The sequence below is a fragment of the Sanguibacter sp. Z41_6 genome (genome assembly GCF_059621145.1).
In genome coordinates, this window is the sequence record NZ_JCAQIF010000004.1 from 110979 (window position 1) to 167224 (window position 56246).

Annotated in this window: 55 protein-coding genes and 1 pseudogene (2 of these 56 cut by a window edge); 11 read left to right on the forward strand and 45 right to left on the reverse strand. The window is 71.8% G+C overall.

What is annotated here, in order from left to right:
* The 23 genes from htpX to AC54T1_RS10815 all read right to left on the reverse strand — a co-directional run.
* A protein-coding gene (gene htpX, locus AC54T1_RS10705) for a zinc metalloprotease HtpX (protein WP_496911919.1) crosses the window boundary here: on the reverse strand, window positions 1-386 show its 5' portion. Its footprint begins 493 nt before the window's first position; 386 of the gene's 879 nt are visible here — the first part of the coding sequence; it begins with the start codon at window positions 384-386; the stop codon falls past the left edge of the window.
* Between the two features lie 132 nt (window positions 387-518).
* Window positions 519-1910 carry an FAD-dependent oxidoreductase gene (locus tag AC54T1_RS10710; protein ID WP_484345626.1) on the reverse strand — a complete coding sequence of 464 codons (1392 nt, stop codon included), beginning with the start codon at window positions 1908-1910 and terminating at the stop codon, window positions 519-521.
* A 162-nt stretch (window positions 1911-2072) separates the two neighbouring features.
* Window positions 2073-2552, reverse strand: coding sequence for an LpqN/LpqT family lipoprotein (locus AC54T1_RS10715; protein WP_484345625.1), 480 nt, complete (start codon window positions 2550-2552; stop codon window positions 2073-2075).
* Window positions 2545-3246 (reverse strand): hypothetical protein, encoded by a 702-nt coding sequence (locus tag AC54T1_RS10720; protein WP_484345624.1) that lies wholly within the window; start codon window positions 3244-3246, stop codon window positions 2545-2547. Before AC54T1_RS10720 ends, AC54T1_RS10715 begins: the two co-directional genes overlap by 8 nt.
* A 145-nt stretch (window positions 3247-3391) precedes the next feature.
* Entirely contained in the window at window positions 3392-5092 is a 1701-nt protein-coding gene (locus AC54T1_RS10725) for a serine/threonine-protein kinase (RefSeq protein WP_496911920.1), read from the reverse strand.
* Window positions 5089-7374, reverse strand: coding sequence for an FHA domain-containing protein (locus AC54T1_RS10730; RefSeq protein ID WP_496911921.1), 2286 nt, complete (start codon window positions 7372-7374; stop codon window positions 5089-5091). Before AC54T1_RS10730 ends, AC54T1_RS10725 begins: the two co-directional genes overlap by 4 nt.
* An 88-nt stretch (window positions 7375-7462) precedes the next feature.
* Window positions 7463-8248, reverse strand: coding sequence for a PP2C family protein-serine/threonine phosphatase (locus AC54T1_RS10735; protein ID WP_484345621.1), 786 nt, complete (start codon window positions 8246-8248; stop codon window positions 7463-7465).
* A 201-nt stretch (window positions 8249-8449) separates the two neighbouring features.
* Window positions 8450-9466, reverse strand: coding sequence for a polyprenyl synthetase family protein (locus AC54T1_RS10740; RefSeq protein ID WP_496911922.1), 1017 nt, complete (start codon window positions 9464-9466; stop codon window positions 8450-8452).
* 70 nt (window positions 9467-9536) lie between these two features.
* Window positions 9537-11309 (reverse strand): NADH-quinone oxidoreductase subunit NuoN, encoded by a 1773-nt coding sequence (gene nuoN, locus AC54T1_RS10745; protein ID WP_484345619.1) that lies wholly within the window; start codon window positions 11307-11309, stop codon window positions 9537-9539.
* Window positions 11306-12871 (reverse strand): NADH-quinone oxidoreductase subunit M, encoded by a 1566-nt coding sequence (locus AC54T1_RS10750; RefSeq protein WP_496911923.1) that lies wholly within the window; start codon window positions 12869-12871, stop codon window positions 11306-11308. The genes nuoN and AC54T1_RS10750 overlap by 4 nt, the downstream gene beginning before the upstream one ends.
* Window positions 12872-12884: 13 nt before the next feature.
* Complete coding sequence (gene nuoL / locus AC54T1_RS10755; protein ID WP_484345617.1) at window positions 12885-14804, reverse strand: NADH-quinone oxidoreductase subunit L; 1920 nt, start codon at window positions 14802-14804, stop codon at window positions 12885-12887.
* A gap of 10 nt (window positions 14805-14814) precedes the next feature.
* Window positions 14815-15114: an NADH-quinone oxidoreductase subunit NuoK gene (gene nuoK / locus AC54T1_RS10760; RefSeq protein WP_484345616.1), complete on the reverse strand. Its 300-nt coding sequence runs from the start codon at window positions 15112-15114 to the stop codon at window positions 14815-14817.
* 1 nt (window position 15115) lies between these two features.
* A complete protein-coding gene (locus AC54T1_RS10765; protein WP_496911924.1) occupies window positions 15116-15904 on the reverse strand; it encodes an NADH-quinone oxidoreductase subunit J in 789 nt (262 codons plus the stop codon).
* Window positions 15904-16572 carry an NADH-quinone oxidoreductase subunit NuoI gene (gene nuoI / locus AC54T1_RS10770; protein WP_484345614.1) on the reverse strand — a complete coding sequence of 223 codons (669 nt, stop codon included), beginning with the start codon at window positions 16570-16572 and terminating at the stop codon, window positions 15904-15906. The genes AC54T1_RS10765 and nuoI overlap by 1 nt, the downstream gene beginning before the upstream one ends.
* Window positions 16565-17872: an NADH-quinone oxidoreductase subunit NuoH gene (gene nuoH, locus AC54T1_RS10775; RefSeq protein WP_484345613.1), complete on the reverse strand. Its 1308-nt coding sequence runs from the start codon at window positions 17870-17872 to the stop codon at window positions 16565-16567. The genes nuoI and nuoH overlap by 8 nt, the downstream gene beginning before the upstream one ends.
* On the reverse strand, window positions 17872-20568 hold the full coding sequence (locus AC54T1_RS10780; protein WP_496911925.1) for an NADH-quinone oxidoreductase subunit G: 2697 nt from the start codon (window positions 20566-20568) through the stop codon (window positions 17872-17874). The genes nuoH and AC54T1_RS10780 overlap by 1 nt, the downstream gene beginning before the upstream one ends.
* Window positions 20568-21917 (reverse strand): NADH-quinone oxidoreductase subunit NuoF, encoded by a 1350-nt coding sequence (gene nuoF, locus AC54T1_RS10785; protein WP_484345611.1) that lies wholly within the window; start codon window positions 21915-21917, stop codon window positions 20568-20570. The genes AC54T1_RS10780 and nuoF overlap by 1 nt, the downstream gene beginning before the upstream one ends.
* The gene (gene nuoE, locus AC54T1_RS10790) at window positions 21914-22855 is read right to left on the reverse strand and encodes an NADH-quinone oxidoreductase subunit NuoE (protein ID WP_496911926.1); all 942 of its coding nucleotides are present in this window, start codon (window positions 22853-22855) and stop codon (window positions 21914-21916) included. The genes nuoF and nuoE overlap by 4 nt, the downstream gene beginning before the upstream one ends.
* Complete coding sequence (locus tag AC54T1_RS10795) at window positions 22852-24210, reverse strand: NADH-quinone oxidoreductase subunit D (RefSeq protein ID WP_484345609.1); 1359 nt, start codon at window positions 24208-24210, stop codon at window positions 22852-22854. The genes nuoE and AC54T1_RS10795 overlap by 4 nt, the downstream gene beginning before the upstream one ends.
* On the reverse strand, window positions 24207-24932 hold the full coding sequence (locus tag AC54T1_RS10800; protein ID WP_484345752.1) for an NADH-quinone oxidoreductase subunit C: 726 nt from the start codon (window positions 24930-24932) through the stop codon (window positions 24207-24209). Before AC54T1_RS10800 ends, AC54T1_RS10795 begins: the two co-directional genes overlap by 4 nt.
* A 113-nt stretch (window positions 24933-25045) precedes the next feature.
* A complete protein-coding gene (locus AC54T1_RS10805; protein ID WP_484345608.1) occupies window positions 25046-25597 on the reverse strand; it encodes a NuoB/complex I 20 kDa subunit family protein in 552 nt (183 codons plus the stop codon).
* A 65-nt stretch (window positions 25598-25662) separates the two neighbouring features.
* Complete coding sequence (locus tag AC54T1_RS10810) at window positions 25663-26025, reverse strand: NADH-quinone oxidoreductase subunit A (RefSeq protein ID WP_484345607.1); 363 nt, start codon at window positions 26023-26025, stop codon at window positions 25663-25665.
* A complete protein-coding gene (locus AC54T1_RS10815) occupies window positions 26022-27317 on the reverse strand; it encodes a geranylgeranyl reductase family protein (RefSeq protein ID WP_496911927.1) in 1296 nt (431 codons plus the stop codon). Before AC54T1_RS10815 ends, AC54T1_RS10810 begins: the two co-directional genes overlap by 4 nt.
* 314 nt (window positions 27318-27631) lie before the next feature.
* Between AC54T1_RS10815 and AC54T1_RS10820 the strand changes: the two genes are divergently transcribed.
* Window positions 27632-28960 carry a glycoside hydrolase family 6 protein gene (locus AC54T1_RS10820; protein WP_484345605.1) on the forward strand — a complete coding sequence of 443 codons (1329 nt, stop codon included), beginning with the start codon at window positions 27632-27634 and terminating at the stop codon, window positions 28958-28960.
* Window positions 28961-29050: 90 nt separating this feature from the next.
* Here AC54T1_RS10820 and AC54T1_RS10825 read toward each other — a convergent pair whose 3' ends face one another.
* Window positions 29051-29746 (reverse strand): demethylmenaquinone methyltransferase, encoded by a 696-nt coding sequence (locus AC54T1_RS10825; protein ID WP_484345604.1) that lies wholly within the window; start codon window positions 29744-29746, stop codon window positions 29051-29053.
* A 66-nt stretch (window positions 29747-29812) separates the two neighbouring features.
* Between AC54T1_RS10825 and AC54T1_RS10830 the strand changes: the two genes are divergently transcribed.
* Window positions 29813-31177 (forward strand): isochorismate synthase, encoded by a 1365-nt coding sequence (locus tag AC54T1_RS10830; RefSeq protein ID WP_496911928.1) that lies wholly within the window; start codon window positions 29813-29815, stop codon window positions 31175-31177.
* 133 nt (window positions 31178-31310) lie between these two features.
* Here the strand turns inward: AC54T1_RS10830 and AC54T1_RS10835 are convergent, their stop codons facing one another.
* The 4 genes from AC54T1_RS10835 to AC54T1_RS10850 form a co-directional block, all read right to left on the reverse strand.
* Entirely contained in the window at window positions 31311-32672 is a 1362-nt protein-coding gene (locus AC54T1_RS10835; protein ID WP_496911929.1) for a S1C family serine protease, read from the reverse strand.
* A gap of 88 nt (window positions 32673-32760) precedes the next feature.
* Window positions 32761-34578, reverse strand: a complete 1818-nt coding sequence (gene menD / locus AC54T1_RS10840) for a 2-succinyl-5-enolpyruvyl-6-hydroxy-3-cyclohexene-1-carboxylic-acid synthase (RefSeq protein ID WP_496911930.1) — start codon at window positions 34576-34578, stop codon at window positions 32761-32763.
* Window positions 34575-35576 carry an o-succinylbenzoate synthase gene (locus AC54T1_RS10845; RefSeq protein WP_496911931.1) on the reverse strand — a complete coding sequence of 334 codons (1002 nt, stop codon included), beginning with the start codon at window positions 35574-35576 and terminating at the stop codon, window positions 34575-34577. Before AC54T1_RS10845 ends, menD begins: the two co-directional genes overlap by 4 nt.
* Window positions 35577-35612: 36 nt before the next feature.
* Window positions 35613-36209, reverse strand: a complete 597-nt coding sequence (locus AC54T1_RS10850) for a TetR/AcrR family transcriptional regulator (RefSeq protein WP_484345599.1) — start codon at window positions 36207-36209, stop codon at window positions 35613-35615.
* Window positions 36210-36327: 118 nt separating this feature from the next.
* On the opposite strand from AC54T1_RS10850, the gene AC54T1_RS10855 reads away from it, so the two are divergent.
* Window positions 36328-37296, forward strand: a complete 969-nt coding sequence (locus AC54T1_RS10855) for a 1,4-dihydroxy-2-naphthoyl-CoA synthase (protein ID WP_496911932.1) — start codon at window positions 36328-36330, stop codon at window positions 37294-37296.
* 25 nt (window positions 37297-37321) lie between these two features.
* Here AC54T1_RS10855 and AC54T1_RS10860 read toward each other — a convergent pair whose 3' ends face one another.
* On the reverse strand, window positions 37322-37546 hold the full coding sequence (locus tag AC54T1_RS10860) for a hypothetical protein (protein ID WP_496911933.1): 225 nt from the start codon (window positions 37544-37546) through the stop codon (window positions 37322-37324).
* Window positions 37547-37670: 124 nt separating this feature from the next.
* The gene (locus AC54T1_RS10865; RefSeq protein ID WP_484345596.1) at window positions 37671-38768 is read right to left on the reverse strand and encodes a DUF3048 domain-containing protein; all 1098 of its coding nucleotides are present in this window, start codon (window positions 38766-38768) and stop codon (window positions 37671-37673) included.
* 104 nt (window positions 38769-38872) lie between these two features.
* Here AC54T1_RS10865 and AC54T1_RS10870 point away from each other — a divergent pair, with 104 nt between their 5' ends.
* Window positions 38873-40078, forward strand: coding sequence for an AMP-binding protein (locus AC54T1_RS10870; RefSeq protein WP_496911934.1), 1206 nt, complete (start codon window positions 38873-38875; stop codon window positions 40076-40078).
* A 32-nt stretch (window positions 40079-40110) separates the two neighbouring features.
* Window positions 40111-40980: a 1,4-dihydroxy-2-naphthoate polyprenyltransferase gene (locus tag AC54T1_RS10875; protein WP_484345594.1), complete on the forward strand. Its 870-nt coding sequence runs from the start codon at window positions 40111-40113 to the stop codon at window positions 40978-40980.
* Here AC54T1_RS10875 and AC54T1_RS10880 read toward each other — a convergent pair.
* Complete coding sequence (locus tag AC54T1_RS10880) at window positions 40954-41304, reverse strand: DUF4229 domain-containing protein (RefSeq protein WP_484345593.1); 351 nt, start codon at window positions 41302-41304, stop codon at window positions 40954-40956. The two genes, AC54T1_RS10875 and AC54T1_RS10880, sit on opposite strands and share 27 nt — an antisense overlap.
* Window positions 41305-41334: 30 nt before the next feature.
* Between AC54T1_RS10880 and AC54T1_RS10885 the strand changes: the two genes are divergently transcribed.
* Window positions 41335-41838, forward strand: a complete 504-nt coding sequence (locus AC54T1_RS10885; protein ID WP_496911935.1) for a PLD nuclease N-terminal domain-containing protein — start codon at window positions 41335-41337, stop codon at window positions 41836-41838.
* Window positions 41839-41930: 92 nt separating this feature from the next.
* Here the strand turns inward: AC54T1_RS10885 and AC54T1_RS10890 are convergent, their stop codons facing one another.
* The 7 genes from AC54T1_RS10890 to AC54T1_RS10920 form a co-directional block, all read right to left on the reverse strand.
* Window positions 41931-42602 (reverse strand): alpha/beta hydrolase, encoded by a 672-nt coding sequence (locus AC54T1_RS10890; RefSeq protein WP_496911936.1) that lies wholly within the window; start codon window positions 42600-42602, stop codon window positions 41931-41933.
* A gap of 114 nt (window positions 42603-42716) precedes the next feature.
* Window positions 42717-43763 carry a c-type cytochrome biogenesis protein CcsB gene (gene ccsB, locus AC54T1_RS10895; RefSeq protein WP_484345589.1) on the reverse strand — a complete coding sequence of 349 codons (1047 nt, stop codon included), beginning with the start codon at window positions 43761-43763 and terminating at the stop codon, window positions 42717-42719.
* Window positions 43760-45535 (reverse strand): cytochrome c biogenesis protein ResB, encoded by a 1776-nt coding sequence (gene resB / locus AC54T1_RS10900; RefSeq protein ID WP_496911937.1) that lies wholly within the window; start codon window positions 45533-45535, stop codon window positions 43760-43762. Before resB ends, ccsB begins: the two co-directional genes overlap by 4 nt.
* The gene (locus AC54T1_RS10905; protein WP_496912070.1) at window positions 45535-46293 is read right to left on the reverse strand and encodes a cytochrome c biogenesis CcdA family protein; all 759 of its coding nucleotides are present in this window, start codon (window positions 46291-46293) and stop codon (window positions 45535-45537) included. The genes resB and AC54T1_RS10905 overlap by 1 nt, the downstream gene beginning before the upstream one ends.
* A 115-nt stretch (window positions 46294-46408) precedes the next feature.
* Complete coding sequence (locus AC54T1_RS10910; RefSeq protein ID WP_484345587.1) at window positions 46409-47050, reverse strand: TlpA family protein disulfide reductase; 642 nt, start codon at window positions 47048-47050, stop codon at window positions 46409-46411.
* Window positions 47051-47129: 79 nt separating this feature from the next.
* Window positions 47130-47774, reverse strand: coding sequence for a histidine phosphatase family protein (locus tag AC54T1_RS10915; RefSeq protein ID WP_484345586.1), 645 nt, complete (start codon window positions 47772-47774; stop codon window positions 47130-47132).
* A gap of 40 nt (window positions 47775-47814) precedes the next feature.
* On the reverse strand, window positions 47815-48279 hold the full coding sequence (locus tag AC54T1_RS10920; protein ID WP_484345585.1) for a MarR family winged helix-turn-helix transcriptional regulator: 465 nt from the start codon (window positions 48277-48279) through the stop codon (window positions 47815-47817).
* 205 nt (window positions 48280-48484) lie between these two features.
* Here AC54T1_RS10920 and AC54T1_RS10925 point away from each other — a divergent pair, with 205 nt between their 5' ends.
* Window positions 48485-49030, forward strand: coding sequence for a YceI family protein (locus AC54T1_RS10925; RefSeq protein WP_496911938.1), 546 nt, complete (start codon window positions 48485-48487; stop codon window positions 49028-49030).
* 56 nt (window positions 49031-49086) lie between these two features.
* Here the strand turns inward: AC54T1_RS10925 and AC54T1_RS10930 are convergent, their stop codons facing one another.
* Together AC54T1_RS10930 and AC54T1_RS10935 are read right to left on the reverse strand one after the other, a co-directional pair.
* A complete protein-coding gene (locus AC54T1_RS10930) occupies window positions 49087-49749 on the reverse strand; it encodes a redox-sensing transcriptional repressor Rex (RefSeq protein WP_496911939.1) in 663 nt (220 codons plus the stop codon).
* A 53-nt stretch (window positions 49750-49802) separates the two neighbouring features.
* Window positions 49803-50054 carry a glutaredoxin family protein gene (locus tag AC54T1_RS10935; protein ID WP_496911940.1) on the reverse strand — a complete coding sequence of 84 codons (252 nt, stop codon included), beginning with the start codon at window positions 50052-50054 and terminating at the stop codon, window positions 49803-49805.
* A 74-nt stretch (window positions 50055-50128) separates the two neighbouring features.
* Between AC54T1_RS10935 and AC54T1_RS10940 the strand changes: the two genes are divergently transcribed.
* The 3 genes from AC54T1_RS10940 (at window position 50129) to AC54T1_RS10950 (ending at window position 52920) form a co-directional block, all read left to right on the forward strand.
* Window positions 50129-50962, forward strand: a complete 834-nt coding sequence (locus AC54T1_RS10940) for an HAD family hydrolase (protein ID WP_484345750.1) — start codon at window positions 50129-50131, stop codon at window positions 50960-50962.
* Between the two features lie 252 nt (window positions 50963-51214).
* Entirely contained in the window at window positions 51215-52621 is a 1407-nt protein-coding gene (locus AC54T1_RS10945; protein WP_496911941.1) for a class I SAM-dependent methyltransferase, read from the forward strand.
* Window positions 52621-52920, forward strand: a complete 300-nt coding sequence (locus tag AC54T1_RS10950) for a hypothetical protein (RefSeq protein WP_496911942.1) — start codon at window positions 52621-52623, stop codon at window positions 52918-52920. The genes AC54T1_RS10945 and AC54T1_RS10950 overlap by 1 nt, the downstream gene beginning before the upstream one ends.
* Here AC54T1_RS10950 and AC54T1_RS10955 read toward each other — a convergent pair.
* The 5 genes and pseudogenes from AC54T1_RS10955 to AC54T1_RS10975 form a co-directional block, all read right to left on the reverse strand.
* Window positions 52862-53918, reverse strand: a pseudogene (locus AC54T1_RS10955) (beta-L-arabinofuranosidase domain-containing protein). The gene AC54T1_RS10950 and the pseudogene AC54T1_RS10955 overlap by 59 nt on opposite strands.
* Before the next feature lie 3 nt (window positions 53919-53921).
* On the reverse strand, window positions 53922-54098 hold the full coding sequence (locus AC54T1_RS10960) for a hypothetical protein (protein WP_496911943.1): 177 nt from the start codon (window positions 54096-54098) through the stop codon (window positions 53922-53924).
* 184 nt (window positions 54099-54282) lie between these two features.
* Window positions 54283-54381: a 30S ribosomal protein bS22 gene (locus tag AC54T1_RS10965; protein WP_003792170.1), complete on the reverse strand. Its 99-nt coding sequence runs from the start codon at window positions 54379-54381 to the stop codon at window positions 54283-54285.
* A 175-nt stretch (window positions 54382-54556) separates the two neighbouring features.
* A complete protein-coding gene (locus tag AC54T1_RS10970) occupies window positions 54557-55744 on the reverse strand; it encodes an acetoin utilization protein AcuC (RefSeq protein WP_496911944.1) in 1188 nt (395 codons plus the stop codon).
* Window positions 55651-55968 carry a LacI family DNA-binding transcriptional regulator gene (locus tag AC54T1_RS10975; RefSeq protein WP_496911945.1) on the reverse strand — a complete coding sequence of 106 codons (318 nt, stop codon included), beginning with the start codon at window positions 55966-55968 and terminating at the stop codon, window positions 55651-55653. Before AC54T1_RS10975 ends, AC54T1_RS10970 begins: the two co-directional genes overlap by 94 nt.
* A 44-nt stretch (window positions 55969-56012) precedes the next feature.
* On the opposite strand from AC54T1_RS10975, the gene AC54T1_RS10980 reads away from it, so the two are divergent.
* Window positions 56013-56246, forward strand: partial view of a TrkH family potassium uptake protein gene (locus AC54T1_RS10980; protein ID WP_484345749.1) — the beginning only. The gene runs 1143 nt beyond the window's last position; the window shows 234 of its 1377 coding nt (coding positions 1-234); it begins with the start codon at window positions 56013-56015; its stop codon lies off the right edge, out of view.

The window sequence follows — 56246 nt, forward strand, 5'->3', positions numbered from 1 at the left end:
CGCTCGTCGAGGACGCGGAGGATCCCCTCCGTGCAGCAGACCGCAGCGTTGCGGGGGTTGCGGCCCGTGGCGAAAGCGTTCGGTGCGGGGGTCGGTGAGACGTAGAGCCGGGGCATGGGCTGGCGTGCGGCCGTCGACAGCTCGCGGACGATCCGGTACATCTGGGGCTGCTCGATCTCGCTGACCGGGCGGGCGCGCATGGCGCGGATCGCGATCTTGTCCGAGTTCCAGTAGCTGTACGCGGTGCTGATGAGCCCGATGCCGCAGAACACGAGCAAGGAGGTCCCGCTGCCCTGTCCGACGAGGGCCCACATGCCGAGCAGGAACGCCCACAGGAGCCCGAAGAGCCCCGCCGTCTTGAGCCCGTTGAGATAGGTCCGTCCCACGCGCATCCCCCCGTCTGCTGCGCCACGTGCCCGCACCGGACCACCGCCTGCGGCGCATGGCTACCTGGTTCAACGAACAGGCCCCCACGACTGTTCCCGGGAACAGTCGTGGGGGCCTGTGGGTCTGCTGGGTCAGCGCGGGGCGGACACCGTCCCGAGCGCGATCTCGATCATCTCGTCGCGCGAGACGACCTTGATGCGCTCACGCCCGTTCGCCGCACCCAGGCCACGCTCGTGGGCGTCGAGCAGCTCCCACCCGGTCCACTCGATGTACCGCACTCCCCGCTCGCGCAGGAAGTCGGTGATGGCCTCGGGTTCCGGGTGCGTCGCGGACGCGAACCCGGGCTGCGACGCGCTGTCCGCGACGAGGTTGCGGATCGTCTCCGACGCGTCGGACTTCGTGTGCCCGATGAGACCCACCGGGCCACGCTTGATCCAGCCCGTGCAGTAGACCCCGGGCACCTGCTGGCCGTCGATGTCGATGACCCGACCCTCGACGTTCGGGATGACGCCCTTGCGGTCGTCGAACGGGATCTCCGGCAACGCGGACCCGAAGTAGCCGACGGCGCGGTAGACGGCCTGCACGGGCCACTCGTGGAACTCTCCGGTGCCAGAGACGGTGCCGTCCCCGTTGAGCTTCGTCCGCTCCGTGCGCAGGGCGTCGACCTTGCCGTCGCCGTCGGCGTCGACGATCTCCGCGGGCGCGTGGAGGAAGTGCAGGTGCAGGCGGCGTGAGGCGGTGAACGTCGACGGGTCGTTCAGCGTCCAGTCGGTGAGCGTCTTGACGATCTGCTTCGTCTGGTTGGACGAGTTGATCGCGGCGATCGAGCCGTCGTCGAACTCGAAGTCCTCGGGGTAGACGATGACGTCGACGTCGGGCACGTGGCCGAGCTCGCGGAGCTCGAGCGGCGAGAACTTCGCCTGCGCCGGGCCGCGTCGGGCGAACACGTGCACGTCGGTGACCGGTGAGGCCTTGAGACCCTCGTAGACGTTCTGCGGGATCTCGGTGACGAGCAGGTCGTCGGCGTGCTTGGCGAGCACCCGCGCGACGTCGAGGGCGACGTTCCCGGCGCCGATGACGGCGACGGACCTCGCTTCGAGCGGCCACGTGGTGGGCACGTACGGGTGGCCGTCGTACCAGGACACGAAGTCTGCGGCACCGTAGGAGCCGTCGAGCTCGACACCCGGGACGGCGAGCGTTGCGTCGGTGAACGCACCGGTCGAGAAGATCACCGCGTCGTAGAACTCGCGGAGCTCCTCGAGCTTGATGTCCATGCCGTACTCGACGTTGGACAGGAGGCGGATGTCGCCACGCTCGAGCACCTTGTGCAGGGCGGTGATGATCTGCTTGATGCGCGGGTGGTCGGGTGCGACGCCGTAGCGCACGAGGCCGAACGGCGCGGGCAGGCGCTCGAACAGGTCGATGGACACGTCGAGATCCGTCTTGGAGAGGATGTCAGCGGCGTAGATGCCAGCCGGACCCGCCCCGACGATGGCTACGCGCAGTTGACGGTCAGTGCTCACGGAAATTCGCGCCTTCCGGTTGGGATCCCGAGGTTTCTCGGTGGGGTGTCGTGTCGTCAAAGATGACGCCCGAGATCACCAGATTCGCAAACATCTCGCCTACTGGATATCCCATCTCGCCATGTGGACACCGGTCGTTCGCACAGCGAACCGTCCGAGGGGCTAATCGACCCTGAGGCTGTCCTGGATCGCCCTGATCTCGGCGAATGCGTCGTCCACCTGGTCGCCGGCGCAGGTCCCCGTGATCTGCACCACATCGACGACGGGCCCGTTCGTCAGCACGGCCATGCGGAGCGCCTGGACGAGGGTCCGACCGGCGCCGTCGGCGAAGTACCCCTCGACGCGCAGGCCGCTCACGCCCAGCATCTCGCACGCCTCTTCCCGCAGCGTCTCGGTGAACCGCGGCAGCGCGGCGAGCCGGGCCTCGACCTCCGACCGTGCGTCAGCGACGGTGTGGCCCGCACCCGCGCGCTGCACGGTCACGAGCACGTTCGGGCGGAACTGACCTGCAGCGACCTCCTTCGCCGCAGCCAGCGGCAGCCCCACACCAGCGAGCGCGACCCACCCGGAGGGGCACGCCATGGCGAGGGCCGGCGCGGCGGGGAACGCCTCGCTGGGGAACCGCAGCACCGCCTCAGTCATCGGACTCGACATCGAGGAGCGGGAGGTCGGCGTTCGTCACGAGCCGGGAGGTGACGGCGTACTCGACGAGGCGCGCCCGTCGGTTCGTGGCGAGCTGCTTGGGGCCGCCGCGCAGTCCCTTGACCCCCATGCGGTCCAGCTTGTCGCAGACGTTGTCGAGCTTGCGGTTGAACCGGGTGGTGGCCCACCCCAGCCGCTTCGCCGCCTCCGCGGTCGACGGGATCTCGCTGAGCCCCGCGCCGTCCCGCTTGAGCATCGGCTCGCAGAGCGCGACGATGAGCTGCTTCTGGCTCGTGGTGAAGGAGATGACTCCGATCGTCGTCTCCCCCTCGAGGGACTCGTCGGTGAGAACCTCCTCGTACGGGGATCCCTCGAGGTGGGCGACGATCTCGTACGTCGTCGGCCCCGCGGTGAAGACGATCGTCGTCGTCTTGAAGACGATGGGCAGCCGGTTGCCGGGCGAGAGCCAGGACTGGACGCCTCCGCTCGCGTCGCAGATCGTCGCCGAGATGAGCGACCCGACGTTCGCGAGCCACCAGATCCCGTCCGTGTAGCTGATCCGCAGGAACCGCCGGTGCAGATAGGGGTTGTCGTCCACCGAGAGGTCGGCCTCGCGGCCGACGTCGAACGGCTCGTCCAGGGCGGGCCGGAACCACTCGCCGCAGTACTCGATCGCCAGCTCGGTCTCGGTCATCGCCACCACTCCTTCATCGTGCCTGCCCGGGTGGAGCGAGCCGCGGCGATGCCACGGTGCGTCGATGACGACGTCCTCACGACGACGTGCCCTGACGGCCCCGGTGCACTCTATCCGCAGGGCACCGTCGAGGACCACGTCCGACTCAGCCGAGGCACTCCACCGCTGGCTCCGCCGACACCCGGCCGCTGCGGACGATGACGACCTCGAAGCACACCGCGTCGACCCCGAACGTGTTGACGGAGGCGGTGAGCGCGGTCGTCTGACGCAACGGGATCTCGGAAGGCTCGTCGGCGGCAGCGTCCTCGCCCGTGCGGGAGCGGTAGGCGTAGAAGTCGCCGTCCTGCGGGTCGGGGTTCACCCAGGTGAACACCGCGAGGCTGTTGGTCTCGGCGACGGCCAGCTCCGCAGGTGCGGGCACCTCGGAGTCCGGGAGGCGCGGACCACGCAGCGCGTCGTAGAGGAGGAACCCGCCGCCGGCCCCCAGCCCCACCGCGAGGACCGCGAGGATGCCCGCCGGAGTCATGATCCATCGTCTGCGGGGGTGCGGTCGATCGGTGCGGCTCCGGTACCCCGTCGCTCCTGTCGTTCCCGTCGCGCCGCCGTACGGCTGCCCCGCCAACGACACACTGCTGGTCGTGGACGCCGGGCCGGACATGGACGTCGAGAGGTAGCCCGACGACGTGCCGGACTGCGACATGCTGGACTGCGACGCGGAGTCCGACCACGCGTGGCCCGCGCCTGCCGTGACGTACGGGAGGCCGCGCAACGATCCATAGCTGCTGTGGCTCTGGCTGAGGCTGCTGGCCACCCCGTCGGGGAGCCCGGAGGTGGTCGCCGGGCGTGCCGGCGCGCTGCTGTGGGTCATTCCGTACGCGGGGTGCACCCGGTCGCTCGCCAGCCGCATGCGGGTTCCACCGTCGACGTCGTCGTCGTCCGCGACCGCCTCGACGACGGGGCCGGAGCCCGCGGGGTCCTCGAGGATGTCGATCGGGGTCGTCGCGAGGTTGAGCTCGATCTGCACCTGCTGCAGGGCCCGCCCGAGGTCGAGCATCGTCGGGTAGCGCATCGCCGGGTCCTTGGCCATCGCGACCTCGAGCACACGCTCGAGCGACGCGGGCACGTCCCCGCGACCGATCGGGGGCACCGGCGCCGTGGTGATCCGCTCGATGAGCGCGCGCTGGTTGTTCGTCCCTCCGACGACCTCGAACGGCGACCGGCCCGCGAGCAACGTGTAGACCGTCGCGGCCAGCGACCACACGTCGCTCGTCGTGCCGCTGCGCGGCTCCGCGGCAAGGTTCTCGGGGGGTGACCACGGGACGGACATCCCGTCCGCCCCGGCCTCGCTCTGCTCGATGGTCGCCGAGATGCCGAAGTCGGTGAGCGCCGGGTGGCCGTAGTCGGTGACGAGGATGTTCGCCGGCTTGATGTCGCGGTGGACGATGCCGGACCGGTGAGCGGTCTCCACCGCCCCCGCGATCTGCACGCCGATGCGCAGCGCCTCCGCGATGCCGAGACGCTCCTTCTTGTACCGCGCAGAGAGGTTCGGGCGCGAGCAGTACTCCATCGCGAGGAACAGCCGCCCGTCGGCAGTGACGTCGCTGTCGAAGATCGTGACGATCGACGGATGGCTCGAGACCGCCGCCATGAGGTCGGCCTCGGCCGCGAAAGCCTCCCGTGTGACACCGTCGGACCACTGCGGCAGGAGCACCTTGACCGCCACGAGACGCCGGGGCCGGTGCTGCTGGTAGAGGAAGACGTCGGCAAACCCGCCCGACCCGATGACCCGCTTGTACTCGTACCCCTCGATCTGCGGGGGGACGGACGGCGGACGGCGGGATCTCATGCCATGCCCTCGAAGGTGAGCAGGACGCCGTCGCCCAGGTCGACGACGTCGCCCGCGGCGACGAGTGTCGGCTCGTGCGGGTGCAGCCGGCGCGGCGACTGCCCGTCCCGCAGGAGCGTCGTCCCGTTGACCGTGTTGAGGTCGACGACGAGCACGTGCCATCCCTCGAGGCGCACCTCGATGTGCGAGCGCGAGACGTCCTGGCTCGGGCTGACGACCGTGACGAGACGTGGTGCGTCGGCCCCCGTCGCGGCGCTCTGCGCCTGCGGGAACCGCCCGACGACGACGGGCTGGACCAGATCGACGACCTCGCCGTGCGCGAAGGTGATCCGACCGAGCGACGGCCGCTCGACGAGCTGGGCGTTGGGGCTCAGTCCTCCCCCGCACTGCAGGCACGTCATCCGCACCGGCGGGTTGGCGTGGCCGAAGTAGCAGGAGCGCGCGAGGATCTGCGGGCCCGGCGGTCGGGGGGTCGGCGAGCTGCTGGCCGACGGGGCCGGGCCCTCGCCAGGCCCGCCGGACGTGGCCTGCGGCCCCACGGCCTGGGGGCCGGTCGGGTTCGGCGCCCCGGACGGCCCGGGGCCGGGGTACCCCGGACCCGCCCCGGGCTGCGGCGGCGCGTACGGGGACGGCGCGACGGGCGCTGGCGCGTACGGTGCGGGCGCGAAGGGCACGGGCGGGGTCGGTGCAGCAGAGAGATCCGCGGTCCCGCTCGGAGCCCCCCACGCCACCGGCGCACCGGAGGGAGGTGGTGCGCTCGGGGCGATGCCGTACCCGACCACCGGTGTCATGCCGGTCGTGGCAGGGAGTGTCGCAGTGCTGGACGGTGGCGGCGGCGGGACCGGGGGCAAGGGGCGGGCCACGCTGGCCGTGTCCGCGGTGATGGGCGCGGGCTTCACGACCGACGCCGCACCAGGCGAGAACACGGTGCTGTCGTCCAGGTCGTCGTCCGCGTCCCCACCGTCCGTGTCCGCACCGTCCGTGTCGCGGTTGTCCTCGGGGCCCGGTTCGTGCTCGCCGGCCGCACCGTCGACGAGGTCGTCGAGGACCTCGTCGTCCACCGGATCCTCGTCCGTCGTGCGCCACTCGTCCGGGTAGGCGGCGAGGGTCCGGCCGAACTCGAGCTCAGCGCGCTGGGCCTCGTCGAGCTCCGGTGCCTGGGCCGGTGCGCTGACAGAACGCAACGCCGCGCGTGTCAGGGGACGTTCCTGCTCGGCGACGCTGCCCGGTCCGTCAGCAGCCGGCTGGGCGTCGGACGGTGTGTCCGCAGCATCGGGTCGGGACTCAGGCAGGGGATCGAGTGACGGCACACCCGGGAGCTCCGAGACGTGGGCGACGGGCTCGGCGGACTCCTCGTCAGGCAGCGCCTGCGCATCGGACCCGGGAACAGCAGGCACGTGCTCGGTGTGTGCGGGCGCGACCGGCGCCTCCGCCCGGACAGGCTCGGGCGCAGCGTCCGTGAGGACAGGGTCGACGGGCGCCGGCTCCGCGGGTCCAGGCTCTACGGGTCCAGGCTCCGCAGGTCCAGGCTCTCCGGGTCCAGGCTCTCCGGGTCCAGGCTCCACGGGCGCAGCCTCCACGGGCGCAGCCTCGTCCAGTCGAGGCTCGACCTCGGGTCCGGGCTCCGCAGGGGCGGACCCGTCGGCCGCCAGTTCCGCGTGCGCGCCACCGGTCTCCTCCGCCTCGACACCGGCCTCCTCCGGGGTGAGCAGCTCGCCCGTGATGCTGCCGGCAGAGCCCCTCTCGCCCGCGGTCTCGGTCAGAGGCGCGGTCGCGGTAGCGGTCACAGGCGCGGTCGCGGTCGCGGTCGCGGTCGCGGACCACGTGAGCACGCTCACGGGCACGACCGCGTCGGACACCGGCAGCGCACCGTCGATCGGGTTCGGGCCTTCCGCATCGGCCGCGCGGACGGACAGCTCGTGCACACCCGTCTCGCGCTTCTCCACCCAGGTGGTCACGTCTCGTCCGACGACGTCCTGCACGGCACCCTCGGTGCTCACCGACACGGCCAGCGCCCCCCGTGCCGCGACGTGCGCCGCGCCGTCGGCGACGACAGCGACGACGAACGACGGCAAGGCGCGCCACGTCGGATCGAGCACGGTCGTCACCGCGTCGAGGACGGCCGCCATCCCCGCGTCCGGTCCGAGGTGCGCGAGCTGCTCATGCAGCCGGACCGCACGCTGGCCACCTACGGACGACTCGACCACGACCACGAACCCCGGCCGCACCAGTGCGAAGTCGGGACCGGGCACGTAGCGGAACGGCATCTGAACCTCATCCATGTGTCATGCGTCGTGGCTCGCCCGCACCACGCGGGCGTCTGCTGCAGGGTCGGGCGCTGGAGCGGCACGGCTCCCGTGCGACGGTAGCCTACGCCGACAGGACCGAACCCCGACGGTGCCGCGACGCGTCGGCGAGGGCGACCGGCCCGACGTCGACGACGACGACGGTGATGTTGTCCCGCCCGCCCGCGAGCAGGGCGTAGTTCACGAGCTGGTCGGCGGCCAGCTGGGGGTGCGGCTGTGAGCGAAGCACGCTCGCGATGCGGTCCGGCGTGAGCTCCTCGGTCAGACCGTCCGAACAGATGAGCAGGCGGTCGCCCGGCACCATCGGCACGTACCAGCAGTCGGGCTCGGGTGCGACGAGCCCGCCGAGGGCGCGGGTGATGACGTGCCGGCGCACGTACGTGCGCGCCTCCTCCGGGCTCACCGAACCGGAATCGACGAGCTCCTGGACGAGCGAGTGGTCGTGGGTGACCTGCTGGAGGTCACCGTCCCCGAACCGGTACGTCCGCGAGTCACCGACGTTGGTCACGAGCCAGGCGGGCGCGCCCTCGTGCTGGACGACGACCGCTCCGGACAACGTCGTCCCTGCCCCCTTGCCCGGCGCGGTCGTGATGCGGGAGACCGCCCGGTGCGCATCGAGAACCGCGGAGCGCACGTCCTCCGGGGTCGTGTCCGTGGACTCACCCAGCTCGCAGAGGATCGCGACCGCCGTCGCGCTCGCCCGCGCTCCGGCCTCGTGGCCACCCATGCCGTCGGCGACGAAGTAGACCCCGCGCGCCGCATGAAAGGAGTCTTCGTTGCTGCCGCGGCGGCGTCCCGCGTGGGTGGTGGCTCCCCACCGCAGGGTGCTGGTGGCGGTCTGTATGCTCACGTGCCCACCACCCCGCTCCTGACTCGGACCTGTCCGAGGGCTCCTGCCCGACCGGTGCGGACGAGACGCAGAAGGTGCACCTGAGGCGCACCCTGGGGTGCACCTGACGTCCGACCCTGGAACTCGACGGTATGCCCATGCCACCGTCGATGCGATGGGGACAACTCCCCAGGGGGATGGTGCCGCGGCGTGCCGCTCGGCTCAGGCCGTGCGGTCGACGAGCGCCTCGGCGAAGGACACGAGCGCGTCCTTGACCGGGCCGGACGGCAGCGGCGTGAGCTCGGCGACAGCGTCGTTCGCCCAGGCAACGGCCTGCGCGCGGGTCTCGGCGACGACGGGGTGCACCCGCAGCGCCGCAACAGCGCGCGCGAGGTCCTCGTCGGAAGAGAGGTCGCCGTCGAGCATCGCCAGGATCGCGAGGTCAGCCGGGTCGGGCGAGCCGCCGTCGGCCGCGATCTTGGTCCGCAGGAGGAGGACGGGCATCGTCGGGACACCCTCGCGCAGGTCCGTCCCCGGCGTCTTTCCGGTGGTGATGCCGTCGGAGGTGAGGTCGATCACGTCGTCGGCCAGCTGGAACGCCACGCCGAGCTTCTCCCCGAAGTTGCCGACGACCTCGACGACCTCGGGTCGGCATCCCGCGAAGCGCGCGCCGAAGCGGGCGGACGTCGCGAGCAGCGACGCCGTCTTGTCGGAGAGCACCTGGAGGTAGTGCAGGACCGGGTCGTCCTGGTCCGTCGGACCGACGGTCTCGTGGAGCTGGCCCAGGCACAGCCGCTCGAACGTCTCGGCCTGCAGCCGCACCGCCTCCGGTCCGAGACCCGCGACGGTGCGGGAGGCACGGGCGAAGAGCAGGTCACCTGTGAGGATCGCCACAGAGTTCCCCCACACCTCGTGCGCAGCGGGGGCACCGCGCCGCAACGGCGCGGAGTCCATGACGTCGTCGTGGTACAGCGTCGCGAGGTGGGTGAGCTCGACCACGACGGCGGCGTCGAGCACCTCGGGACGGCCCGGGTCCCCGAGCTCGGCCGTGAGCAGGGTGAGCAACGGACGCAGCCGCTTGCCACCGGCGTTGACGAGGTGGCGTGATGCGGTGTCAGCGAGCTCGTCGACGTTCGTCACGGAGTCCCGCAGACGCTCCTCGACGAGCGCGAGGCGGCTCGTCAACCTCTCGGCCAGGTCCGGGTCGGGCAGCGGCAGCCCGATCGTCGAAGTAGTCACACGTAGAACTTAGCCGGTGGCGCCGCGGAACCTGGCACGGGCGTGTCGTGCCCCTGCCAGGTTCCGTCGGTCAGCCCAGTCCGGTGACCCGCGCCACGAGGTCCAGGACGGGCGAGGGGAACACTCCGAGCACGATGACGGCTGCCGCGGTGACGGCCACGACGACGGCCGTGTAGCCCTCCGACGCGACGACCGTCACCTCCCGGGTGCCGGACGCGACGAGGACCGAGGACCGCGCTGCGGCGCCCCCGGGGTCAGCCTGGGCGGCGGTGGCGCCCGCCACGTCGCCGACGCCGTCCGAGCCGGTGGTGAGGCCGTCCTCGGCCGCGTCGTCACGCGCCGGCTCCTGCGGAGACGTGAAGAACATGATGACGATGACGCGGATGTAGAAGAACACCGCCACTGCCGAGGCGAGGACACCGACGACGGCGAGCACGGTCGCGCTGCCCAGGATCGAGTTCCCCTCCACCGCGGCGCCGAACACAGAGAACTTCGCGATGAAGCCGCCGGTGAGCGGGATCCCCGCGAACGACAGCAGGAAGATGGCAAAGGCTCCTGCGAGCCACGGGCGACGCCGTCCGAGCCCTGCCCACTGACCGAGGTGCGTGGCCTCACCGAGGATCTCTCCACCCGGCCCGACCTCGCGGACGAGGGTCACGACGGCGAACGCCCCGACGGTCGTCAGCCCGTAGACGAGCAGGTAGAACAGCACGCCCCGCAGACCTGTCGAGTTGAAACCCAGCACACCGACGAGGAGGAACCCTGCGTGCGCGATGGACGAGTACCCGAGCATCCGCTTCATGTCCGTCTGGGTGGCGCCGACGACGGTCCCGACGACCATGGTCGCGATCGCGACGACCCACAGCGCGGCCTCGACGGCCTCGACCATGGTCACCGTCCCGAGGAACGCGCTCGAATAGAGGATGCGCATGAGCGCACCGAAGGCCGCGATCTTCGTGCATGCCGCCATGAAGCCGGTCACCGGCGTCGGAGCGCCCTGGTAGACGTCGGGCGTCCAGGCCTGGAAGGGCACGGCGCCGACCTTGAACAGCAGCCCGGAGAGCACGAGCAGCATCCCGACGAGCCACAGCAGCTCCCAGCCGTCCGGGACGGTCCCGTCAGCGACGAGCACGGCCATCTGGCCGATGCCCTCGAACGTCACCGATCCCGAGTACCCGTACAGGAGCGCGGTGCCGAAGAGGAACAGCGCTGACGCGAAGGACCCGAGGACGAAGTACTTGAACGACGCCTCCTGCGACAGCAGGCGCCGGCGCCGCGCCATCCCGGACAGCACGTACAGCGGGAGCGAGAGCACCTCGAGGGCGATGAACATCGTCACGAGGTCACCCGCGACAGGGAAGATGAGCATCCCGCCGACAGCGAACAGCAGCAGGGGGTAGACCTCCGTCTGCTCGATCCCCTTGCGGCGTGCGAGGTCCTCGTACTCCGACCCGGGCACCGCCGCGGCACTGGGCGCGAAGGCGTCCTGCTTCGCGCCGGTCCGGTCGGCCACGACGAGGATCGCGACGAACGCGACGAGCGCGATGATCGCCTGGAACAGCAGCCCCGGTCCGTCGATGGTCAACGCGCCCCCCAGCACGACGACGAGCTCGGAGCTCCCGTCGCCGAACCAGCTCGCGCCCTGCCAGACGAGGACACCGAACGCCGCGGCCACGGCCACGAGCGCGAGGACGACCTGGATGCCCCGTCGTCGCCCGGAGGGCAGGAACGCCTCGAGGAGGACCCCGACGACGCCGGCGCCGAAGACGACGAGGAGCGGCGCGAGCGCACTCCACTGCACCTCTGGCGCGACGAACACGCCCTGCGCGGCTGCGGCGATCATGACTCGCTCCCCTCGGTGGTGGCGGTGGTACCGGTGGCGGTGCGCTCGGCCTGCGGGTCGCTCACCCCGACGTCGACGAGCGTCTGCTCGGCGGGTGCGTCGACGAGGTCGAGCGCGGGACCGGGGACGAGCCCGAGGACGAGCAGCGCGGCCACGAGCGGCACCGTCACCCACGTCTCACGAGCACTGAGGTCACGCGTCTCGGCGAGCTCCGGCCTGACGGGCCCGGTGAACACCCGCTGGTAGGTGAGGAGCACGTACAGGGCCGCGAGGATGACACCGAGCGCTGCGACGACGGCCGCTGGCTCGTTGCGGCCGTAGGTGCCGACGAGCACCATGATCTCGGAGACGAAGGTCGACAGGCCGGGCAGCGCCAGGGCGGAGAGCCCGGCAACGAGGAACACGCCGGCGAGCACTGGGGTGACCTTCTGCAGCCCGCCGAATCCCGCGATCTCTCGGGACCGCCCGGACGGCGAACGGACGACGAGGAACCCGGCGACGAGGAACAGCAGCCCCGTCGAGATGCCGTGGTTGACCATGTAGAAGGACGCTCCGGCGACGCTCACCTGGGTGAACGCGAAGATGCCGAGCACGATGAACCCGAAGTGGGACACCGACGTGTACGCGATGAGCCGCATGAGGTCGTTCTGGCCGAGCGCCAGGAGGGCCCCGTAGAGGATCGACACGACCGCGAGGACGATGATCACCGGTGCCGCCCAGCGGGACGCCTCCGGGAACAGCGGCAGGCACAGCGTGAGCATGCCGAACGTCCCGACCTTGTCGAGCACGCCCACGAGGAGCACCGACGTGCCCGCGGGTGCGTGCTCCGCGGCGTCCGGCAACCAGGTGTGCACCGGGAAGAGCGGAGCCTTGATGGCGAAGGCGAGGAAGAAGCCGAGGAACATGAGCCGCTCGGCGTTCTGCCCGAGGTCGAGCCCCGTGAGGTTCTCGGTGAGGAACCCCTGCTCCCCGCCGGGTCCGGCCACGTAGAGCGCGATGACGGCGACGAGCATGACGAGGCCGCCGGCGAGCGAGAAGATGAGGAACTTGATGGCCGCGTACCGCCGGCGTGCACCGTCCCCGAACGCCCCGATCATGAAGTACACCGGGATGAGCATCGCCTCGAAGACGACGTAGAACAGGAAGACGTCCCGCGCGGCGAACACGACGACCATGAAGGTCTCGAGGACGAGGACGAGAGCGAGGTAGTGCCGCGCACCGGCGGCGGACTGCTCGCGCCACGCCGCCGCGACGACCAGCGGGACGAGCAGCACGCTCAGTGCGACGAGCAGGAGAGCGACACCGTCGACACCGACGGCGTAGCTCACCCCGAGCTGCGGGATCCAGGCGTACGTCTCGGTGAGCTGGTGCTCCCCCGCACGGGAGACGTCGAAGGCGCCGAACGCAGCGACGAGCAGCAGGAGCTCGCCGAGCGCGACGGTGAGCGCGACCGGGCGGGCGAGCCGCACGGACCGGGCAGGCAGGGCCCACAGCACGAGCGCGCCGACGAGCGGCCACGCAGCGAGGAGCGTGAGCCACGGGATGTTCGGGTCGATGGTCATGGCAGCCGTCCTCTCAGTTCCACACGGTCAGGACGACGATGACGAGCACACCGAACCCCGCGAGCATCATCGCGGCGTAGGACCGCACGTAGCCGTTCTGCATCCGCCGCACACCTGCGCCGAGGAGACCGAGCACGTGCGCGAGGCCCATGAAAGCCCCGTCGACCACGCGCTTGTCCCCGTACACGAGCGACCGCGTGAGGTACTGCCCGGGGCGCATGAGGACGTTCTCGTTGACAGTGTCCTGGTAGAGGTCCTGACGGGCCGCCCGGGTGAGCACCGAGCCACGGGGTGCGACGAGCGGCACCGCCGACGCGGCGTACTGCCGCCACGCGAGGAACACCCCGACGGCGACGAGCAGCACGGTCGCGCCCATGATCACGGGGATCGGGAGCACGGGATCGTGGTGCTCCACGTGCCCGGTGACGGGCTCGAGCCACGTCGTGAACGTGCCACCGACCATGAGCAGGCCACCGAGGGCGACCGATCCGACCGCGAGCACCATCATCGGGACGGTCATGAGGCGGGGCGACTCGTGCGGGTGCCGCACGGGCAGCTCGTCGTCGGACAGCGCGCTCGTCCAGCGCGGGTCGCCGTGGAACGTCATGAAGAACAGGCGGGACATGTAGAACGCCGTGAGACCGGCACCGAGGAGCGCGACGCTGCCGAACACCCACGGCTGCCAGCCCTGGCCGCCGTCGGTCGCGAACGCCGACTCGATGATCTTGTCCTTGCTCCAGAACCCGGACAGTCCGGGGAAGCCGATGATCGCGAGCCAGCCGGCCGCGAAGGTGAGCCACGTGACCTTCATGAACGCTGACAGCCCGCCGTAGCGGCGCATGTTCACGTCGTCGTCCATGGCGTGCATGACGGACCCTGCACCGAGGAACATGCCGGCCTTGAAGAACCCGTGCGTGACGAGGTGGAAGATCGCGAAGGCGTAGCCGATGGGTCCGAGCCCCGCCGCGAGCATCATGTAGCCGATCTGGGACATCGTGGAGGCCGCCAGGGCCTTCTTGATGTCGTCCTTGGCGCAGCCGACGACCGCACCGAACAGGAGCGTCACCGCACCGACGATCGCTGTGACGAGCAGGGCTGTGGGGGCCTGCGTGAAGATCGGCCCCGAGCGCACGACGAGGTACACGCCAGCGGTGACCATCGTCGCCGCGTGGATGAGGGCAGACACCGGTGTCGGGCCCGCCATCGCGTCACCCAGCCACGACTGGAGGGGGAACTGCGCGCTCTTGCCGCACGCGGCGACGAGCAGCGTCAACCCGATCGCGGTGAGCACGGCCGTGTCGGCGTCCCCCGCGAGCACGGTGTCGAAGTCCACCGCGCCGAACGTCGCGAACATGAGCATGAGCGCGACGATCATGCCGACGTCGGCGACGCGGTTGACGATGAACGCCTTCTTCGCGGCGGTCGCGTTCGCGGGCGTGTGGTTCCAGAACCCGATGAGCAGGTACGAGGCGAGACCCACGCCCTCCCAGCCGACGAACAGCAGGAGGTAGGAGTCGGCGAGCACGAGCAGCAGCATCGCCGCGACGAAGAGGTTGAGGTACGCGAAGAACCGCCGGCGGTCGGCGTCGTGCTCCATGTAGGCCACGGAGTAGACGTGGATGAGCGTGCCGACGAACGTCACGAGGAGGACGAACGTCATGCTCAGCGGGTCGACCCGCAGCCCGGCGTCGACCTCGAGGGCCCCCGCGTGGATCCACTCGGCCAGGTGGACGTCGACCACCCTGTCGTGCGCGTCGAGCCCGAGCAGCGCGAGGAGGACGAGGACGCCGACGACGAAGCTCGCCGCCGAGGCACAGACGCCGAGCCAGTGACCCCAACGGTCGGAGCGTCGACCTGCGAGGAGCAGGACGGCTGCGCTGACCAGGGGGATGGCGACCAGCAGCCAGGCAGCATCGATCAAGGACGTGTCCACCGCGACCGCCTCAGTTCTTCAGCAGGCTGGCGTCGTCGACCGACGCGGACCTGCGGGTTCGGAAGATGGACAGGATGATCGCGAGCCCGACGACGACCTCGGCAGCGGCGACGACCATGACGAAGAACGCCACGACCTGACCGGTGAGGTCCCCGTGCATCCGCGCGAACGTGACGAACGCGAGGTTCGACGCGTTGAGCATGAGCTCGATCCCCATGAAGACGATGATCGCGTTGCGCCGCAGGAGCACCGTCGCGGCGCCGATCGAGAAGAGGATCGCTGCGAGGACGAGATAGTTGCTGAGGTCCATGTCAGCTGTCCTCCTCGGTGGTGCGTGCGGGGGGGATGCTCGGCGGGGCGTCGCCGTCGGGCCCGGCGACCTGCGACGTGCCGGGCACGGGGCGCTCCTGCCCCCGCACGCGCAGCACGCGGGAGACGGAGGACTCGATGGGCCGGCCCTGGGGGTCGAGCGCCGGAACGTCCATGGCGTTGTGCTGGGCGTAGACGCCCGGCGCGGGCAGCGGGGTCAGGCTCTCGCCCGCGGAGACCCGCGCGGCTGCCATCTCCTTCTGCCCGACGCGCTCGGTGAGTCGCTGCTTGTGCGTGAGGGTCAGCGCGGCGAGCGCCGCGGTGACGAGGAGGACGCCGACGACCTCGAGGTTGAACACGAAGTCGGCGAAGAGGATCCGGGCGAGCGCGACCGGGTTGGTCTCCTCGTTGGCGACCTCGAGGCCGATGCCCTCGGGGAAGGCGACCCGCAGGAGGACACCGACGAGGACCGCGCCGAGCCCGAGGCCGAGGAGCCAGCCGACGACCCGCTGCCCCCGGATGGTCTCGACGAGCGAGTCCGAGGCATCGACACCGACGAGCATGATGACGAAGAGGAAGAGCATCATCACCGCCCCGGTGTACACGACCACCTGGACGATCCCGAGGAACGGGGCCTCCTGCGCGACGTAGAGGACCGCGAGGCTGACCATGACGAACACGACGCACAGGGTGGCGTGCACGGCCTTGCGGGCGAATACGAGGCCGAGCGCGGCGAGGACCATGAGGGGCGCGAGGCACCAGAAGAGGATCGCCTCGCCCTGGCTCGCCATCAGCGCACCGTCCCTGCGGTGCCGGCGGCCGCGGCGCGCGCGGAGGCGAGGGTCGGGTCGTCTGCCCGGCGCTCCGCCACCCAGTCCACCTGCTCCGTGACCGGGTGGGTGACCTCGCCGCGGTAGTAGTCCGTGTCCTCGGTGCCCGGGACCATGGGGTGCGGGGCTGCGAGCATGCCCTCGCGCACCGGTGCCAGGAGGTCCTCCTTCTCCCAGATGAGCCCCGCGCGCGTCGGACCGGCGAGCTCGTACTCGTTGGTCATCGTCAGGGCGCGGGTCGGGCACGCCTCGATGCACAGCCCGCAGAAGATGCACCGCAGATAGTTGATCTGGTAGACGCGGCCGTACCGCTCGCCGGGCGACATGTGCGCACCCTCGGGGAGGTCGGCGTTGTCGGCGCCCTCCACGTAGATCGCGTCCGCGGGGCACGCCCAGGCGCACAGCTCGCAGCCGATGCACTTCTCGAGTCCGTCGGCGTACCGGTTGAGCTGGTGCCGCCCGTGGTACCGGGGCTTGGTGGGCACCTTCTCGAACGGGTACTGCTCCGTCACGGTCGGCCGGAACATCGAGGAGAGCGTCACGCCGAACCCGGCGACGGGCGCGAGCATCTCGCGGATCCCGGTCGCCGGTTCGATGAGCGGCTCATAGGGCTTCGGGTCGTCACTCATCGTCGGCCTCCTTGTCGGTCGTGGGGTGCGCGGCACCGATCGCGGCGCGCGCCCGGCGCTCGGCGCGGGGCGACGGCGGGAGCTTCTGCCCAGGCAGCGGTGGGACGGGGTACCCGCCGGCGAACGCGTCGAACGGCGCGTCACGCGGGTCGGCCTTCGGCTCCTCCTCACGCTTGTCGGGCAGGACCTGCAGGACGATGAGCGCCACAGCGGCGACGACGAAGATCGCCAGCGCGGTCGTGCGCATGTCCATGCCCTCGAAGTCGCGCAGACCGCGGATGACAGCGACGCACACGATCCAGCCGAGAGCGGCCGGGATGAGGACCTTCCAGCCGAACTTCATGAACTGGTCGTAGCGCAACCGCAGGACCGTGCCGCGGACCCACACGAAGAGGAACATGAAGCCCCACATCTTCACGAGGAACCACAGGATCGGCCACCAGCCCTCGTTGAACATGCCGTCGTTGACGGCCGAGATCGGCCACGGGGCTCGCCAGCCGCCGAGGAACAGTGTCGTGGCGACGGCCGAGACGTTGATCATGTTGATGTACTCGGCGAGGAAGAACCACGCGAACTTCATCGACGAGTACTCCGTCATGTACCCGGACACGAGCTCGCCCTCGGCCTCGGGGAGGTCGAACGGCAACCGGTTGGTCTCGCCGATCATCGAGATGATGTAGATGACGAAGGCGGGCAGCAGGGGTATCGCGAGCCAGTAGTCGGTCTGGTAGTCGACGATCTCGCCCGTGGACATCGAGCCCACCATGAGGAACACGCTCACGAGGGACAGCCCCATCGCGAGCTCGTAGCTGATGACCTGGGCGGTGGACCGCACCGAGCCGAGCAACGGGTAGACGGACCCGGAGGACCAGCCACCGAGGACGATCCCGTACACGCCCAGCGACGCGCACGCGAGGATGTAGAGCACCGCGACCGGGAAGTCGGTGAGCTGCGCCGGCGTCGTGATGTCGGTGAAGGGGATCCTCACCTCGGGCCCGAGCGGGATGACGGCGAACGTCAGCAGCGAGCAGAACACCGCGATCATCGGCGCGAGGATGTAGACGAACTTGTCCGCAGCCTTGACGGTGATGTCCTCCTTGAGCAGGAGCTTCATCGCGTCGGCCAACGACTGCAGGAGACCGAAGGGCCCGTGCACGTTGGGGCCGGGGCGCACCTGCATGCGGGCGACGACCTTGCGCTCGAACCAGATGGCGATGAGCACGCTGGTGAGCAGGAACACGATGATGAGCACGGCCTTGACGATGTACGTCCAGATCGTGTCGTTCGAGAAGTCGGCCATCACGCGCCCTGCCCTTCGACGACTGTGGCGGGCGCGCTGGGGACAGCGGCCCGGGCGATGCGGACGAGCGAGCCTGGCGCGGCGGCGAGCGACTGGTGGACCCGTGAGCCCGGTGAGGACAGCGGCACCCACACGACGTGGTCGGGCATCACCGTGATGACCACCGGAAGGGTGATGCTCCCCTGCGCCGTCGCGACGGACAGGAGGTCCCCGTCCCGCACGGGGCCGCCGGCGACACCCGCCGCGGTGGCGGCGGAGATGCGGGCGACCGGACGCTTGGCGGTCCCGGCGAGGAACACCTCGCCGTCCTGGAGGCGGCCCGCGTCGAGCAGCATGTGCCAGGACGCGAGGACGGCGTGGCCGGGTGCCACGGTGGGCGGTTCGAGGGCCTCGACGTCCGGGGCGGGCGTCCGGGTGCCGTCCCAGGCGCCGAGCTGCTCGATCTCCCGGCGTACCTCCTCGAGCGTCCCGGTGCCCAGCCGGACGCCGAGGGCGCCGGCGAGGGCGTCGAGGACGCGGTGGTCGGCGAGGGCGCTGGAGTCGAGGGTCTTGGGGAACGGCCTCAGGCGTCCCTCCCAGTTCCAGTACGCCCCGGCCTTCTCGGCGGGCGGCGCGACGGGCAGCACGACGTCGGCGAGCGCCGTGACGTCGCTCGCCCGGACCTCGAGGGACACGACCACGTCGGCGACCTCGAGGGCAGCGCGCGCCCCGACCGGGTCGGGCAGGTCGGCGAGCTCGAGCCCTCCGACGACGACCCCGCGCAGCTCACCGGCGGACAGCGCCGCCAGGATCCCGGCGGTGTCTCTCCCGGGGGCTGCCGGGAGAGACCCGGTGCCCCATGCGGTGGCGACGTCGACGCGGGCAGCGGCGTCGGCCACGGGGCGCCCACCAGGCAGGAGGCCGGGCAGGGCGCCGGCCTCGACCGCACCCCGCTCCCCGGCACGCCGGGGCACCCAGGCGAGGCGCGCACCGGTCGACGCCGCGAGGCGCAACGCGGCGGAGTAGCCTCCCGGCACCCCGGCGAGCCGCTCCCCGACGAGGACGACGGCGCGCCCGGGCTCGGCGTCGGCGAGCGCGGACCGGACCTCGGACAGCTCGCTGCCGGAGGTGATCGCATCCATCACCTCGGCCTCGGTGCCTGGTGCTGCGGGCACGAGGGTCCCGCCGTGCTCGCCGAGCCGCGCGAGCCCGGCAGAGGCGAACGGCGCGATGCTCAGTGCACGCAGCCCACCGGCGAGCGCAGCCTTGCGCAGCCGGAGGAAGACGACACCGGCCTCCTCCTCGGGCTCGAGTGCCACGAGGAGCACCACGGAGGCGCGCTCGAGGTCCGCGAACGTCACGCCGAGACCCGTCCCGGCGACGGCATGGGCGAGGAACGCCTCCTCCTCGGTGGAGTGGACGCGGGCGCGGTGGTCGACGTCGTTGGTCGCGAGCGCGACGCGGGCGAACTTGCCGTAGGCGTAGGCGTCCTCGACCGTGAGCCGGCCACCTGCGAGCACGCCGACGCCGCCACGGGAGTGCCGGTCCGGGGCCGCCGCCGAGCGGAGACCCGCGACGGCCACCTCGAGCGCCTCGGCCCAGCTCGCGGGCCGCAGCTCGCCACGGAAGCCGTCGGCGCCACGCTCGCGGATCATCGGGGTCGTGATGCGGTCGGGCGCGGACTGCCACGCGAAGGCGAAGCGGTCCTTGTCGGTGATCCACTCCTCGTTGACCGTCGGGTCGTCGCCGGCGAGACGACGCATGACGCGCCCACGCCGGTGGTCGATCCGGATGGCGGAGCCGGAGGAGTCGTGCTCGGCCACGGACGGGGTCGAGACGAGGTCGAACGGCCGCGAGCGGAACCGGTACGCCGCGTTCGTCAGGGCCCCCACGGGGCAGATCTGCACGGTGTTGCCCGAGAAGTAGGACGCGAAGGGTGCTCCGGACTCGTCCGGCTCGGCGGTGCCCACGGGGGCGTCGATGCCGGACTGCGCAGGGCCGTCCGCGTAGGTGTCGGAGACGAGGACCGGGTCGGGAGCGCCGGTCGGGTGGTGTTCCCCGACGCTCAGGCCCGACACGTCCATCGACCCGCGGTCGTCGGCGAAGCCGAGCACCTCCGGGTCGAACCGGCCGATCTGCTGCATCGCGCCGCGCTTCTGCAGGTCGATGAAGGCATCACCGGCGATCTGCTTCGAGAACCGGGTGCACCGCTGGCACAGGACGCAGCGCTCACGGTCGAGGAGGATCTCGGTCGAGATCGCGATGGGCTTGGGAAAGGTGCGCTTGACCTCGAGGAACCTGCTCGTCGCCCGCCCGTTGCTCATCGCCTGGTTCTGCAACGGGCACTCCCCGCCCTTGTCGCACACCGGGCAGTCGAGGGGGTGGTTGATGAGGAGCATCTCCATGATGCCCTTCTGCGCCTTGTCCGCCACGGCGGAGGCGTGCTGGGTCTGCACGACCATCCCGGGCGTGGCCTGCAGGGTGCACGACGCCTGGGGCTTGGGCATGGGCCGCACGTTGCCCTCACGGTCCGGCGCCGCGACCTCGACGAGGCACTGGCGGCAGGCGCCAGCAGGCTCGAGGAGCGGGTGGTCGCAGAACCTGGGGATCTGGATGCCCAGGTCTTCCGCTGCCCGGATGACGAGGGTGCCCTTCGGGACGGACGTCTCGATCCCGTCGATGGTGAAGGTGACGCGGTCGCCCTGCTCGCCAGTCATCAGTGACCTCCTGCGGGAGCGAGCGCGCCGGAGCGTGCACGCTGGGTGGGGGTGTACTCGAAGAGCGCGGAACGCTCGGGCGGGAACAGCTCGCTCGCGGGCGTGTGCATGCCGGCCTCGAACTCCTCCCGGAAATACTGGATCGCGGAGGTGATGCAGCTCGTGGCGCCGTCGCCCAACGCACAGAACGCGCGCCCGAGGATGTTGTCGCACGTGTCCAGCAGCGTGTCGATGTCGTCCTTGGTGCCCTGGCCCGCCTCGATGCGGCGCAGCACCTGCTTGAGCCAGTACGTGCCCTCGCGGCACGGCGTGCACTTGCCGCAGGACTCGTGCGCGTAGAACTCGGTCCACCGCGTCACGGCGCGCACGACCGACGTCGTCTCGTCGAAGATCTGCAGCGCTCGCGTGCCGAGCATCGACCCCGCGGCCGACACCGACTCGTAGTCGAGGGGGATGTCCAGGTGCTCCGCGGTGAAGATCGGGGTGGACGACCCGCCGGGGGTCCAGAACTTCAGCTCGCGTCCGCCGCGCACCCCGCCCGCCATCTCCAGCAGCTCCCGCAGGGTGATGCCGAGCGGGGCCTCGTACTGGCCCGGGCGGGTCACGTGCCCGGAGAGCGAGAAGAGCCCGTGCCCCGACGAGCGCTCCGTCCCCATCGAGGTGAACCAGTCGGCGCCCCGGGCCACGATGAGCGGCACGGACGCGACGGACTCGACGTTGTTGACGACCGTCGGACGGGCGTACAGGCCCGCGACGGCCGGGAACGGCGGCTTCAGCCGCGGCTGTCCGCGCAGCCCCTCGAGGGAGTCCAGCAGCGCCGTCTCCTCCCCGCAGATGTACGCGCCGGCACCGGCGTGCACCGTGATGTCGAGGTCGAAACCGGAGCCCTGGATGTTCGTGCCGAGGTACCCCGCCGCGTAGGCCTCCTCGACCGCCTTGAGCAGGCGCCGGTAGACGTGCAGCACCTCGCCGCGCACGTAGATGAACGCGTGGTTGCACCCGATGGCGTAGGACGTGATGATCGCGCCCTCGATGAGGAACTGGGGGGTGGCCATCATGAGCGGGATGTCCTTGCAGGTCCCCGGCTCGGACTCGTCGGCGTTGACGACGAGGTAGCGCGGCCCGCCGTCGGGCGCAGGCAGGAAGCCCCACTTCATGCCGGTGGGGAAGCCCGCTCCCCCACGGCCGCGCAGGCCGGACGCCTTGACGGTCGCCACGACGTCGGCGGGCGACTGCGCCAGCGCAGCTCGCAGACCCTCGTAACCGCCGTTGGCGAGGTAGGTCTCGAGCGTCCAGGACTGGTCAGCATCCCAGAACGCGCTGATGACGGGGCTGAGCTGAGTACTCACTTCGTGCCCTCCGGGGAAGAGTCAGGCTCTGCAGCGTTGTCGACCGGTCCCTCGTCGACCTTGGAGGTGCTCGTCGTGGTGTCCGGCGAGCTGTCCGCGGGCGTCGTCGTCGGACGCTGTGCGCTCGACCGGTCCTCGCCGGTCCCCGGCTCGGCGGCGTTGGTGCTCGTCCGGTCGGACCGCTGCTGGCCGTCCGCCCGGGCCTGGGTGTCCGGCTGCACGTCAGGGTCCGCCGCGCCGTCGGGCGTCCCCCAGCCGCGCTCGCGCGCGAGACGCGTCCCGGCTGTCGTCGGCTCGCCCGCCCCCGTGCCTTCGTCCGCGCGGCCGTCGGGGAACCCGGCGAGGACCCGTGACATGGCCTTGAACGAGCAGACCGACGCGGCTCCACGGGTGGGTGCGACGTCCTTGCCGGCGCGCAGGTCGTCGACGACCGCGGTCGCGCTGGCCGGCGTCTGGCCGTCGAAGAACTCCCAGTTGACCATCATGACGGGCGCGTAGTCGCAGGCCGCGTTGCACTCGATCCGCTCGAGCGTGACAGCGCCGTCCTCCGTCGTCTCGTCGTGGCCGATGCCGAGGTGCTCGGAGAGCTCGTCGAAGATCTCGTCGCCGCCCATGATCGCGCACAGCGTGTTGGTGCACACACCGACGGTGTACGTCCCGTTCGGGCGGCGCTTGTACATGGAGTAGAAGGTCGCCACCGCCGAGACCTCGGCCGGGGTGAGGGACAGCATCTCGGCGCAGAACACGATCCCGTTGCGGGAGACGTACCCGTCCTGCGACTGCACGAGGTGGAGCATCGGCAGCAGCGCCGAGCGCGCCTGCGGGTACCGCGCCATGATCTCGCGCGAGTCGGCCGCGAGGCGCTCGTACGTCTGCGCGTCGTAGCCGCTCGCGCGGCCGGCCGGCTGCGCGCCGGCTCCTGGTGCCTGGACGGTCATCGGTCCACCCCTCCGAGAACTGGGTCGAGCGAGGCGACGGCGACGACGACGTCGGCCACCTGCCCGCCCTCGCACATGAGTGACACGGCCTGCAGATTGTTGAACGAGGGATCCCGGAAGTGCGCGCGGTACGGCCGCGTCCCACCGTCGGACACGAGGTGCACCCCGAGCTGGCCCCGGGGGGCCTCGACGCTCTGGAACACCTGGCCGACGGGCACCCGGAAGCCCTCGGTGACGAGCTTGAAGTGGTGGATCAGGGCCTCCATCGAGGTGCCCATGATCTCCTTGATGTGGTCGAGGGAGTTGCCCATGCCGTCCGTCCCGATGGCCAGCTGCGCGGGCCAGGCGATCTTGCGGTCCGCGACCATGACGGGCTGCCCCGCGGTCGCCTCGAGCCGCTCGATGCACTGCTGGGCGATGCGCAGGGACTGGTAGCACTCCTCCACCCGCAGCACCACGCGGGAGTAGGCGTCGGCGTCCGTGGACGTGGGGATGTCGAAGTCGTACGTCTCGTAGCCGCAGTAGGGGTCCGCCTTGCGGACGTCGTACGGCAGGCCCGCCGAGCGCAGCACCGGCCCCGTGATGCCGAGCGCCATGCACGCCGCGAGGTCGAGGTGACCCACGCCGATGAGGCGGGACTTGAAGATCGGGTTGGCGAGCATGAGGTCCGTGAGCTGCTTGAGGTACTTGCGCACCTCGACCTCGACGCGGCGGAACTCCTGGGCGAGACCCGCCGGGACGTCCTGCGGGACACCTCCGGGCCGGATGAACGCGTGGTTCATCCGCAGTCCGGTGATCATCTCGAAGATCCGCAGGATCTCCTCGCGAGCAGTGAACGCGACCGTCATCACGGTCGTCGCGCCCATCTCGTTGCCGCCGGTCCCCAGGCACACGAGGTGGCTGGCGACCCGGTTGAGCTCCATGAGCAGCACCCGGATGACCTGCGCGCGCTCCGGGACGTCGTCCGCGACCCCCAGCAGCCGTTCGACGCCGAGGCTGTACCCCGTCTCCTGGAAGAAGGGCGCCAGGTAGTCCATGCGCGTGCAGAAGGTCGGACCCTGCGTCCAGGTCCGGAACTCCATGTTCTTCTCGATGCCGGTGTGCAGGTAGCCGATGCCGCACCGCGCCTCGGTGACCGTCTCGCCGTCGATCTCGAGCATGAGGCGCAGCACGCCGTGCGTCGACGGGTGCTGCGGACCCATGTTGACGACGATCCGCTCCTCGCCGAGCTCTGCGGCCTCGGCCGCGATGTCGTCCCAGTCCCCGCCCGAGGCCTCGAACGTCCGGACGCCCTCGTCGGAGACGGGCGGCCGAGTGGCCCGCGGCTGCGGTCCCGCTGTGCTCGTGGCGCTCATGAGTACGACCTCCTCTGGTCCGCGGGGGGCACGGTCGCGCCCTTGTACTCCACGGGGATCCCGCCGAGCGGGTAGTCCTTGCGCTGGGGGTGCCCGGGCCAGTCGTCGGGCATCTCGATGCGTGCGAGCGCGGGGTGCCCGTCGAAGACGATGCCGAAGAAGTCCCAGGTCTCACGCTCGTGCCAGTCGTGCGTCGGGTAGACGACGGTGGTCGACGGGATGTGCGGGTCGGCGTCGGGCACCGCGACCTCGAGCCGCAGCTGACGCCCGTGCGTCACGGAGATGAGGTGGTACACGGCGTGCAGCTCGCGGCCGGTCTCGTGGGGGTAGTGCACGCCGGAGACACCCATGCTCAGCTCGAACCGCAGGTCCTGGTCGTCGCGCAGCGCACGGCACACGGCGACGAGGTGCTCACGCCGCACGTGCAGCGTGAGCTGCGAGTGCCCGGAGCCGTGCGGCGGGTCCACGAGGACGGACTCGACCGCGTCGGAGAACGGCACGCCCGCCTCGTCGAGGACCTCGGCGAGGACGTCCACCGCCTCGTCGTACCAGCCGCCGTAGGGACGCGGGCTCGCGTGCGGCATCGCGACCTGCCGGGTGAGGCCCCCGTACCCGGAGGTGTCACCCGTGCCGTGCACACCGAACATGCCCGTGCGCACGTCGACGACCTCGAGGGGCGCACCGCTGAACATGCCGGGCGCGGTCTCCCCGGGCGCCGCCATGGCGTCGCGCTGCGCCGCCGCTCCGCTGTCGCCGCGCACGTCGCCGCCGGGCGTGACGTCGCTGCCCGGGCCGTCCGGGCCGCGGGACCCGGAGATGTCCGTCGTGTCGTCGCTCACCGCAGCAGGCCCTTCATCTCGTGGGTGGGGGTCGCCTCGAGGGCGGCCGCCTCGACGGCACGGGCGGCCTCGCGGCGGTTGACGCCGAGCGGCTCGGCCTGGATCTGCTTGTGCAGCTCGAGGATCGCGTTGATGAGCATCTCCGGGCGCGGCGGGCAGCCCGGGAGATAGATGTCGACGGGGACGATGTGGTCGACGCCCTGGACGATCGCGTAGTTGTTGAACATGCCGCCGCTCGAGGCGCACACGCCCATCGACAGCACCCACTTGGGCTCGGCCATCTGGTCGTAGACCTGGCGCACGACGGGAGCCATCTTCTGGCTCACGCGACCGGCGACGATCATGAGGTCGGCCTGGCGCGGCGAGGCGCGGAACACCTCCATGCCGAAGCGCGAGAGGTCGAAGCGGCTCGCACCGGCGGCCATCATCTCGATGGCGCAGCAGGCCAGGCCGAACGTCACCGGCCAGAGCGAGCCCTTGCGGAAGTAGCCGGCGAGGTCCTCGACCGTGGTGAGGAGGAATCCCGAGGGAGCTTCTTCGATCCCCATGGTTCAGACCCTTTCGTCGCGCGGCGTGGTGGGCGGAGCTGTCCGGTCGGCCTTCACGGGGCGTGTCATACCCACTCGAACCCACCCCGCCGCCACTCGTAGATGAAGGGCACGGTGATGAGCGCGAGGAACGCGAGCATCGCGACGAGCCCGAACGTGGCGAGGGTCGCGAAGTCGACCGCCCACGGGTAGAGGAAGACGACCTCGATGTCGAAGATGATGAACGTCATCGCCACGAGGTAGTACTTGATCGGGAACCGGCCGCCGCCCACCGCGTGCGGTGTCGGCTCGATGCCGCACTCGTACGCGTCGAGCTTGGCGCGGTTGTAGCGCTTGGGGCCGATGACCGCGCTCGCGGCGACGCCGCCGAGAGCGAGGACGAGAGCGATCCCCATGAGGACGAGCAGGGGTACGTACGGATTGCTCATGCTGATGGCACCACCCTGGACAGGCCCGCGATGACACGGTCGACGACGTCGCCACCGTGGGGCTCGTAGCAGTCGGACAAGAGCTTGACGACGAACTTCATGATGAGCGGCCGCGGCAGGCCGTACCGCGTGCACAGCCGCATGATCTCGGGGTGCTCGATGAGCCGGACGAAGTACCGGCCGAGCGTGTAGTACCCACCCAGGTCCCGGCGCATGATCTCGGGGTACGTCGCCAGCGTGCGCTCGCGGGCCGCATCCGTGGTGCGTGCGCGCGCCTGCGCGACGACGTCCGCCGCCTCCCGGCCCGCCTGCATCGCGTACGCGATGCCCTCGCCGTTGAAGGGGCTGACCATGCCGCCGGCATCCCCGACGAGCATGAGCCCGCGCGTGTACAGCGGCTTGCGGTTGAAGCCCATCGGCAGGGCGGCGCCACGGACGGGGCCGAGCTGGTTCTCCGGCGTGAAGCCCCATTCCTTCGGTGCGTTGGCCATCCACCGGGCGAACAGGTCCTTGTAGTCGATCCGGCTGGCTGCCGACGTCGAGGAGACGGACCCGAGCCCGACGTTCACAGTGCCGTCGCCGAGCGCGAAGATCCACCCGTAGCCGGGCAGCAGGCGGGACTTGCCGGGGACGCCGTCCCAGAGCTCGAGCTGGGACTCCATCCACGGGTCGTCGTGGCGGGGGCTGGTGAAGTAGGTGCGGACGGCCACGCCCATCGGCCGGTTGGCTGCCTTCTCGATGCCGAGCGAGACGGCCATGCGTGCCGAGACACCGTCCGCCGCGATGACGACGGGTGCACGGTAGGTGACCTCTTCGCCCGCCCGGCGGCCGGAGTCGTCCACGGGACGAGCGGTCACGCCGACGACGCGGCCGGTGCGCTCGTCGAGCACCGGACCGGTGACGTTGGTGCGCTCCATGAGCTTCGCGCCAGAGGCGCGGGCGTGCTCGGCGAGGGTCTGGTCGAGGTTCATCCGTGAGCGCGCGAGCCCGTACGAGGGGTAGGCCCGGAGCTCGGGCCACGGGAACTCGAAGGACCGTCCGCCGGCGACGGCACGCAGGCCGACGTTGCGGATCCAGCCGTCCTCGGCGCGCGTCGGCACACCCATCCGGACGAGCTCGCTCACGGCACGTGGGGTGAGCCCGTCGCCGCAGATCTTGTCGCGCGGGAAGGCCGACTTCTCGAGCAGGAGGACGTCGAGACCTGCGGCGGCGCAGTAGTGGGCCGCGGTTGCTCCCGCAGGCCCGGCGCCCACGACGATGACGTCCGCATCGTCGGTGCCGTTCAGTCCCATGTCCCCGCCCATCCGTCCCGCAACGTTGCGTCCGACTTTGTGAACCGCGTCACAACCGTCGGTGCCACTCTAGTCACGTCCGCCGCCGGTGTCTGCTAAGGCAGCCCTTGGTTGACTCGCCACGGCCCCGAGGACCGGCGCCCGGCACCTCCGAGCGGGTGAAACGTTTACGCTCCCGCGCCGGGGACACATCGGGGCTAACGTCTCGCACAGGCCCGGACCGGACACACCGGCGCGTCTCCCCGACGCGGCGACGGGCCGCCGGGCCGCCTCCGTCCCGTCGTCCTGACGGGACCCTGCCGAACGGAGAACTCATGCGAAACCTCACGCGGAACGCGGCCCTGGCGGCCGCGAGCGCGCTCGTCCTCGCGGGACTGGGCAGCATCGGCGCGACGGCCACCGCGGCCGAGGGCTGTCGCGTCGACTACGCGACGCCCAGCCAGTGGGGCGGGCAGTTCCAGGCGGACGTCGTCGTGACCAACCTCGGATCCCCGGTGACCTCGTGGGAGGTCACCTGGTCCTTCCCCGCCGGGCAGCGGGTGCTCCAGGCGTGGGGCGCGACGGCGACGGCCTCCGGAGCCACCGCGTCGTTCTCGAACGCGTCCTACAACGGGTCCCTCGGTACCGGCGCCTCCGCGGGCTTCGGCTTCATCGGGTCGTGGCAGGGCTCGAACCCGGCGCCGACCTCGATCGAGCTCAACGGGGTCCCGTGCACCGGCACGGTCGTCGCCCCGGACCCGGACCCGGATCCCGACCCCACCCCGGACCCCACGCCAGACCCGGTCGACCCGCCGGCGAGCGCGACGGGGACCCTCTACGTCGACACCGCCACCCAGGCCGCCCGAGCCGCTGCGGCTGCGAGCGGTGAGACGAAGGTGCTGCTCAACAAGATCGCCCAGACGCCCCAGGCGTACTGGGTCGGCAGCTGGACAGACGCGCAGACCGCGAAGCAGCAGGTCACGGACTACACCGGCCGAGCCGTCGGTGCCGGCGCGATCCCCGTGCTCGTCGTGTACGCGATCCCCGGCCGCGACTGTGGCAGCTACTCGGGCGGCGGGGTCGCCACGAGCGAGTACGCGGCGTGGATCGACACCATCGCCTCCGGCATCCAGGGCGAGCCCTGGGTGATCCTCGAGCCCGACGCTCTCGCACAGCTCGGTGACTGCGAGGGCCAGGGAGACCGGGTGGGATACCTGAGGTACGCCGCGCAGAAGCTGACCGAGGCCGGCGCCCACGTCTACATCGACGCAGGGCACTCCGGCTGGCTCACCGCCGACGAGGCAGCCGAGCGCCTGCAGCAGATCGGGTTCGAGTACGCCGAGGGCTTCGCGCTCAACACCTCGAACTACCAGACCACCGCAGCGTCCACGGCCTACGGGGAAGCCGTGTCGAGCCGGCTCGGAGGAGTGCCGTACGTCATCGACACCTCGCGCAACGGCAACGGCTCCAACGGTGAGTGGTGCAACCCCCGCGGCCGGGCCCTCGGCGAGCGCCCGCGGCTCGTCGACGACAGCACCAACCTCGCCGCCCTCCTGTGGGTGAAGCTGCCCGGCGAGAGCGACGGATCCTGCAACGGCGGACCGGCCGCCGGTCAGTGGTGGCAGGAGATCGCTGTCGAGATGGCCCGCAACGCCAGCTGGTGAGGTCGGGGGTGCCGTCCGGTCGACCCGGGCGGCACCCCGGCCTCCGGTCCGCGCCCGTGCCGGGACCGGACTCGCAGCGACGCGCTGGCGTCAGGCCGGACGCACGCCCCGGTGCAGGGCGACGATCCCGCCCGAGAGGTTGCGGAAGCCCACGCGACCCCAGCCCGCACCCACCATGAGCCTGCCGAGGGCTTCCTGGTCGGGCCACTCACGGATGGACTCCGCGAGGTACTCGTAGGAGCCGGCGTCCTTCGTCACGACGCCGGCCACCTTCGGCAGCGCGCGCATGAGGTACTCGGTGTACACGCGGCGGAACGGCTCCCACGTCGGCTGGGAGAACTCGCAGATGACGATCCGCCCGCCGGGCCGCACCACCCGGAGCATCTCGGTGAGCGCCCCGGTGGTGTCGACGACGTTGCGCAGCCCGAACGAGATCGTCACGGCGTCGAACGACGCGTCCGCGAACGGCAGGCGCGTCGCGTCACCTGCGGTGAACGGCAGGTCCGGGCGACGCTCCTTGCCGACAGCGAGCATCCCGAACGAGAAGTCGCACGGCACGACGTGGGCGCCCGCGGCCGCGAACGGCTCGCTGGAGGTCCCGGTGCCCGCCGCGAGGTCGAGGACCTTCTCGCCGCGACGCGCTCCCACGGCTGCCACGGTGGCGCGGCGCCAGCGACGGTCCTGCCCGAGCGAGATGAGGTCGTTGGTGAGGTCGTAGCGGGCGGCGATGCTGTCGAACATCGAGGCGACCTCGGCGGGCTTCTTGTCCAGGCTGGCGCGTGACATGCGTCCATGCTCTCATCGTTGCCGACCGCTCCGCGGCGGTCGGTCGTCGGTCGTATCCTTGACCCGATGAGCACCCAGCGCGACGTGACCGACCGGAGCGGCGCCCCCGACCAGCGGCCCCCGACCCTCATGGTCCGCACCACAGCGGTCGACGACCTCTCCCCGGACGTCGGAGCCCTCCTCGACCTGCTGCCGGCGGACTCCCCGCTCGCCTGGGTCCGCCGCGGCGACGGCATCGTCGGATGGGGTGTGGCGGCGCGCATCGAGACGTCCGGCGCGTCCCGCTTCGCCGACGCGGAGGCCGCATGGTCCTCTGTCCGTGCTCGCGCCATCGTGCGCGACGACGTCGGTGTGCCGGGCACCGGCCCTGTCGCGTTCGGTTCGTTCGCCTTCGACGAGGCATCCGCAGCCGGCGGCGTCCTCGTCGTCCCCCGTGTCGTCGTCGGCCGCCGCGGCGGGACGTCGTGGATCACGACGCTCACCGCGGTCGACGCCGTCCCCACCCTGGGACCGGCCCCCACGCTGCGGCGCGCCGTCGCGGACGCCGGGGGTGATGTTCCCGTCCGGGCGCCGGGAGCGGTGACGTACACGCAGGGCGCGGTGCCCGACGACGCCTGGATCGCCGCTGTCGAGGAGGCCGTCGGACGGATCCGCGCCGGCGCGCTCGACAAGGTCGTCCTCGCCCGGGACCTCGTCGCCCGCACCGAGGAGCCCTTCGACGTGCGCTGGGCACTGACCCGGCTCGCCGCCTCCTACGCCGGGTGCTGGACCTTCAGCGTCGACGGCATGATCGGGGCGACCCCCGAGCTGCTCGTGCGCTCGGACAAGGGGCTCGTCACCTCTCGCGTGCTTGCCGGGACGGTCCGCCGCACGGGAGAGGAGCAGGCCGACCTGGCCCGCGCGGCCGTGCTCGCGCACTCCTCCAAGGACCTCGAGGAGCACGAGTACGCGGTGGCGTCGGTCGCCCGTGCCCTCGAGCCGTTCTGCCAGTCGCTCAACGTCCCCGAGACGCCGTTCGTGCTGCACCTCCCGAACGTCCTGCACCTCGCGACGGACGTCACCGGTGTGCTCCGCGGGGCCCGCCCCGCAGCGGGGACCACCGACCCCGACCACGGGCCGTCGAGCCTCGCGCTCGCCGGGGCCCTCCACCCCACGGCGGCGGTCTGCGGCACGCCGACGGCGGCCGCCAACGACCTCATCCGGGAGATCGAGGGCATGGACCGTGCGCGGTATGCCGGCCCGGTGGGTTGGGTGGGCGGCGACGGCGACGGCGAGTGGGGCATCGCGCTGCGGTCCGCCGCGCTCGACGCCGACGACCCGCACCGCCTGCGCCTGTTCGCTGGCTGCGGTGTCGTGGCCGCCTCGGAGCCGGGGGCGGAGCTCGCCGAGACCGAGGCCAAGCTCGACCCGATGCGCCACGCCCTGGCCTGACGCGCGCACGGCCCTGGACCGGCGGAACCGGTCCGCGCCCCACGACAAGGGCCCGCACTCCTGGGAACGCAAGCACGGGCCCTCGTCCGACCTCGCGTGGCGCAAGGGGAGACGCCACGGAGGTGGCTGGTGACTAGCCGTTGCCGAAGAGGTCGCCCAGGTCGGGGATGTTGTCCGGGCTGCTCGGCCCGCTCCGGCCGTTGCCCGACCCGCCGAAGCCGCCGGAGCCGCCGGAGCCGCCCGACCCACCCTGGCCGCTGTCCGGGCTCGGGTTCGTCGTGGCGTCCTCCGCCCTCGTGGCGAGCGTGACCGGCACGTCGATCGACTCGCCGTCCCGCACGACCGTCAGGGTGACGTCCGCCCCGGACGGGAGCGCCCGGACGAACCCCGTGAGGGACTCGGGGCCCGTGACGGGGTCGCCGTCGATCGCGACCACGACGTCACCGACCTCGAGCGCACCGTCCGCCGGCGAGCCGCCGGTGATCTCCGTGACGACAGCGCCCTGGCGGGTGGTGCCGTCGACCGTGCCCGTCCCTTCGGCGAGCACGACGCCGAGGAACGCGTGCTCGGCGGCGCCCTCCTCGATGAGCTGGTCCGCGATGAGGAGGACGACGTCGGACGGGATCGCGAAGCCCAGACCGATCGACCCGGCCTGCCCGCTGCCGGACGACAGGCTGGCGATGGAGGACGTGATCCCGATGACCTCGCCGGTCGCGTCGAACAGCGGTCCCCCGCTGTTGCCGGGGTTCACGGCTGCGTCGATCTGGATGGCGTTCGTCACCGCGACCGTGTTGTCCGTGGTGGTCGCGGTGCTCACCGGCCGGTCGATGGCGGAGACGATGCCCGTCGTAGCCGTGTTCGACAGCCCCAGCGGGTTGCCGACGGCCATGACAGGCTCACCCACCTCGACGCCGTCCCCCTCGGAGATCACAGCGGGGACGAGATCGTCCGGTGCGTCGACGATCTCGACGACCGCAAGGTCCGTGGCCGGGTCGAGGCCCGTGATCGTCGCCTCGTAGACGCGGCCGTCCGAGAGGATGACCCCCACGGTGTCGTTGACGGCGCCCGTGACGACGTGCGCGTTCGTGACGATGTGACCGTTCTCGTCGATGATCACGCCCGACCCCTGGCCTCCGCCGGACTCGGTGACGACCTCGATGGACACGACGGACGGAGCCACCGCCTCGGACACCGCGATCCAGTCCGGGTCCGCCTCCGACGAGGACGCGACGGGCACCTCCCCTCCGCCCCCCTCGGAACGCCCGAGCGCGGAGAAGTCGGTCGCGCTGGGCGAGGCGCTCGTGCTCGGTGAGTCGTCGAGCGCCTCGCTGAGGGCGACGGTGCCCCCGGCAGCAAGGACGGCCGCGACGATCGCCGCGGCCGCGACGGGCGCGACGCGTCCTCGTGGCTCACGCCCGGGCGGGGGCGGGGGCGGCGGCGTCGGCGCACCGGTGCTCGGCGGTTGGTAGGCAGGGTCGTCGTGCTGCGATGTCATGAGTGCGTCCCTTCTCTGACTGGGCACCACTCAACTCCATCGCCCTGTGGCGAGGCTTGGTTTTCCCTGGGGACTTGCTGCGAATGTGCTAGGACCGGTCCTCGGCCTCGACCGCCCGCACGACGGCCGCCGCGAGCGCGTCACCGTCCGGACCCCGGGTCGCGCGGTCGACGCGCACCTCGAGCACGGACACCCCCGCCGGAGGGCTGGCGAGCGCGGCCCGCAGCCGCGCCGCGTCACGGACCACCTCGTGCGCGACGCCGTACCCGCTGCACAGGGCGCCGAGGTCCGCGCCGTGCGGGGTCGCGAAGACGCGCTCGAAGAGCTCGTCGTCGCCGAGGCGGGCGTGCTCGAGGGTCGCGAAGATCGAACCGCCGTCGTCGTTGACGACGACCACCTGGAGCTGCACCTGGGGCTCGTGCGGCCCACGGAGGAGCCCACCGACGTCGTGCAGGAACGTGAGGTCCCCCATGAGGGCACGGACCGTGGTGCTGGCCCGCCGCTGCAGCGCGAGCGCGACCCCGGTAGCGGTGGACACGGTCCCGTCGATTCCGGCGAGCCCACGGTTGGCGACCACGACGGGCGGTTCCGTCCACCGCGCGAGGAGGTCGAGGTCGCGGACAGGGTTGCTCGACCCGATGACGAGTGCGTCGTGCGGCGTGCTGGCGTCCGCCACCGCGCCCGCGACACCGAGGGCGTCGAGGGACTGCGTCACGCCGTGGGCATCGAGCACGCCCGCTGCGGCCGCGGAGGCAGCCCGCCACCGTGCGAGCCACCGGACACCGGCTCCGCCCTGGCCGGGCCCGATCTCGAGCCAGGCGGGTGGGACCCCTCCGAGCACCACGGCGGCGTTGCGCGCCGCGTCCGGCCACCGTGCACTGCCGGGCGCGACGACGACCACGCGCACGCGGGGGCTGGCGAGGAGCTGCTGCACCGGACGGGACAGCGTGGGCCGGCCCAGGACGACGACCTGCCGGACGCCGTCCGTGAGGGAGCGCACCCCGAGGACGAGCCGGTGCGCTGCGACGAGGCAGTGGCCGCCCGCGGCGCCGGAGGAGGCCTCGGCCAGCAGGGGCCACCCGCGCGCCTCCGCGAGACGGCGTGCGTCAGGACCTGCCCCGTCTCCTGCGACGACGAGGGTCGCGACCTCGTCCAGCACCCCGTCGACGTCCTCCTCGGGTGCCACGGCACGCAGGGTGACGAGCCCGAGCCCGGGCACCTTCTCGTCACCGGCTCCGGGGGCCGCAGTACGCGCGGTGTCCCGCAGGAGCTCGTCGAGGCCGCCGGCGGACGGTGCGAGCGGCTCCCGGTAGGCGAGGTTGACGTGCACCGGACCGGGGTCGAGGGTGCGGTACCCGGTCGCGGCCGCGTGCGCCCGGGTGAGCAGCGCACGCAGGTCGGCGTCCTCCCCGGCGCGCCCGGCGGGCGCCGGGACATCGACGGCGAGCCGCACCGCTGAACCGAAGATCCCCACCTGGTCGGCGGTCTGGTTGGCCCCGGTCCCTCGCACCTCGTGCGGCCGGTCGGCCGTGAGCAGCAGCAGCGGGATGCCACCGTGGTGCGCCTCGAGGACCGCGGGATGGAGGTTGGCGACGGCCGTGCCCGACGTCGTGACGACCGCGACCGGTGACGCGGCCCGACCGTGCAGGACCTGCTCGCCGCGCGCCAGGCCGAGCGCGAGGAACGCCGCGTCCCGCTCGTCGACGCGGACGTGCAACCGCACCCTGGCGTCCGGCACGGCCCGGGTCTCGGCGACGAGGGCGTACGCGAGGGGCGCGCTGCGGGAGCCGGGCGCCAGGACGACGTCGCGGACGCCGAGGCGGGCCAGCGCATCGACGAGCACGTGCGCCGAGCGGACGGACGGTGGGAGGGCGATGGGCTCGGGAGCCGGTCCGGTGCCCGTCACCGCGTCGACCCACCGGTGCGGCCGGCGACCCCGGGTGCGAGCCCCTCGGGTGCACCGAGCGCGCTGACCCGGGCGACACGGTCGAGCCATCGGTCGACGATCCGGGGATCGACCCGGCCGGCGTCGGTCGCCTCGAGGTCAGCGACGTCCGGTTGAGGACGCCGCACGTCGATCGCCCCGTCCACCGGCAGGAGCGACCGACCGACCGTGTCCCGCGTGAGGAGCTGAGCGGTGGCCAGACCGCACGCGTAGGGCAGCTCGGGGAGGGCCGCGGCCAGCGCGAGCCCCGCGGCTAGCCCGACAGAGCTCTCGAGCGCGGAGGACACGACGACCGGCAGGCCCACCTGCTCAGCGAGCTCGAGGCACGCACGCACGCCACCGAGCGGCTGCACCTTGAGCACGACGATGTCCGCGGCCTCCGCCCGCACCACCTCGAACGGGTCCTGCACGCGACGGATGGACTCGTCCGCAGCCACGGGGATGTCGGTACGTCGCCGCACGTGCGCAAGACCCGCGACGTCGGGGCACGGCTGCTCGACGTACTCCAGGCCGCCAGCGGCACGGTCGAGGACCGCCAGCCGCGCGAGCGCGGTCTGCGGGTCCCAGCCGCCGTTCGCGTCGATGCGGATCCGCCCCGTCGGTCCGAGTGCGTCCCGCACCGCCTCGAGCCGCGCGACCTCGTCGTCGACGGTCTGGCCGCGCTCCGCGACCTTGACCTTGGCCGTCTGGCACCCTCCGGACGCCAGCACGATCGCGTGCGCGCGCTCGGGGTCGGTCGCGGGCACCGTGACGTTGACGGGGACCCGCCGTCGGACCGGTTCCGGCCAGCCGTCGTGCGCGGCCTCGAGAGCCGCGGACCACCACGCGAGCGACTCCTCGTCGTCGTAGTCCCAGAAGGGGGAGAACTCGCCCCAGCCGGCCTCGCCCCGCAGGAGCACGCCGTCGCGCCGGTCGAGGCCGCGGAACCGCGTGGTGAGGGCTGTGGAGTAGACGTGCACCCACCCAGGTTAGGCGGTCGCCGGGACGCTGGGTCGTCAGACGCTGAGCGCGGGCACGGCCGTCGCGGACCGCAGCAGCCGGCGGACCTCGTCCCGCACCGGGCGACCCGACCCGAGGGCCCGCAGCGCAGCGCCGTCGACGAGGGCCACGACGGCGTCTGGCGCGAGGGTGATGCCGAGCGCGGCGACGAGATCCGCGACCGGTCCCTGGGCGGCGTCGCGGTCGGTCCCCAGGTGGTCGGCCCCCGGGGTGCGCCCCGACCGGCCCCCGGCGACGAGGTGCTCGTAGTGACCGCGGACCGCGGCATCGTCGCCCTCGGGCAGGAGGGCGTCGGCGAGCGCGCCCGGGGGGTCGACGTCCGCACCTGCCGCGACCGCCGCGACGACCGTCCGGGACGAGCGCGCAGAGTGCTCCGACCAGCGCGCCGCGAGCAGAGCACCCGCGGCGCCGACGATGTCGTCGAGATGGTCGAAGTAGTACGTCGTCGAGGCGAGCGGCACAGCGGCTCGCTCTGCGACGGTCCGGTGCGTGATCGCACCCGGTCCGCCCTCCAGCACGAGCGACGCCGCAGCCGCCACGAGAGCGTCGCGGCGCTCGACACCACGCTGCTGGCGTCGCGTCGCGGTCGTCACGCGGCCGACCGTACGGGCGGGAGATGTCCGGAATGTTTCACGCAGCGACGCGGGATGTTTCACGGCTCGTCCTCCGCGCCTGCCACCGGGCCCGCGCGCCAGACCCTAGGCTGGACGGGTGAGCGACCTCCCCGAGACCGTGTCCCAGACCTTCGACCCGACCCGGTGGCGCACCGTCTCCGGGTTCGAGGGTCTCACCGACATCACCTACCACCGGGGCGTCGAACGCTCCCCCGACGGCGGCGAGCGCGACCTGCCCGTCGTCCGCATCGCCTTCGACCGGCCCGAGGTGCGCAACGCGTTCCGCCCGCACAGCGTCGACGAGCTCTACCGCGCGCTCGACCACGCCCGCATGACGTCGGACGTCGCAGCGGTCATCCTCACGGGCAACGGTCCGAGCCCGAAGGACGGCGGCTGGGCGTTCTGCTCGGGCGGCGACCAGCGCATCCGCGGCCGCGACGGGTACCGGTACACCACGCAGGACGCGACGGGCACCGCGGCCGAGAGCGCCGACCACATCGACCCTGCACAGGCGGGACGGCTGCACATCCTCGAGGTCCAGCGCCTCATGCGCACCATGCCCAAGGTCGTCATCGCCGTGGTCAACGGCTGGGCCGCCGGCGGTGGGCACTCGCTGCACGTCGTGGCCGACCTGTCGATCGCGAGCCGCGAGCACGCCCGGTTCAAGCAGACCGACGCCAACGTCGGCTCCTTCGACGCCGGCTACGGCTCGGCGCTGTTCGCCCGCCAGGTGGGACAGAAACGCGCCCGCGAGGTCTTCTTCCTCGCCCGGGAGTACTCGGCCGAGGACGCCTACGCGTGGGGCGCGGTCAACGAGGTGGCGGACCACGCGGACGTGGAGACGCTCGCGCTCGAGTACGCGGCGACCATCGCGACGAAGTCGCCGCAGGCGATCCGCATGCTCAAGTTCGCGTTCAACCTGGCCGACGACGGCCTCGCGGGGCAGCAGGTGTTCGCCGGTGAGGCCACGCGGCTGGCCTACATGACGGACGAGGCCGTCGAGGGACGCGACGCGTTCCTGCAGCGCCGCGACCCCGACTGGTCCGGGTTCCCCTACTACTTCTGAGCCCGCCGTCGGGCACCGCTGGGTGTCAGCCCGCGACGAGGAGCGCGCCGAGGAGGTCGAGCACGCGGCTGCCGCACAGGGCCACAGCGATCGCCAGCGCGAACAGGCCGCCGAACGACAGCAGGACGGGGATGACGGATGCTGCGGGGCCCGGCTCCCCGGGAGCGGTGACGCGCGACGGGGCGTGCGTGCGGGAGGACGGCCGGCGGAGCGACCTCGTGCGTGTGCCGTGATGAAGGATCGTTGCCATACCCCCACCCTCGCTCGGGAGGGCGCTCGAGCACATCGGTCCCCCGGCCCGGACTCACGCGTGCGCTCTCCGCCGATGGGAGGACCCGCGACCGGTCCGGGTCAGTCCTCCGGTGGACCGGCCGTCAGCTCGTCGAGTAGGCGCCGCCCGACCGCGGCACGAGCTCCACCCACGTGTTGCCGGGTGCGAGCGTGAGGGGAGCGCCGTCGGGCCCGGAGAGGACCACGGGCGCCAGCGAGCTCTCCTTGCTCCACGTGCCAGTGATCGTCCTGCCTGCGGATGCCACGAGCGCCTCCCCCGACCCGATCATCTCCGTCTCCGGGACAGGCGCCCCGGACGGGTCCTTGTACGGGGTGTCACGCACGGCGACGCTCAGCACGACGACGTTCTCGGCGGTCAGCCGGGCACCCGTGGCGGACACCGCCGGGGAGCCCCCCTCGGAACGCTGGAACAGCCCCGCCGCCGGGTCCCAGGACCACGACGGGCTGCTGTAGCTGGACATCGTGACGTTGACCGTGGTGACGGGCGTCCCCGCGGTCGCGGCACTCGCCGACGCCTCGTCGCGGGCGAACTGGAACTGGGGTGCCGGGGGCGCGGTGTGCCCGGCGTCGGCCGCCGCGTAGAAGTCCGCCGTCCTGCCGTAGACGTTGTGCGGCGCGCGACGGTCCTTCGTCCGGTAGAAGCCGTCGGCACCCTCGTCGTGGCTGATGACCTGCAGCCCCGCGTCGCGCACGGACTGGACGAACGGCGGCTGCCCGCCCGAGAACGTCATGAGTCCGGCGAGCGGTGCGGCGATGTGCGCATCCATGGGCCGGACCGAGCGGATCGGGCCGATCGTCTCCGGCACCTGCGAGTGATACACCGCGATGTAGCGGGTCACCCCACCCTCGACGACCTCCTCCCACACGACGTCGGCGAGCTCGAGGCCCGTCTGGGGGCGCGCCTCGCGAGAGTTCTCGACCTTGACGGCCAGCGCGGGGCGGTTGCCCTGGTCGGCAGCGACGACCCCGGTGAGCGGCCAGGTGGGCGGAACAGCGGGATCGGGCGGGAGGGCCTTGACCACCTCGGCGTCCGGGGTGGTCGTCGTGGTGACCGCCTCGAGGGGCTCTGCGTCGCCGGCACAGCCAGCGAGCGCGAGCGTGCACGCGAGCGCCACGGTCATCGTCCGACGCCACCTGCGCCGGTCGGCACGAGCCTGCGTCAGGCCAGGGTTGAGCTGCACGGATCCAGTCTCCTCGCTTCGGGGCCCGCGGCTCCCGGCGCGCTGGGCGCGACGGCGCGCCGCGCGTCGTCGGTGCCCACCCTATGGCGCCCTAGGCTGAACCTGTGACGGGCACACCGAGGGACGTGGCGGCAGAGGCGGTCCGGCGTGCGCTCACGGCTCCTCCCGGCGCCCCGGAGGCGTACGTGCTCGTGCCCACCTCCGGTTCCACGGGTGCGCCGCGCACCGTCCGTCTCTCCGGGGCCGCACTGCGGGCATCCGGAACGGCGACGGCAGCCCGCCTCGGCGGGCACGGGCGGTGGTTGCTCGCGCTCCCGACGACGCACGTCGCCGGGCTGCAGGTCCTCGCCCGGTCCGTGCTCGCGGGGACCGAACCGGTGGTGCTCGACAGCGACGCCGGATTCCGGCCCGGTGCGTTCGCGGCCGCGACGGACGCGCTGCGCGACACCGGTCCTGGCGGCGCCCGTGCCCCGCTGTACACGTCGCTCGTCCCCACCCAGCTGCACCGGCTGCTCGCGGCCGCGGGCGCGCTCGAGCCTGCCGGACCGGCGGGCCGGGCCGGCACGCCCGAGGGCCGCTCGGGGCTGGACGCGCTGCGCCGCTACGACGCCGTGCTCGTCGGCGGGGCCGCGACGTCGCCGGCCGTGCTGGCCGCGGCGCACGCCGCCGGCGTGGCAGTCGTCACGACCTACGGCATGAGCGAGACCGCGGGTGGGTGCGTCTACGACGGCGTGCCTCTCGACGGCGTACGCCTGCGCGTGCGCGAGTCCCTCGTCGAGATCAGCGGACCCGTCCTCGCGGACGGGTACGTGGACGACCCTGCCGCGACGCGTGACGCCTTCGTCGTCGACCCGGAGCCCGACGGCGCGGGCACCCGGTGGTTCCGCACGTCGGACGTCGGCCGGCTCCACGACGACGCGCGCGGTCAGGTGCTCACGGTTCTCGGCCGCGCCGACGACACCGTCATCAGCGGAGGGGTCAACGTCGTCCCCGCCGCGGTCGAGTCGGTGCTCGCCGGGTGGGGCGGGATCGGCGAGGTCTGCGTCGTCGGGCTGCCCGACGACGAGTGGGGCAGCCGGGTCGTGGCGCTCGTGACGCTCGCCCCCGGTGGCACGGACGCACCGGACCGCCCGGCCCTCCTGGACGAGGTGCGGTCACGGGTCACCGCCGCCCTCGGTGCGCCAGCCGCTCCACGGGACGTCGTCGTCGTCGACCACCTGCCGGTGCGCGGGCCGGGGAAGGCGGACCGGCGTGCAGCGGCGGTGCTGGCGGCACAGCGGCTGGGCCGCCCTGAGGCGCCGAACCGATAGCCTGAGTCCCCATGTCCGACGAAGGGAACCCCATGCCCTCAGCATCCCAGTGGCTCGCCGGAGCCCGGGTGCGCACGCTCCCCGCAGCCGCGACGCCCGTCCTCGTGGGGTCGGGCGCCGCAGCCCAGGTGGGCGGGTTCGAGCCCGTCCCGGCCGTCCTCGCGCTCCTCGTCGCCCTCGCGCTGCAGGTCGGCGTGAACTACGCCAACGACTACTCGGACGGGGTGCGCGGCACCGACCTCGACCGCGTGGGCCCGCTGCGGCTCACCGCGTCGGGGACCGCCCGGCCGGGCCAGGTCAAGGCGGCGGCGTTCACCTCGTTCGCCATCGCGGCTGTGCTCGGGCTGGCGCTCGTCGCCGTGTCGGGGCACTGGTGGCTCGTCGTCGTCGGTGCCGCCTCGATCGCGGCCGCGTGGTTCTACACGGGTGGCAAGAACCCGTACGGGTACCGCGGGCTCGGCGAGGTGGGGGTCTTCACGTTCTTCGGTCTTGTCGCCGTGCTCGGCACCACGTACACGCAGATCGACCGTGTGACGGTGCCGTCCGCCCTCGGTGCGGTCGCCGTCGGCCTGCTCGCGTGCGCGATCCTCATGGTCAACAACATCCGGGACATCCCCACCGATGCCGTGGTCGGCAAGCGCACGCTCGCGGTGCGGCTCGGCGACTGGCGTGCCCGGCGCGCGTACGTCGCGATGCTCTGGGTGCCGATCGGCCTGGGGATGCTCTGCGGGTTCGCGAACCCGTGGAGCGTCCTCGTCGTCCTGCTCGGACTCCCTGCCACGCTGCTGAGCATCCCCGTCCTCGCGGGTGCGCGGGGACGGCTGCTGGTCCCCGTGCTGGCAGCGACCGGCCTCTACGAGCTCGGCTTCGGTGTGCTACTCGGGCTCGGTCTGGCCATCTGAGGCCCGGCCGTCCCCGCCACCGGTGCGACGGCGGTCGAGGACTCCGTCGACACGCGCGTCCTCGGACGCGGCGTCCCCCTCGACCGCGTCGCTGAACCGTCCGCGGTCACCGTCGGCGCGCCGCGCGAGCCGGTCCTCGCGCCGCTGCGCGAGGTACACCGCCGCGGCCTCGCGCGGCCGCGAGAGCACCACATAGCTGATCATCAGCGCCAGGAGCGCCGCGACGACGACGAGGGGCCAGCTCCGCAGACCCACGAGGTAGAGGAGCACCCCGATGAGCAGGAGGAGCGCGACGCGGAGCACAGAATAGATGACGAAGGGCACCTGTCCAGGGTAAGCGCATAGGCTGGATGCATGCCCCGCGCTCTCGCCCTCGTCGCCGCTTTCGCTCTTGTCGTCTACGCTCTCGCCGACTTCGCGTCGAGCGACGAGCAGGACCGTGGGGGCATCCCGCGGTGGCTCTGGCTCATCATCATCGTCGTTCTCCCCTACTTCGGTCCGATCGCCTGGATCGTGTTCAGCCGGTCCCGCCGGTCGCAGGCTGCCGGTGGGCCGCCGTCGGCGGCAGGCGCGGGGCGGCCCGGCGCGGGTCCCGGCCGCGGCCGACGGCGCTCGCGGGGACCCGTCGCGCCTGACGACGACCCGGACTTCCTGTGGCGGCTGGCGCAGGAGCAGCGCCGACAGGGCCAGGGCCCCGCGGGTACTGGTCGCGGGTCAGCGACCGGTGACACGCGCGGCACCCCGGACGGACCGGCCGACGACGGCGGGACGTCGGGCGAGCAGGGGACCGACCCGACAGACGGCGACGAACCGGACGACGGTGCGGGACCGAACCCGCTCGACCGCTCGAACAGCTGAGCCCCGGCGCCGCGCGCCCGCGCTGAGCCGGTCCTGCGGGCTGCACGCAGGCGTAACCCACGAGGACGACGTGCTCCTGCAGGTGCCGCCGCTCAGCCGGCCCAGTGCTGCCTGAGGACGTGGGAAGCCCGCGGGTCGTCCTGTACGCGATGGCCATGGCCCTCGAGGGTGAGGTGCTGTGCACCGCGCGCGACGAGAGCCCCGGCGGTCTCCTCGTAGAGGCGGCTCCACCCGCCGGTGACGACCAACGTCCTGGCAGGCAGGCTCCGGTGCGTCCCGAGCCCGATGCCCCACGGCCGACGCAGCGCCCGGAGCCGGCTGACGCTCGCCAGCAGCTCCTCGTCCGGCAGGTCAGGGGGCTCCATCCCCATCCCGGCCGAGAAGCGCCGGGAGAAGTCACGCGCCGACACGGACGCGTCGTCGGCGACCTCGAACACGGGTGTCATCGCCGCGATGTGCTCCTCGACGGCCGGCCTTCCGCGCGCCAGGTCGAAGCACGCGGGCTCGAGGAGTGCCAACGACCGGACCATGGCAGGCGCGGTCCGGGCGGCCAGCACCGCCGCGTTTGCGCCGTACGAATGGGCGACGACGTGCCCGCCGCCGCACGCACGGAGCGCTCCTAGCAGGCGTTGCGCGTCCCGGGCGGCATCGTCGGCGACACCGTCGCGCCGCAGGAACTGCCAGCCGGGCTCCGCGGCCGCCGCCTGCTGCGGCCAGGCGGCGGCTCCCTCTCTCCCCGCCCCGTGAACGAACACCACATCCATAGCAGGTATGGTGCCGCACTCCCGGCGCACCGCACCGCACCGCGACGGGTGTGGACCCGCTGGCCGTACCGGCTCCTCTCCCCGGCGTCGTGCGGGAGGCCCGACGGACGGGTCCTAGGAGTCGGGCAGCTCCGCGTAGGAGTGCTTGCCGCTGAAGAGGATGTTCACGCCGGTGAAGTTGAACAGCACGCAGGCGTAGCCCGCCAGGACGAAGTAGGCGGCACGGCGTCCCGACCAGCCCCGGGTCGTCCGGGCGTGCAGGTAGGCGGCGTAGACGACCCACACGACGAAGGTCCACACCTCCTTGGGGTCCCAGCCCCACGGGCGACCCCAGGCGTCGTTGGCCCAGATGGCACCACCGATGAGCGTGAAGGTCCACAGGACGAAGCCCACAGCGTTGAGGCGGAAGCTCAGGGCCTCGAGCGACGTCGGCGTCGGGATCGCGTCGAGGAACCGCCAGTTGAACACCCGCGACGCGGCGACGTTCTTGCCGCGCACGACGGTGCCCTCACCGCGCAGGAACGTCGATCCGCGGTCGCGCGAGTCGCGCAGCAGCTGGAGCACGCTCACGGCGAAGGCGACCGTGAAGACCCCCGTGGCGCCGACCGCGACGCCCACGTGGATGACCAACCAGTAGTGCTGCAGGGCCGGCTGGACCTCGTCGGCGACGACGTGGAACGCGTTGAGGCCGACCATGAGGAAGGTCACGACGAGGAACGTGACGACCACACCGAGGAATCGCACGTCCCGTCGCAGCTGCAGCAGGAGGAAGGCGCCTGCCGCGACGAGGGTCCCCGCGAGGCAGAACTCGTACATGTTCGCCCAGGGGGCACGCCCGGCGGCGATGCCGCGCGCGACGAGCGAGACCAGATGCATGCCGAACCCGAGCCACATCGTCGCCATCGCGATGCCGAGCGCCTTCCCCCGAGGGGTCGGCGCAGACGGCGACAGGGCCGCGGAGACGCCCGGCGTCGTGCTCGTCGACGCCCCGGCGCCGACGAGCTCGCGCTCGCGCGTGCGACGCTGCCCCACGGCGTCGGACAACCGCGAGAGGTCGAACGCGAAGGCGATCATCGCGATCGTGTACGCGGTCGCCGCCCCCCACGCGAGGACGTCGCTGAGCTCTCCCCAGGGGAATGCTCCTGTGATGCCGGGATTCATCGGTCAGCCTTTCCCAAGCTCGGTTCTGGTCCGTCAGGTACTGCGGGTGCGGGGTGCTGGTCGGGGCCCGGGTCGTCGATCGTGGGCGGGTGTCCCGGGAGGGCGGCCAGGAGGCGCGCCACCTCCGCGTCGAGCCCGGCGTCGTCGCCACGGGCGAGGCCGGCGACCTCCACCACGGTACGGCGTCCACAGTCCTCGGCGACGTCCCGGGCACGGACCCAGATGCGACGGCGCGGTGTGAACAAGGAGACGGCCACGCCCCCGAGCGCGCCGAGCGAGAACGCGAGCACCCAGCCGAGGGACGGGTCGTGGCGCAGGTCCAGGGCGACGAAGCGCGGCAGCCCGGAGAACTCGATCGTCCCCAGGCCGTCCGGGAGCTCGACGGTCTCGCCGAGGCCGACGAGCAGCGTCGCCTCGGTGCCGTCCGCCTCGTCGGCGCGGGTCATGCCCTCGGTCTCCAGCTGGTAGACGTTCTGCGGGATCCCGTCGTCGAGCCCGAGGTCGCCGCTGTACACCGTGAGCACGAGCACGGGGTTGATGGGGTCCGGGAAGACCGAGCGGGCTCCGTCCTCGGTGACCTCCGCCGTCGGCAGGAGGAAGCCGAGGAGCCCGATCTGCTCCCCGGTCGAGACGTCGGGCACCTTGATGACGCCGCGCGACGTGTACATGGCGTCCTCGGGGAGGAAGGGCACCGGGCCCGCGAAGGCGATCTCACCTGCGGCGTCACGCACCGTGACGTCCGGCGCGTACCCGTTCCCCTGGAGGTAGATGTTGGCGCCCGACTGCGTGAGCGGCTCGTTGACCTTGATCTGCTCCTCGCGCGTGGTGCCGTCCGTCTCGCGCACCGTGACGTATGCCGTGAAGTCCTGCGCCTTGGCGTCGGTGATGCGGAAGCGCGACTCGAACGCGTCGAGCGTCATGGAGAACGGTACGAGCGCGTCCTCGCTGAACAGGGCGCCGCGCTCGAACGAGTCGTAGTCGACGACGGAGTTCGCGAACCCGCGCCCCTCCGTGACGATGGCCTGGCCGCGGTACTCGAGGAGCTGCCCCGTGCCGAACGCGATGAGGAGCCCGAGCAGCGAGATGTGGAAGACGAGGTTCCCGGTCTCGCGCAGGTAACCCCGCTCCGCGCTCACGGTGAGCGCACCGTCGGCGTCCGTGCCCGCTGCCACGCGGAACCGGCGCAGGCCGAGGACACGTCGCCCCAGGTGGGTCGTCGCGGCGTCCTGCACCTGCGCAGGGGTCGCGACGGTGGCGTCGACCGTGTAGGACGCGGTGGCCGGGAACCGCGAGAAGCGACGGGGCGTGCGCGGCGGCCGCGCACGCAGGGCGTGCAGGTGCGCCCTCGTGCGCGGCAGGATGCATCCGACGAGGGACACGAACAGCAGGATGTAGATCGCGGAGAACCACACGGACGCGTAGACGTCGAAGAAACCGAGGCGGTCGAGCCACTCGCCGAGCGTCGGGTTCTCCCGGATGTAGCGGACGACGGCTGCCTGGTCCTGGTTGCGCTGCGGGAACACGGAGCCAGGGACCGCGGCCACGGCGAGCAGGGTGAGGAGCATGAGCGCGACCCGCATCGACGTGAGCTGCCGCCAGGCGAACCTGAGCAGGCCGGTCGCACCGAGGTGCGGGACGGTCGCCTGCGTGCCGCGCGGGGTACCGGCCCCGGTCGCGTCGGGGGCCGCGGTGCGCCCGTCCGAGAACGAGTCGTCGATCCCGTCCGGCCGGTAGCTCGTGTCGCGGGGCTCCCGCGGAGTCGTCGGACCCACTAGATCACCGTCTCCGTCCCACCGATGAAACCTTGCATGGCGCGGCTCCACTCGCCCCAGAGACCGCTGACGAGCGCGAGCCCGATGAGGATGAGCAGGGCGCCTCCGAAGCGCATGATCGCCACCTTGTGCCGGCCCAGGAAGCCCAGGGCGCGCGAGCTGCGCTCGAGTCCCAGGGCGATGAGGAGGAAGGGGAGGCCGAGGCCGAGGCAGTACGCGACGGCCAGGGTGCCACCCCGCACGGACGTTCCCTGGTCGAGCGCCAGCGAGTAGATCGCGACGAGGGTGGGCCCGAGGCAGGGCGTCCACCCCAGACCGAACACGAGTCCCAGCAGCGGGGCGCCCCACAGGCCGGCGCTGGGGCTCACGTGCAGCCGCCGCTCGCGCTGCAGGAACGGCATCGCTCCGAGGAACGCGAGCCCCATGAGGACGACGACGACGCCGAGCACCCGGGAGATCTCGTCGTCCCAGGCGCGCAGGAAGGAGCCGATCGTCCCGGTGAGGACTCCGATCGAGACGAAGACGAACGTGAACCCGGCGACGAACAGCGCCACGCCGAGCAGCACCCGGCCGCGCCGTGCGGAGGATCCTCCCCCACCCGCCGTGCTGGCCTTCGACCCGTTGCGCGTCCCCGGGCCTGCGTTCGAGGCGGCGAGGCCGCTGACGAACCCGAGGTACCCGGGGACGAGCGGCAGGACGCACGGGGAGGCGAACGACACGAAGCCCGCGAGGACCGCGACCGGGAGGGCGAGGAGCATCGAGCCGCCGAGGACGGCGCTGCCGAACGTCTCGCCGACGTCAGCGAGGAGCCGGGGGTCTGCTCCGGCGACGAGAAGGGCTGCGGTGTGGCTCACGGGGGTCTCTGACGCCGGCTCAGGCGTCGACCTCGGCCAGCACGTCGGAGACGAGCGCGTCGAGGGTCGTCGCCTGGACCTGTCCGAGCACGCGGGCGGCGACGCGCCCCTGCTGGTCGAGCACGACCGTCGTGGGTACGGCCTGCACGGGGACGACGCCCTGGAGGGTCGCGATGGCGGAGCCGTCGGTGTCGGCGATGGACGGCCAGGTGACGTCGTGCTCACGTTCGAACGCCAGGGCTGCTCCGGCGTCGTCCGTCCCGTTGATCCCGACGAGGTGGACGCCGTCCGCTGCTCGCTCGGTCGCGACCTCGAGCAGGTCGGGAGCCTCGGCCCGACAGGGCGGGCAGGCTGCGTACCAGGTGTTGAGGACGACGACGCCGTCGAGGGCGCCCGTGTCGACGGGCTCGCCGGAGAAGTCGGTGCCCTCGAGCCGGACGGCTTCACCGCGGTCCTCGACCGTCCACGTCTTGACGCTGCCGTCGCCTGACAGGTAGCCCTGGCCGACGACGTCCTCGGTGGCGGTGTTGCCCGAGTCGGTCGAGCACCCGGCGAGGGTGAGTCCCAGGGCGACCGCGAGGAGCGTCGTGCGCCGGGCCGACCGTCCGTCTCGGCGGTCGTCGGAGCCGTCGGGGCGCGCAGGGGTCAAGGCGTGAAGCACGGTGCCACTATTCCGGAGCGGACTGAGAGATCACTGAGAAACGGTGCGATCGCCATGTGATCTGCACGACGCCGGGCGCCTACGCGCCCGAGACCTTCGTCGCGCCGGGCAGGAGGTCCGCGACGGGCTCGGTGTAGTGGATGCCCACGAGTCGGTCCCCCTCGAACCGGAGAGACGTGAGCGACGCGAGGGAGCACTGCCGGTTGCGCGGGTCGTGCCACAGTCGCTTGTTCTCGAACGCTCGGCGAGCCGTCCAGATCGGGAGCTGGTGGCTCACGAGGAGGGCTTCGTGGCCCTCCGCGCGCTCACGAGCCGCGTGCACGGCGGCGTGCATGCGTACGGCCTGCTCCCGGTACGGCTCGCCCCACGAGGGGCGGAAAGGGTTGACGAGGTGCGGCCAGTGCTCGGGGTGGCGCAGCGAACCGTCTCCGACGCCGAACGTCTTGCCCTCGAAGTGGTTGCCTGCCTCGATGAGCCGCTCGTCGGTGCCGAGCTCGAGCCCGAAGGCTGCCGCAGCGGGTGTGGCCGTCTCCTGGGCTCGCTGCAACGGCGAGGCGGTGACGTCGGTGATGTCGTGCTGCCCGTCGGCGAGGTACGCGGCGACCCGGCGCGCCATCTCGTGGCCGAGCTCCGAGAGGTGGTAGCCGGGGATCCGTCCGTAGAGGATCTTGTCGGGGTTGAAGACTTCTCCGTGACGCATGAGGTGAACTGTGGTGGCGGCCATGCGCACAGTCTCCCAAACATCTCGCGCTCCCCGCGCCGCCTCAGCGACAGGCGCGAGCGATGCGTTCCATCACCTCGCACAGTGCCTCCATCTGCGCGGGTGCGAGCGCATCGACGAGGTGCCGTCGCACGGAACGGACGTGCCCGGGCGCCGCCTCGACGAGCGCGCGGTTCCCGGCGTCGGTGAGCCTGCAGTCGACGCCGCGCCCGTCCACGGCACTGGACTCCCGGACGACGAGACCGCGTTCCTCCATGCGCCTGATCGTGTGGGTGACGCGACTGCGTGAGTGCGCGAGGTTCTCGGCCAGGTGCGACATCCGCATCGCGCCGTGCGGGGTCTCTGAGAGCCGCACGAGGACCTCGTACTCGTTGAGGGAGAGGTCCGCGTCGGTCTCGAGGTCCTTGTTGAGGGCCTCCATGAGGCGCGAGGTCCCTTCGAGGTACGCGCGCCAGGTCTTCTGCTCGTCGTCCGAGAGCCACTCGGTCGATGCTGTCTGTGTGGCCATGGCCCATCCCCCCTGCCGATGCCCGCGTTCGTAGGGCACATACCAGGACGATAGCGCGCAGACGCGCGGCACGAGCGGTGAGGCCCGGCGGGGGCCACCCTGGCCACGGCGTGCGCGCCCTGCTACGGTACTAGAACGTTCAACTAATGACGCGGCCTGCCCGTGCAGGCCGCCCGCACCCCGACCCGATGACGGAGACTCCCTCATGACCGCTCTTCCCGCCCAGCTCACGCCCGGCACCTACACGGCCGACCTCACCCACACGTCCGCCGCCTTCACCGTCCGCCACGCGGGCATCTCGAAGGTCCGCGGGACGCTGGCCGTGAACTCCGCCGTCATCACCATCGGCGACGAGGTCGAGAGCTCCGCCGTGGCCGCCGAGCTCGACGCAGCGTCCGTCAACACCGGTAACCCGGACCGCGACGCCCACCTGCGCACCGCCGACTTCTGGGACGTCGAGAAGAACCCCGTGTGGACGTTCGCCTCCACCTCCGTCGCAGCCCAGGGCGACGACCTCCTCGTCACCGGCGACCTCACCATCAACGGCGTGACCCGCAGCGTCGTGCTCGCCACCGAGTTCACCGGCACCGCCGTCGACCCCTTCGGCAACACGCGCGCCGGGTTCGAGGCCACCACCGAGATCTCCCGCAAGGACTTCGGGCTCACGTACAACGCGACGCTCGAGGCCGGTGGCGTGCTCATCTCCGACAAGGTCAAGATCTCGCTCGACGTCTCGGCCATCAAGGCCTGAGACCGAGGACGCCTCCGCGGGCCGGGTCGCACCACCTGCCCGGCCCGCGACAGGCCTCACCTCCCGTGGACGCCACGGCCACGAGCGCGCGTGTGGAACGCCAGGATCTGCAGCTCGCTCCCGAGGTCGACGGACCGAACCTTCACCCCGGCAGGCACCTGCAGCGCGCACGGCGCGAAGCTGAGGATCTCGCGGACCCCGGCACCGACCACCTCGTCGCAGACCTCCTGCGCAGCGTCACCGGGCGTCGCGATGACCGCGATCTCCACACCACGCCCCACGAGCACCTCCGTCAGTCGCTCGACGGGCTCGACGACCACTCCCGCCACGACCTGACCGACCACCGACGGTGACCTGTCGAACAGCGCCGAGACTGTGAATCCCCTGGCGCCGAACCCGGAGTAGTTCGCGAGCGCATGGCCGAGGTTGCCGACGCCGACGATCGCGACGCGCAGCTCCGTGGCGGTCCCGAGCACCGCACGGATCCTCTCGTGCAACCGCTCGACGTCGTACCCCACCCCGCGCGTACCGTGGGAGCCGAGGTAGCTGAGGTCGCGGCGCAGCTGCGCCGGCCCGACACCCGCGAGGTCGGCCAGCTCACCCGACGAGGTCCCCGTGACGCCCCGGGCGGTCAGCTCCGCGAGCGCCCGCAGGTACGTGGGCAGTCGTTCGATGGTCGCGCCGGGGAGAGCGCGCGCAGCCTCGTCCGGATCGGTCATGGGCCTCCTCCCGTGCGCCCGCACGTCGTCGTGCGGCCCGGTGGCCCGGCCGGTCAGAGCAGACGCGCCAACCGTCGGGCGTCGATACGCCAGAACCCCTGTTGTACACCGTCGACCATGACGACCGGGACGTACTCGCCGTAGGTCTCCGCGAGCCGCGCGTCGGAGTCGACATCGACGGCTCGCCAGCTCACTCCCGCGTCGCTGCAGACGGCCGCGACGACCTCGAGCGCGTCGTCGCACAGGTGGCACCCTGCACGCGTGTACACCAGCACCCGTTCCGGGCACGTGTCGTCGGACTGCATGAGCCCAACCCTAGGGCCCTGGTTAGAGTGGTCGCGTGCGCAACGACGAGCTGGACCCCGCATCCGGGGAGGTGGTGGCCGCGGTCGCCGTGGAGCGCAACGCCGAGGCGCTCGCACCCGACGCACCAGCGGTCGCAGCGTTCTTCGACGTCGACAACACGATCATCCGGGGTGCGAGCTCGTTCCACCTCGCGCGCGGCCTGTACCAGCGGGGCTTCTTCCGCAAGCGCGACATCGTCAACTTCGCGTTCCAGCAGGCGCGGTACATGGCGTTCGGGGAGAGCAAGCAGCAGATCGACGAGGTGCGCTCGCGTGCGCTGCACCTCATGACCGGGCACTCCGTCGCGGAGGTCGTCGCGATCGGCGAGGAGGTCTACGACCAGGTCCTCGAGCTGCGCATCTTCCCGGGAACACAGAAGCTGCTCGACGCGCACATCGGCGCTGGGCACCAGGTCTGGCTCGTGACCGCCACACCGCTGGAGATCGGCGAGCTCATCGCGCGCCGGCTCGGTGCGAACGGCGCGCTCGCGACGGTCGCCGAGCATGCGGACGGCTACTACACCGGACGGCTCGTCGGAGACATGATGCACGGCGAGGCCAAGGCACGTGCGGTCGAGGCTCTCGCCGAGCGCACCGGCCTCGACCTCGCGGCCTCGTCGGCCTACGGAGACTCGATGAACGACGTCCCGTTGCTCTCCACCGTGGGCAACCCCTGCCCGATCAACCCTGACGTCCGGCTGCGCAAGCACGCCAAGATGGTCGGCTGGCCGGTGCGCGAGTTCCGGGGTCGGCGACGACGCGTCGCCCGGCGCGGCCTGAAGACCGCGAGCTGGGCAGGTCTCGCGTGGGCGGGCGGGCTCGTCGTACGCGCCGCCGCCCGGACCGTCCGGTCCTGGTTCGGGCGCTGAGACCGGGCCCTCCCCCCGAAAGACCCGGGTGCACGGCCGGGTCGCGCTCAGGGTCTGCACGCCACCGCCCGTTTGGACCGCAGCGGCCAGTGGCGGCATAGTGGGGGGCCGCTCGGGCGGAAAGGCCCCCCGAGCGCGGAAGACCAAAGGAGCTCTGTGCATCTAGGCGATTCTGGCGAGCACCTTCTGCTCCGCTCTCCTTCACGGGTCGACGGTGTCGAGTTCCGCCTCTCCGGGCGCCGGATCTGGTCCGTGAAGGTCTCCGAGAGCGTGCAGCAGGACGACGGGACCCTTGCGTTCGCGCTCCCACAAGCACTCCGTCTCGCGCTCCGCGGCAGCGGACGTCTCGTTGCCCACGACCTGGCGACGGGCAACGAGATCGCGTCCGGGCAGATCACGGCCCCCCGCGACCCTCACGGAGATCTCCGGCTGGACGACGGCTACGGCCGACCCGCGGTGGTCAACAAGTGGGGACACCTCGCCCACGCGTTCCAGGATGCGCAGACCGCTGTCCTCGGCCGGTTGCTCGAGCACACCCAAGTGGTGATCGCCCTCCTCCGAGATGCTGGTCACACACCCTTCATCATGGGCGGCACACTGCTCGGCGCGGTACGCGAAGGTCGTCCCCTGCCGCATGACGACGACGCGGACCTCGGGTATCTGAGCAAGCACACGCACCCGGCGGACGTCGCCATCGAGAGCTACGAGATCGAGCGCGCGCTCCGGGCAGCCGACTGCACCGTCGTGCGCCACAGCGCAACACACCTGCAGGTGCACTTCCCGAGCGCGAGCGGCCCTGATCACTTCGTCGACGTGTTCGGAGCCTTCCACCGCGACGGACTCCTCCACCACCCGTTCCACGTACGCGCTCCGCTCCCCCGTGAGGACTTCGAACAGCTCGGCTCGATACAGATGCAGGGCGTCGTCTTCCCCACCCCCGCCGACCCGGCGGCCTGGCTCGAAGCCAACTACGGGCCCGACTGGGCAGTCCCGGACCCCGCCTTCCGCTACGTCACACCACGAGCGACGGAGCGCCGGTTCTCCGGCTGGTTCGGCTCGTTCAACCTGCACCGCGACTTCTGGAACGACCAGCACGCCTTCCCGGCCGCGGAAGGCGAGGAGCCCTCACGGCTCGCACGCCTCGTCGCCGAGGAGGCTCCGCGGGACCGTCCGGTCCTCGACCTCGGGCACGGGGACGGCAGGGATCTTCTGTACCTCAAGGACGAGGGCTTCTCCGTCCGGGGCGCGGAGTTCTCCGAGGTCGCGATCGAGGTGGCCCGAAGGAGGCTCGGCGACGAGGTTCCGCTCGACGTACTGAACCTCAACGAGCGACGTCGCGTGCTGGAGTACGCCCTCGAGCGGCCCGGGCCGACGACGCTCCTGACCTCCGACCTCCTCACTGGGTTGACGGGGGACGCGCGAGACAACGTCATGCTGCTCGCGCGCTCCCTCACGGCGCACGGGGCCTGGTACACGAGCTTCGCGACCGAGCTTCCGCCCGGCCACAGCTTCGACGATCCCACTACCTGGCACCTCGAGATCACCGATTTCGAGCGACGCGTGACGACGTACGGGATGCGGATCGCACGCCTCGAGGAGACCGAGGTCCACGGACGACCATATGCACTGGCAGTGGTCAAGAAGAAGGAGGAGCACTGATGCCCCTGAAGACCCTGATCGGCCGGCTGGCGCGACGAGCGGCCCCCGTCTCGGTCGCGAACCTGGAGTACGCGCGCCATCTCAGGGAGACAGAGCTCGACGCCCGTGTCGACGAGCTGCTCGCCAGGGTCGCGTCGGTGCAGTCGGACCTGGACGAGATGAGGAATCGGCTCGACGCGCTCGACGGCCTCCCTGGTGACATCGACGAGCTGCGGAGCGACTCGCTCCGCGTGGCGGAGCTCACGGACATCGTGATGACACGCCTGTCGGCCTCGGGCCCGAGCACACCCGAAGCCTGACGCAGCCAGCCGAGGAGACCGGCAACCACACGCGCATCGCCCCGGGCGCCCGGTTGCCAGTCCGCGTACGGCACGGCTGTGAGCGCGGTCCGCGCGGACGTCGCGTGCCCGTCCCCTCGCGCGGGTGCAGCGGGTTGGAGTAGCAGAACGCGCAGCCATCCTCGGAGAGGGACGCCTGGACGGAGTTGAGCAGCCCCCGCTCGATCGCGTCCGCGAACCGCGACTCGCGCCGCAGCAGCAGAAGCCGCCAGCTCCGGTGCACGTCCGCGATCGAGGCGCACGTCTCCGCGTAGGCGCGGTCCGGCGGAAGCTCGTAGGCGTCGCCGAACGACTCGTTCATGTGCCGAGCCCATGGCGCCCGTGATGTAGATCTTCTCGAGGTGCGCGCGGGACCAGCGGTCCTCGAGGGCACCGAGGAGACTTGCGTCGCCGCGTTCGGTGTAGAGGTCGGTGACGCCGGCGTCGAGGTAGAGCTGGCGCACGGCGTGGCCGGTCGCCTCACGAGCCTCACGCACCGGGGCGTGGTCCTGGAAGTCGTACGCCCCGAGCCGGTCGGCCCCGAGCACACCGCGGCCGTGTGCATCGATCCTCTGCTCCGCGAGGTCGAGGTAGGACTCCTCGCCCGTGTGCCGGAACAGCCGAACGAGTGCCGCCTCAGCCTCGGGGTGGCCATCGACGTCCGGGGCCCCGTGCTCCTGCGCGCGCCGGACGAGGAGGTCCGCCCACGCTCGCCCGATACTCAGCAGGTCCTCGCGACCGGCAGCCCGGCTCAGCGCGATGCCGGCCTGGAACAGATGCCCGGCGCAGTAGAGCTCATGGCCCCACCGCAGGTCACCGAACCGCTCTCGGGGGCTGTCGGGCGAGCTCCCCTGGACGTGGGAGTTGAGGTACCCGTCCTCGTCCTGGACCTCGGCGAGCAGCGCGATCGTCTCGTCGAGGACGTCGTCGAACGCGTCGGTCCCGGTCCGCCCGATCTCCCACGCGACAGCCTCGAGCATCTTCTACACGTCGGAGTCTGCGAACTGGTACCCGGTGCAGGACGTGTCCGCGCGTCCCACCACGCGGCGCAGGTTGGCCAGGGTCCCCGACGTCTCGAGCATGCGTAGGGCGTGCGGGATCGTCGCGGTCGCGTTGAGCTCCTCCCACCTGCCGAGATGGCCCGCCGGATCGAGCCGCACGGCGGAGCGTGCGAGCGCGCGGTCGTGGAAGCGTGCGAGCGCTCGGTCGTGGAGAAGGTCGGTGCGGGCGGGTGTGACCCGCCCGGCTCGAGGTGCATCGGCGTGACGCGGCGCTGCGTCACCGCCCGCGGGTTGCCGGGCGGGGATATGCCACGGGCCCGGTCGAAACCGGGCCCGGCGGGTACTACTTCTTGTTACGACGCTGGTGGCGCGTCTTGCGAAGAAGCTTGCGGTGCTTCTTCTTCGCCATACGCTTGCGTCGCTTCTTGATAACGGAGCCCATGGGTCCTCACAATGTTGATCGGGTGACTTGCACAGCACACCACGTGCACCCGGACCTGGCTCGCAGGCCGGTCAGCCTGAAGTCACATCCAGAACTCGTCCACGTGACGCCCGCGCTCGGGAAAGTCCGCCCCCAAGACTACCTGCTTTCTCGTCGTGCGCAGACCTCACGCCGCCTAGCCGTCGGTGCTGACGTCCACGCCGAGGAGCGGGAACACGGCCTGCCGTGTGGCGCGTACCGCCCGGTCCACGGCAGCCTCCGGGTCGTGCCCCCCGTGCCAGCGCGTATAGGACACCCGGCCCGCCGAGTCGGACATGCACTCGGGTGGCGCGTGGTCGAGCCCTTCCTCCACGCACTCCCGCCACTGCGCCGGCACGGGCGCGAGCGGGCTGACGGGACGGTGCTCCGCGATCGCCAGCACGTGGCTCCACACGATCGGGACGACGTCCACGACGGCATACCCACCACCGCCGAGCGCGACCCAGCGCCCGTCCGCGACCTCGTGCGCGAGGTCGTGGATCCACTCCGCGGCCTGCCGTTGGGCGTCGATCCCGACGTCCAGGTCACTGAGCACGTCCTTGCCGTGCGCGTCGCACCCGTGCTGGGACACGATCACCTGTGGGTGGAACGCGCGGATCACGTCGGGGACGACGGCGTCGACCGCGCGCAGCCACCCCGCACCGTCGGTGCGCGCGGGCAGCGCCAGGTTCACGGCCGAGCCGGGCGCCCCGGGTCCGCCGGTGTCGGTGGGGTACCCGGTCCCGGGGAACAGCGTGGCGCCGCTCTGGTGCACCGACACGGTGAGCACCCGAGGATCGTCCCGGAACACGGCCTCGACCCCGTCGCCGTGGTGCGCGTCGATGTCGACGTACGCGACGCGCTCCGCACCGGCGTCCAGCAGCCCCTGGATGGCGACGGCGGCGTCGTTGTAGATGCAGAAGCCAGCAGCTGCGCCGGGCATGGCGTGGTGCATGCCGCCCGCGACGTGCACGGCGTGCGTCGCCTCCCCGCGCCAGACGGCCTGAGCCGCGTCGTTCGTCCCCGCCACGATCCGCGCCGCAGACTCGTGCAAGGCCGGGAAGATCGGGTTGTCCTCGGTGCCCAGACCCCGGGCGGGATCCTCGATGCCCTCGTCGGACGCTGCATGGACCGCCTCGATGTACGCGCGCTCGTGGACGGTCGCGAGGAGGTCGTCGGACGCGATCGAGCTGCGGACCACCTCGACGTCGTCGTGGTCGAGGAGACCCAGGCTGCGGGCCAGGCTGATCGTCAGGTCGAGGCGCAACGGCGCCATCGGGTGGCCCGGGCCGAAGTCGTAACCGACGAGCTCCGGGCTCCAGGCGACGTGCACGCGGAAAGCCATGAGCAACGGTAACGCGAAGCGAGCGTCGGCCAGGGCTCGCGCGGCGGCGCTGGGCCGGTGAGGACCCTCGAGACCGTCGGGACGGACACCCCGGCCGTCCGCGCGACGTCGGCGATCACAGGTGTCCGAGGATGCGAGGACGACGTCACGGGTACGACACTACTGTGTCCCGGCGAGACCTCCGGCAGGCGCGGCTCGCCGCACGGACCCCGCCCGCATGACACAGTTCATCAGGAAGAACGACCGCGCAGCCCAGGGGAGACAGCAGATGGCATCCGGTGTCGCGGGGCGCCTGTGGGCCGGGCGTGAGCTCGTCGACCGCATCGCACGGCAGTCCCCCGCCCGGCTCGCCCTCACGGTCTTCGCCGCCGTGATCGCCGTGTTCACCGGGCTGCTCTCGCTGCCCTGGGCGACGAGCGACGGGACACGGGCCCCGTTCGTCGACGCGCTGTTCACCGCGACCTCCGCCGTGTGCGTGACGGGCCTGGTCACCGTGCCGACC

What these genes read in the sequence shown, in the direction of transcription:
- ccsB (WP_484345589.1), bottom strand. Translation starts at nt 43,763, where the DNA reads ATGAATCCCGGCATCACAGGAGCATTCCCCTGGGGAGAGCTCAGCGAC.
- nuoK (WP_484345616.1), bottom strand. Translation starts at nt 15,114, where the DNA reads ATGGACCTCAGCAACTATCTCGTCCTCGCAGCGATCCTCTTCTCGATC.
- AC54T1_RS10925 (WP_496911938.1), top strand. Translation starts at nt 48,485, where the DNA reads ATGACCGCTCTTCCCGCCCAGCTCACGCCCGGCACCTACACGGCCGAC.
- AC54T1_RS10935 (WP_496911940.1), bottom strand. Translation starts at nt 50,054, where the DNA reads ATGCAGTCCGACGACACGTGCCCGGAACGGGTGCTGGTGTACACGCGT.
- AC54T1_RS10905 (WP_496912070.1), bottom strand. Translation starts at nt 46,293, where the DNA reads ATGCTCCTCGCCCTCCCGGTCGCGGTCCTCGCGGGCTTCGTGTCGTTC.
- AC54T1_RS10860 (WP_496911933.1), bottom strand. Translation starts at nt 37,546, where the DNA reads ATGGCAACGATCCTTCATCACGGCACACGCACGAGGTCGCTCCGCCGG.
- nuoI (WP_484345614.1), bottom strand. Translation starts at nt 16,572, where the DNA reads ATGAGTGACGACCCGAAGCCCTATGAGCCGCTCATCGAACCGGCGACC.
- AC54T1_RS10725 (WP_496911920.1), bottom strand. Translation starts at nt 5,092, where the DNA reads ATGAGATCCCGCCGTCCGCCGTCCGTCCCCCCGCAGATCGAGGGGTAC.
- AC54T1_RS10715 (WP_484345625.1), bottom strand. Translation starts at nt 2,552, where the DNA reads ATGACTGAGGCGGTGCTGCGGTTCCCCAGCGAGGCGTTCCCCGCCGCG.
- nuoE (WP_496911926.1), bottom strand. Translation starts at nt 22,855, where the DNA reads ATGACCGTCCAGGCACCAGGAGCCGGCGCGCAGCCGGCCGGCCGCGCG.
- AC54T1_RS10835 (WP_496911929.1), bottom strand. Translation starts at nt 32,672, where the DNA reads ATGACATCGCAGCACGACGACCCTGCCTACCAACCGCCGAGCACCGGT.
- AC54T1_RS10730 (WP_496911921.1), bottom strand. Translation starts at nt 7,374, where the DNA reads ATGGATGAGGTTCAGATGCCGTTCCGCTACGTGCCCGGTCCCGACTTC.
- AC54T1_RS10815 (WP_496911927.1), bottom strand. Translation starts at nt 27,317, where the DNA reads ATGGGACTGAACGGCACCGACGATGCGGACGTCATCGTCGTGGGCGCC.
- AC54T1_RS10920 (WP_484345585.1), bottom strand. Translation starts at nt 48,279, where the DNA reads ATGGCCACACAGACAGCATCGACCGAGTGGCTCTCGGACGACGAGCAG.
- nuoH (WP_484345613.1), bottom strand. Translation starts at nt 17,872, where the DNA reads ATGGCCGACTTCTCGAACGACACGATCTGGACGTACATCGTCAAGGCC.
- AC54T1_RS10765 (WP_496911924.1), bottom strand. Translation starts at nt 15,904, where the DNA reads ATGGCGAGCCAGGGCGAGGCGATCCTCTTCTGGTGCCTCGCGCCCCTC.
- AC54T1_RS10800 (WP_484345752.1), bottom strand. Translation starts at nt 24,932, where the DNA reads ATGGCGGCGCCCGGGGAGACCGCGCCCGGCATGTTCAGCGGTGCGCCC.
- AC54T1_RS10930 (WP_496911939.1), bottom strand. Translation starts at nt 49,749, where the DNA reads ATGACCGATCCGGACGAGGCTGCGCGCGCTCTCCCCGGCGCGACCATC.
- AC54T1_RS10780 (WP_496911925.1), bottom strand. Translation starts at nt 20,568, where the DNA reads ATGACTGGCGAGCAGGGCGACCGCGTCACCTTCACCATCGACGGGATC.
- AC54T1_RS10875 (WP_484345594.1), top strand. Translation starts at nt 40,111, where the DNA reads ATGCCCTCAGCATCCCAGTGGCTCGCCGGAGCCCGGGTGCGCACGCTC.
- AC54T1_RS10965 (WP_003792170.1), bottom strand. Translation starts at nt 54,381, where the DNA reads ATGGGCTCCGTTATCAAGAAGCGACGCAAGCGTATGGCGAAGAAGAAG.
- AC54T1_RS10825 (WP_484345604.1), bottom strand. Translation starts at nt 29,746, where the DNA reads ATGTCACGCGCCAGCCTGGACAAGAAGCCCGCCGAGGTCGCCTCGATG.
- AC54T1_RS10795 (WP_484345609.1), bottom strand. Translation starts at nt 24,210, where the DNA reads ATGAGCGCCACGAGCACAGCGGGACCGCAGCCGCGGGCCACTCGGCCG.
- AC54T1_RS10720 (WP_484345624.1), bottom strand. Translation starts at nt 3,246, where the DNA reads ATGACCGAGACCGAGCTGGCGATCGAGTACTGCGGCGAGTGGTTCCGG.
- AC54T1_RS10810 (WP_484345607.1), bottom strand. Translation starts at nt 26,025, where the DNA reads ATGAGCAATCCGTACGTACCCCTGCTCGTCCTCATGGGGATCGCTCTC.
- nuoN (WP_484345619.1), bottom strand. Translation starts at nt 11,309, where the DNA reads ATGATCGCCGCAGCCGCGCAGGGCGTGTTCGTCGCGCCAGAGGTGCAG.
- AC54T1_RS10750 (WP_496911923.1), bottom strand. Translation starts at nt 12,871, where the DNA reads ATGACCATCGACCCGAACATCCCGTGGCTCACGCTCCTCGCTGCGTGG.
- AC54T1_RS10885 (WP_496911935.1), top strand. Translation starts at nt 41,335, where the DNA reads ATGCCCCGCGCTCTCGCCCTCGTCGCCGCTTTCGCTCTTGTCGTCTAC.
- AC54T1_RS10805 (WP_484345608.1), bottom strand. Translation starts at nt 25,597, where the DNA reads ATGGGGATCGAAGAAGCTCCCTCGGGATTCCTCCTCACCACGGTCGAG.
- AC54T1_RS10915 (WP_484345586.1), bottom strand. Translation starts at nt 47,774, where the DNA reads ATGGCCGCCACCACAGTTCACCTCATGCGTCACGGAGAAGTCTTCAAC.
- AC54T1_RS10950 (WP_496911942.1), top strand. Translation starts at nt 52,621, where the DNA reads ATGCCCCTGAAGACCCTGATCGGCCGGCTGGCGCGACGAGCGGCCCCC.
- AC54T1_RS10820 (WP_484345605.1), top strand. Translation starts at nt 27,632, where the DNA reads ATGCGAAACCTCACGCGGAACGCGGCCCTGGCGGCCGCGAGCGCGCTC.
- AC54T1_RS10830 (WP_496911928.1), top strand. Translation starts at nt 29,813, where the DNA reads ATGAGCACCCAGCGCGACGTGACCGACCGGAGCGGCGCCCCCGACCAG.
- AC54T1_RS10970 (WP_496911944.1), bottom strand. Translation starts at nt 55,744, where the DNA reads ATGGCTTTCCGCGTGCACGTCGCCTGGAGCCCGGAGCTCGTCGGTTAC.
- AC54T1_RS10890 (WP_496911936.1), bottom strand. Translation starts at nt 42,602, where the DNA reads ATGGATGTGGTGTTCGTTCACGGGGCGGGGAGAGAGGGAGCCGCCGCC.